Annotated in this window: 58 protein-coding genes and 1 tRNA gene (1 of these 59 running past the window's edge); 35 read left to right on the top strand and 24 right to left on the bottom strand. The window is 70.0% G+C overall.

What is annotated here, in order from left to right; translation table 11 throughout:
- Positions 1–216: the 3' portion of an FUSC family protein gene (locus tag BST44_RS07475; protein ID WP_083176377.1), read on the top strand. Its footprint begins 2,025 nt before the window's first position; the window shows 216 of its 2,241 coding nt (coding positions 2,026–2,241); its start codon lies beyond the left edge, outside the window; the stop codon is at positions 214–216.
- On the opposite strand, the gene BST44_RS30060 is transcribed toward BST44_RS07475, so the two are convergent.
- On the bottom strand, positions 186–341 hold the full coding sequence (locus BST44_RS30060) for a hypothetical protein (RefSeq protein ID WP_158086642.1): 156 nt from the start codon (positions 339–341) through the stop codon (positions 186–188). The genes BST44_RS07475 and BST44_RS30060 overlap by 31 nt on opposite strands.
- Positions 342–400: 59 nt before the next feature.
- Between BST44_RS30060 and BST44_RS29455 the strand changes: the two genes are divergently transcribed.
- Positions 401–580 carry a hypothetical protein gene (locus BST44_RS29455; protein WP_142274392.1) on the top strand — a complete coding sequence of 60 codons (180 nt, stop codon included), beginning with the start codon at positions 401–403 and terminating at the stop codon, positions 578–580.
- Positions 581–589: 9 nt separating this feature from the next.
- On the opposite strand, the gene BST44_RS07465 is transcribed toward BST44_RS29455, so the two are convergent.
- On the bottom strand, positions 590–997 hold the full coding sequence (locus BST44_RS07465) for a MerR family transcriptional regulator (protein WP_083176239.1): 408 nt from the start codon (positions 995–997) through the stop codon (positions 590–592).
- 61 nt (positions 998–1,058) lie between these two features.
- Between BST44_RS07465 and BST44_RS07460 the strand changes: the two genes are divergently transcribed.
- From BST44_RS07460 to BST44_RS07450, 3 genes are read left to right on the top strand one after another with little or no spacing between them, the layout of a single operon-like run.
- Positions 1,059–1,388, top strand: a complete 330-nt coding sequence (locus tag BST44_RS07460) for a hypothetical protein (RefSeq protein WP_083176238.1) — start codon at positions 1,059–1,061, stop codon at positions 1,386–1,388.
- A gap of 8 nt (positions 1,389–1,396) precedes the next feature.
- On the top strand, positions 1,397–1,750 hold the full coding sequence (locus BST44_RS07455; protein WP_244184752.1) for a SpoIIAA family protein: 354 nt from the start codon (positions 1,397–1,399) through the stop codon (positions 1,748–1,750).
- 8 nt (positions 1,751–1,758) lie between these two features.
- On the top strand, positions 1,759–2,925 hold the full coding sequence (locus tag BST44_RS07450) for an FAD-binding domain (RefSeq protein WP_083176375.1): 1,167 nt from the start codon (positions 1,759–1,761) through the stop codon (positions 2,923–2,925).
- Here BST44_RS07450 and BST44_RS07445 read toward each other — a convergent pair.
- Positions 2,922–4,286 (bottom strand): cytochrome P450, encoded by a 1,365-nt coding sequence (locus tag BST44_RS07445; RefSeq protein WP_083176236.1) that lies wholly within the window; start codon positions 4,284–4,286, stop codon positions 2,922–2,924. The two genes, BST44_RS07450 and BST44_RS07445, sit on opposite strands and share 4 nt — an antisense overlap.
- A gap of 48 nt (positions 4,287–4,334) precedes the next feature.
- Positions 4,335–5,207: an alpha/beta fold hydrolase gene (locus BST44_RS07440; RefSeq protein WP_083176235.1), complete on the bottom strand. Its 873-nt coding sequence runs from the start codon at positions 5,205–5,207 to the stop codon at positions 4,335–4,337.
- Between the two features lie 97 nt (positions 5,208–5,304).
- Here BST44_RS07440 and BST44_RS07435 point away from each other — a divergent pair, with 97 nt between their 5' ends.
- The 4 genes from BST44_RS07435 to BST44_RS07420 all read left to right on the top strand — a co-directional run bounded on the left by BST44_RS07435 (position 5,305) and on the right by BST44_RS07420 (position 10,310).
- Entirely contained in the window at positions 5,305–6,210 is a 906-nt protein-coding gene (locus BST44_RS07435) for an NYN domain-containing protein (RefSeq protein ID WP_083176234.1), read from the top strand.
- Positions 6,197–7,390 carry an MFS transporter gene (locus BST44_RS07430; protein ID WP_083176233.1) on the top strand — a complete coding sequence of 398 codons (1,194 nt, stop codon included), beginning with the start codon at positions 6,197–6,199 and terminating at the stop codon, positions 7,388–7,390. The genes BST44_RS07435 and BST44_RS07430 overlap by 14 nt, the downstream gene beginning before the upstream one ends.
- 138 nt (positions 7,391–7,528) lie before the next feature.
- Positions 7,529–8,767 (top strand): cytochrome P450, encoded by a 1,239-nt coding sequence (locus tag BST44_RS07425; protein ID WP_083176373.1) that lies wholly within the window; start codon positions 7,529–7,531, stop codon positions 8,765–8,767.
- Positions 8,768–8,993: 226 nt separating this feature from the next.
- Positions 8,994–10,310 carry a hypothetical protein gene (locus BST44_RS07420; protein WP_167380168.1) on the top strand — a complete coding sequence of 439 codons (1,317 nt, stop codon included), beginning with the start codon at positions 8,994–8,996 and terminating at the stop codon, positions 10,308–10,310.
- Between the two features lie 15 nt (positions 10,311–10,325).
- Here the strand turns inward: BST44_RS07420 and BST44_RS07415 are convergent, their stop codons facing one another.
- Both BST44_RS07415 and BST44_RS30620 read right to left on the bottom strand, forming a co-directional pair.
- Positions 10,326–11,243 (bottom strand): alpha/beta hydrolase, encoded by a 918-nt coding sequence (locus BST44_RS07415; RefSeq protein WP_083176230.1) that lies wholly within the window; start codon positions 11,241–11,243, stop codon positions 10,326–10,328.
- Positions 11,244–11,270: 27 nt separating this feature from the next.
- The gene (locus BST44_RS30620; protein ID WP_208619745.1) at positions 11,271–12,215 is read right to left on the bottom strand and encodes a rubrerythrin family protein; all 945 of its coding nucleotides are present in this window, start codon (positions 12,213–12,215) and stop codon (positions 11,271–11,273) included.
- A 173-nt stretch (positions 12,216–12,388) separates the two neighbouring features.
- Here BST44_RS30620 and BST44_RS07400 point away from each other — a divergent pair, with 173 nt between their 5' ends.
- Both BST44_RS07400 and BST44_RS07395 read left to right on the top strand, forming a co-directional pair.
- On the top strand, positions 12,389–13,129 hold the full coding sequence (locus tag BST44_RS07400; protein WP_083176228.1) for a 2-thiouracil desulfurase family protein: 741 nt from the start codon (positions 12,389–12,391) through the stop codon (positions 13,127–13,129).
- Between the two features lie 43 nt (positions 13,130–13,172).
- Positions 13,173–14,177 (top strand): cation diffusion facilitator family transporter, encoded by a 1,005-nt coding sequence (locus BST44_RS07395; RefSeq protein ID WP_083176226.1) that lies wholly within the window; start codon positions 13,173–13,175, stop codon positions 14,175–14,177.
- On the opposite strand, the gene BST44_RS07390 is transcribed toward BST44_RS07395, so the two are convergent.
- From BST44_RS07390 to BST44_RS07370, 5 genes are all read right to left on the bottom strand, one after another.
- Entirely contained in the window at positions 14,174–15,256 is a 1,083-nt protein-coding gene (locus BST44_RS07390) for a PDR/VanB family oxidoreductase (RefSeq protein ID WP_083176224.1), read from the bottom strand. The genes BST44_RS07395 and BST44_RS07390 overlap by 4 nt on opposite strands.
- Before the next feature lie 4 nt (positions 15,257–15,260).
- Positions 15,261–16,166, bottom strand: coding sequence for an alpha/beta fold hydrolase (locus BST44_RS07385; RefSeq protein WP_083176222.1), 906 nt, complete (start codon positions 16,164–16,166; stop codon positions 15,261–15,263).
- 19 nt (positions 16,167–16,185) lie between these two features.
- On the bottom strand, positions 16,186–17,094 hold the full coding sequence (locus BST44_RS07380; protein WP_083176220.1) for a metal-dependent hydrolase: 909 nt from the start codon (positions 17,092–17,094) through the stop codon (positions 16,186–16,188).
- A gap of 28 nt (positions 17,095–17,122) precedes the next feature.
- Complete coding sequence (locus tag BST44_RS07375; RefSeq protein WP_083176218.1) at positions 17,123–20,362, bottom strand: thioester reductase domain-containing protein; 3,240 nt, start codon at positions 20,360–20,362, stop codon at positions 17,123–17,125.
- 458 nt (positions 20,363–20,820) lie between these two features.
- Positions 20,821–21,807 carry a diacylglycerol/lipid kinase family protein gene (locus BST44_RS07370; protein WP_083176216.1) on the bottom strand — a complete coding sequence of 329 codons (987 nt, stop codon included), beginning with the start codon at positions 21,805–21,807 and terminating at the stop codon, positions 20,821–20,823.
- Positions 21,808–21,899: 92 nt separating this feature from the next.
- Here BST44_RS07370 and BST44_RS07365 point away from each other — a divergent pair, with 92 nt between their 5' ends.
- Complete coding sequence (locus tag BST44_RS07365) at positions 21,900–22,769, top strand: oxidoreductase (protein WP_083176214.1); 870 nt, start codon at positions 21,900–21,902, stop codon at positions 22,767–22,769.
- An 83-nt stretch (positions 22,770–22,852) separates the two neighbouring features.
- On the top strand, positions 22,853–23,773 hold the full coding sequence (locus tag BST44_RS07360) for a DMT family transporter (RefSeq protein ID WP_083176212.1): 921 nt from the start codon (positions 22,853–22,855) through the stop codon (positions 23,771–23,773).
- Positions 23,774–23,780: 7 nt separating this feature from the next.
- On the opposite strand, the gene BST44_RS07355 is transcribed toward BST44_RS07360, so the two are convergent.
- Positions 23,781–23,864: transfer RNA gene (locus tag BST44_RS07355), tRNA-Tyr, on the bottom strand.
- Between the two features lie 69 nt (positions 23,865–23,933).
- Here BST44_RS07355 and BST44_RS07350 point away from each other — a divergent pair.
- The 6 genes from BST44_RS07350 (at position 23,934) to BST44_RS07330 (ending at position 30,123) form a co-directional block, all read left to right on the top strand.
- A complete protein-coding gene (locus BST44_RS07350; RefSeq protein ID WP_083176210.1) occupies positions 23,934–24,425 on the top strand; it encodes a YajQ family cyclic di-GMP-binding protein in 492 nt (163 codons plus the stop codon).
- A gap of 134 nt (positions 24,426–24,559) precedes the next feature.
- Positions 24,560–25,066 (top strand): hypothetical protein, encoded by a 507-nt coding sequence (locus BST44_RS30055; protein ID WP_158086641.1) that lies wholly within the window; start codon positions 24,560–24,562, stop codon positions 25,064–25,066.
- Positions 25,063–25,677 carry an RES family NAD+ phosphorylase gene (locus BST44_RS07345; protein WP_158086640.1) on the top strand — a complete coding sequence of 205 codons (615 nt, stop codon included), beginning with the start codon at positions 25,063–25,065 and terminating at the stop codon, positions 25,675–25,677. Before BST44_RS30055 ends, BST44_RS07345 begins: the two co-directional genes overlap by 4 nt.
- Positions 25,678–25,748: 71 nt before the next feature.
- The gene (locus tag BST44_RS07340; protein WP_083176206.1) at positions 25,749–27,230 is read left to right on the top strand and encodes a flavin-containing monooxygenase; all 1,482 of its coding nucleotides are present in this window, start codon (positions 25,749–25,751) and stop codon (positions 27,228–27,230) included.
- Positions 27,231–27,301: 71 nt separating this feature from the next.
- The gene (locus BST44_RS07335) at positions 27,302–28,327 is read left to right on the top strand and encodes an NAD(P)H-dependent glycerol-3-phosphate dehydrogenase (RefSeq protein WP_083176204.1); all 1,026 of its coding nucleotides are present in this window, start codon (positions 27,302–27,304) and stop codon (positions 28,325–28,327) included.
- Positions 28,328–28,569: 242 nt separating this feature from the next.
- Positions 28,570–30,123 carry a SulP family inorganic anion transporter gene (locus BST44_RS07330; RefSeq protein ID WP_083176202.1) on the top strand — a complete coding sequence of 518 codons (1,554 nt, stop codon included), beginning with the start codon at positions 28,570–28,572 and terminating at the stop codon, positions 30,121–30,123.
- An 86-nt stretch (positions 30,124–30,209) separates the two neighbouring features.
- Here the strand turns inward: BST44_RS07330 and htpX are convergent, their stop codons facing one another.
- Positions 30,210–31,064 carry a zinc metalloprotease HtpX gene (htpX, locus tag BST44_RS07325; protein ID WP_083176200.1) on the bottom strand — a complete coding sequence of 285 codons (855 nt, stop codon included), beginning with the start codon at positions 31,062–31,064 and terminating at the stop codon, positions 30,210–30,212.
- Between the two features lie 80 nt (positions 31,065–31,144).
- A complete protein-coding gene (gene grcC1 / locus BST44_RS07320; RefSeq protein ID WP_083176198.1) occupies positions 31,145–32,161 on the bottom strand; it encodes a nonaprenyl/(2E,6E)-farnesyl/geranylgeranyl diphosphat synthase in 1,017 nt (338 codons plus the stop codon).
- A gap of 15 nt (positions 32,162–32,176) precedes the next feature.
- On the opposite strand from grcC1, the gene menJ reads away from it, so the two are divergent.
- Together menJ and BST44_RS07310 are read left to right on the top strand one after the other, a co-directional pair.
- On the top strand, positions 32,177–33,412 hold the full coding sequence (gene menJ / locus BST44_RS07315) for a menaquinone reductase MenJ (RefSeq protein WP_167380167.1): 1,236 nt from the start codon (positions 32,177–32,179) through the stop codon (positions 33,410–33,412).
- A gap of 104 nt (positions 33,413–33,516) precedes the next feature.
- A complete protein-coding gene (locus BST44_RS07310; protein WP_083176196.1) occupies positions 33,517–33,870 on the top strand; it encodes a DUF732 domain-containing protein in 354 nt (117 codons plus the stop codon).
- Positions 33,871–33,877: 7 nt separating this feature from the next.
- Here BST44_RS07310 and BST44_RS07305 read toward each other — a convergent pair whose 3' ends face one another.
- The gene (locus BST44_RS07305) at positions 33,878–34,570 is read right to left on the bottom strand and encodes a demethylmenaquinone methyltransferase (protein ID WP_083176195.1); all 693 of its coding nucleotides are present in this window, start codon (positions 34,568–34,570) and stop codon (positions 33,878–33,880) included.
- A 55-nt stretch (positions 34,571–34,625) separates the two neighbouring features.
- On the opposite strand from BST44_RS07305, the gene BST44_RS07300 reads away from it, so the two are divergent.
- Positions 34,626–35,450: an SDR family oxidoreductase gene (locus tag BST44_RS07300; protein WP_083176193.1), complete on the top strand. Its 825-nt coding sequence runs from the start codon at positions 34,626–34,628 to the stop codon at positions 35,448–35,450.
- Between the two features lie 7 nt (positions 35,451–35,457).
- Here the strand turns inward: BST44_RS07300 and BST44_RS07295 are convergent, their stop codons facing one another.
- Genes BST44_RS07295 through BST44_RS07270 form a run of 6 tightly spaced genes read right to left on the bottom strand, consistent with a single transcriptional unit; the run spans position 35,458 to position 42,231 of the window.
- Positions 35,458–36,612: a glycosyltransferase family 4 protein gene (locus BST44_RS07295; RefSeq protein WP_083176191.1), complete on the bottom strand. Its 1,155-nt coding sequence runs from the start codon at positions 36,610–36,612 to the stop codon at positions 35,458–35,460.
- A gap of 38 nt (positions 36,613–36,650) precedes the next feature.
- Complete coding sequence (locus tag BST44_RS07290; RefSeq protein ID WP_083176189.1) at positions 36,651–37,217, bottom strand: DUF3592 domain-containing protein; 567 nt, start codon at positions 37,215–37,217, stop codon at positions 36,651–36,653.
- The gene (menD, locus tag BST44_RS07285; RefSeq protein ID WP_083176367.1) at positions 37,192–38,829 is read right to left on the bottom strand and encodes a 2-succinyl-5-enolpyruvyl-6-hydroxy-3-cyclohexene-1-carboxylic-acid synthase; all 1,638 of its coding nucleotides are present in this window, start codon (positions 38,827–38,829) and stop codon (positions 37,192–37,194) included. Before menD ends, BST44_RS07290 begins: the two co-directional genes overlap by 26 nt.
- A 53-nt stretch (positions 38,830–38,882) precedes the next feature.
- A complete protein-coding gene (locus BST44_RS07280) occupies positions 38,883–39,665 on the bottom strand; it encodes an alpha/beta fold hydrolase (protein ID WP_083176187.1) in 783 nt (260 codons plus the stop codon).
- Entirely contained in the window at positions 39,662–40,633 is a 972-nt protein-coding gene (locus BST44_RS07275; RefSeq protein WP_083176185.1) for an o-succinylbenzoate synthase, read from the bottom strand. The genes BST44_RS07280 and BST44_RS07275 overlap by 4 nt, the downstream gene beginning before the upstream one ends.
- Entirely contained in the window at positions 40,630–42,231 is a 1,602-nt protein-coding gene (locus BST44_RS07270; protein ID WP_083176183.1) for an amidohydrolase, read from the bottom strand. The genes BST44_RS07275 and BST44_RS07270 overlap by 4 nt, the downstream gene beginning before the upstream one ends.
- Before the next feature lie 119 nt (positions 42,232–42,350).
- Here BST44_RS07270 and fadD8 point away from each other — a divergent pair, with 119 nt between their 5' ends.
- Entirely contained in the window at positions 42,351–43,952 is a 1,602-nt protein-coding gene (gene fadD8, locus BST44_RS07265; protein ID WP_083176181.1) for a fatty-acid--CoA ligase FadD8, read from the top strand.
- A gap of 73 nt (positions 43,953–44,025) precedes the next feature.
- Here fadD8 and BST44_RS07260 read toward each other — a convergent pair whose 3' ends face one another.
- Positions 44,026–44,565, bottom strand: coding sequence for a TetR/AcrR family transcriptional regulator (locus BST44_RS07260; RefSeq protein WP_083176179.1), 540 nt, complete (start codon positions 44,563–44,565; stop codon positions 44,026–44,028).
- A gap of 84 nt (positions 44,566–44,649) precedes the next feature.
- Here BST44_RS07260 and BST44_RS07255 point away from each other — a divergent pair, with 84 nt between their 5' ends.
- From BST44_RS07255 to BST44_RS07205, 11 genes are all read left to right on the top strand, one after another.
- Positions 44,650–45,573 (top strand): aldo/keto reductase, encoded by a 924-nt coding sequence (locus tag BST44_RS07255; RefSeq protein WP_083176177.1) that lies wholly within the window; start codon positions 44,650–44,652, stop codon positions 45,571–45,573.
- Positions 45,574–45,584: 11 nt separating this feature from the next.
- Entirely contained in the window at positions 45,585–46,040 is a 456-nt protein-coding gene (locus BST44_RS07250; RefSeq protein ID WP_083176175.1) for a nitroreductase family deazaflavin-dependent oxidoreductase, read from the top strand.
- 13 nt (positions 46,041–46,053) lie between these two features.
- Positions 46,054–46,956: a 1,4-dihydroxy-2-naphthoyl-CoA synthase gene (locus tag BST44_RS07245; RefSeq protein ID WP_083176173.1), complete on the top strand. Its 903-nt coding sequence runs from the start codon at positions 46,054–46,056 to the stop codon at positions 46,954–46,956.
- A gap of 76 nt (positions 46,957–47,032) precedes the next feature.
- Positions 47,033–47,929, top strand: a complete 897-nt coding sequence (locus BST44_RS07240) for an SDR family oxidoreductase (RefSeq protein ID WP_083176171.1) — start codon at positions 47,033–47,035, stop codon at positions 47,927–47,929.
- A 27-nt stretch (positions 47,930–47,956) separates the two neighbouring features.
- Positions 47,957–48,367, top strand: coding sequence for a VOC family protein (locus tag BST44_RS07235; RefSeq protein WP_083176169.1), 411 nt, complete (start codon positions 47,957–47,959; stop codon positions 48,365–48,367).
- A gap of 93 nt (positions 48,368–48,460) precedes the next feature.
- The gene (locus BST44_RS07230) at positions 48,461–49,702 is read left to right on the top strand and encodes an inorganic phosphate transporter (protein ID WP_083176167.1); all 1,242 of its coding nucleotides are present in this window, start codon (positions 48,461–48,463) and stop codon (positions 49,700–49,702) included.
- The gene (locus BST44_RS07225; protein ID WP_083176165.1) at positions 49,702–50,001 is read left to right on the top strand and encodes a hypothetical protein; all 300 of its coding nucleotides are present in this window, start codon (positions 49,702–49,704) and stop codon (positions 49,999–50,001) included. Before BST44_RS07230 ends, BST44_RS07225 begins: the two co-directional genes overlap by 1 nt.
- 56 nt (positions 50,002–50,057) lie before the next feature.
- A complete protein-coding gene (locus tag BST44_RS07220; protein ID WP_083176365.1) occupies positions 50,058–50,360 on the top strand; it encodes a DUF3349 domain-containing protein in 303 nt (100 codons plus the stop codon).
- Between the two features lie 68 nt (positions 50,361–50,428).
- The gene (menE, locus tag BST44_RS07215) at positions 50,429–51,511 is read left to right on the top strand and encodes an o-succinylbenzoate--CoA ligase (protein ID WP_244184751.1); all 1,083 of its coding nucleotides are present in this window, start codon (positions 50,429–50,431) and stop codon (positions 51,509–51,511) included.
- Between the two features lie 11 nt (positions 51,512–51,522).
- Positions 51,523–52,875 carry a hypothetical protein gene (locus BST44_RS07210; RefSeq protein WP_083176161.1) on the top strand — a complete coding sequence of 451 codons (1,353 nt, stop codon included), beginning with the start codon at positions 51,523–51,525 and terminating at the stop codon, positions 52,873–52,875.
- A gap of 105 nt (positions 52,876–52,980) precedes the next feature.
- Positions 52,981–54,399, top strand: coding sequence for an MFS transporter (locus BST44_RS07205; protein ID WP_083176159.1), 1,419 nt, complete (start codon positions 52,981–52,983; stop codon positions 54,397–54,399).
- A gap of 13 nt (positions 54,400–54,412) precedes the next feature.
- Here the strand turns inward: BST44_RS07205 and BST44_RS07200 are convergent, their stop codons facing one another.
- Together BST44_RS07200 and BST44_RS07195 are read right to left on the bottom strand one after the other, a co-directional pair.
- Complete coding sequence (locus BST44_RS07200; RefSeq protein ID WP_083176157.1) at positions 54,413–55,072, bottom strand: TIGR04282 family arsenosugar biosynthesis glycosyltransferase; 660 nt, start codon at positions 55,070–55,072, stop codon at positions 54,413–54,415.
- Positions 55,069–55,722: a glycosyltransferase family 2 protein gene (locus BST44_RS07195; RefSeq protein ID WP_083176155.1), complete on the bottom strand. Its 654-nt coding sequence runs from the start codon at positions 55,720–55,722 to the stop codon at positions 55,069–55,071. Before BST44_RS07195 ends, BST44_RS07200 begins: the two co-directional genes overlap by 4 nt.
- 173 nt (positions 55,723–55,895) lie before the next feature.
- Here BST44_RS07195 and BST44_RS31305 point away from each other — a divergent pair.
- The coding region (locus tag BST44_RS31305; protein WP_158086639.1) for a hypothetical protein at positions 55,896–56,075 on the top strand (180 nt) is incomplete at its 3' end.

Here is a 56,075-nt window from a genome sequence, read left to right as displayed (position 1 = left end):
GACCTCGACGCCGCGGAAACCCTGGCCCGCCAGCGGGACGGCGAGGGCCGACCCCCGGGGCCCGATACCCGGCGACTCCTCACCGCGGTGCACGCGCTGCGCCAGATCGAGCGTGCCGTCGTGACCGCGGCCACCAACCTCGGCGGGCGCGAGACCGTCGGCGCCGAATTTCACACCGACGGGTTTCAGAGGCCGGGCAGGCACGCGGGGAAATAGCACGGCTGATAGGGCCCCTGGGCCTTTCGCACCAGGTCGAACAGCGCGAGCATGGTTTGCTGCTGCAGGCGCGCCAACCGCCGTTGGCGTTCCGGTGGGGTGAGGTTGTCCGAGTTCTCGTGCATTTCCGCCACCAACCGCTGCAGCTCCGCCCATCCGACGGCGCCGAAGTAAAGATATGCGCATGACTGCACTACGTGGGGTTGAAGGCGCGCGCGTGTGGGCCACGTTCCCGCGCCACCTGCTGGGGCGCGTCGCAGCCTTCGCATTCGTGCACCTGCTCAACGGCGTCGAAAAGGATCGCGAACACACCCGCACCAAGTTGCGCTATTTCAAACGGCTCATCGAAGAGCCGGCGACGTAAACGAGGCGCCTAGCAGGGGTTGCCAAGCCCTTCGAGCACAACGCAATCCGTGGCGGGACCGCCTCCGCAGTCGGCCTTCGAGGCGGTGATCAACTCGGCGATGCGGCTTTCGAGCGTCCGTAGTTCCGCGAGCTTCGCCCGCACCGCGGTGAGGTGAACCTCCGCCAGGTCACGCGCCTCGAGGCAGGAACGGTCGGCGTCGTGCGTGAGCGCGACCAGGTCGCGAACCTGCTCGACCGAGAAATCGAGGTCGCGGCAGCGCCGAATGAACGTCACCAGCCGTACATCGTCGTCGTCATAGCGGCGCTGACCGCCGACCCGCCGCGGGTCGGGCAGCAGACCGATGTGTTCGTAGTAGCGGATTGTCGGCGCGGTCGTCCCGGTCGCGTCGGCGAGCTGGCCGATTTTGAGAGCCATCCGTCCATGGTCCCGCGCGCGGCCTTGACCCTCAACCCACTTGAGGTCTGATCATGAAGGCATGCCGGAAAATCGGGACTCCTCAGCGGTTGCGTGCGCGCTGACCGCCTCCGACCACGCGGCCCGGATCGCGTGGATCGAAACACTCAACGCGACGGCGCTGGAAGGCTACCAGCGCGACGGCCGCCGGATCCGGCTCCGCTACCGGCCGGGTGCCGCTGCGCGGGCGCGCGAACTGGTTCGGCGCGAACGGCAGTGCTGCCCGTTTCTGCAGTTCGACACCGAAGAAGACGACGACGCCTTCGTCGTGACAATCGACGCCCCAACCGCTTTGGCCGCCGACGCCGACGCCCTGTTCGCGCCGTATACCCGATCGGGGGGCCGCGGATGATCGAGGTCATGCGCGAAAGCGACGGCGACGTGCTGGGGGTGCGCGCGAAAAACAAGCTGACCGTGGGCGATTACCGCGACGTGCTTGAACCCGCGGTCCAAGCATTGCTCGACCGCTTCGCCAAGGCGAAGGTGCTGTTCCTCATCGACGAGCCCTTCGACGGGTGGACGCTGCGCGCGGCATGGGTCAACACTGTGTTCGACGTCAAGCGCCGCAACGACTTTGCCAAGGTAGCTGTGGTCGGTGCACCCCGCTGGGAGCAATGGTGCGTCAACGTCGCCGCCGCGTGGCTGATGGGCGGCGAAATGCGCACATTCGACCGTGAACGGCTGGACACCGCATGGGAGTGGGTGCGAGCGTAGAGGTCACCATGCGAATAGCGATCAGCGGTGCGGGCGTGGCGGGGGCTGCGCTCGCCCACTGGCTGCATCGCACCGGCCACACGCCCACGCTGATCGAGCAGGCCGCGGGCTTTCGCACCGGCGGCTACATGATCGACTTCTGGGGCGTCGGCTACCAGGTGGCCAAGCGCATGGGCATCGAAGAGCAGGTCCGCGCCGCCGGATACGAGATCCAGCGGCTGCACTCCGTCGGCCGCCGGGGCGAGGTCAAGGCCGACGTCGACGCCAGGATCTTCAGCCGCATGGTCGGTGACGACTTCACCAGCTTGCCCCGCGGCGACCTGGCCGCCGCCATCTACCGCACCATCGAGGACAAGGTCGAGACGATCTTCGGTGACAGCATCGCCGCCCTCGACGAGCACGGCGACGGCGTCCGGCTCGCCTTCGAGAAGGGCGCGCCGCGTGATTTCGATCTGGTGATCGGCGCCGACGGGCTGCACTCGAACGTGCGCCGGCTCGCCTTCGGGCCGGAGCAGGATTACGACCACTACCTCGGTTGCAGGGTCGCGGCGTGCGTAGTGGACGGCTACCGGCCCCGCGACGAGTTGGTCTACGTCATGTACGCCACGCCCGGCCACCAACTGGCACGTTGCGCACTGCGCGACGACCGCACCATGTTTCTGTTCATTTTCCGCGCGCCGCGCGAGGGCACCACCACGGCACCAAAAAGCCAGCTGCGCAACGAGTTCCGTGACGTCGGCTGGGAAGCCCGGGAGATCCTGGCGACCCTCGACGGTGTCGAAGACCTGTACTTCGACGTCGTCAGCCAGATCCGCATGGATCGCTGGTCGCGTGGCCGGACACTGCTGATCGGCGATGCGGCAGCGTGCATTTCGCTGCTGGGCGGCGAAGGCACCGGTCTGGCGATGACCGAGGCCTACGTGCTGGCAGGAGAATTGGAGCGGGCCGGCGGCGACCACCGCCGCGCCTTCGATGCCTACGAGGCGCGGCTGCGTCCCTTCATCGAGTCCAAGCAATCCGGTGCGCGGAAAAACATCCCGTTCTTCGCGACGAAGACCCGCTTCGGCCTCTGGTTCCGCATCATGGCGATGCGCACCATGAACTTCGGTCCGATGGCAAGGCTTTTCGCCAGCACCGTGATCGACGACTTCGACCTGCCGGATTACGGGATCTAGCCGGCGGGCCGGGCCGCGGGCGTCACGGCGGGGACGCCCCTGAGCGCCCTGAGCCGGACGCGGGCGCCCCGATGCGGCACCAGCACAACGAATTTCAGCCTCTGCCGTTCGCCGGGCGCGGCCGTGGTGTCCAGCTCGACCCGGCGCAGGATCTCGCGCAGGACCACCCGCATCTCGACCATGGCGAAGCCGGCGCCCAGGCAGCGGCGGTTGCCGCCGCCGAACGGAAACCAGGTCGTCGGGCTCAGGGTGGCGCCGAGCATCCGGTCCGGGTCGAATCGGTGCGGATCCGGGTACACGTCGGCGCTGGTGTGCACGAGCCCGATGCCGGGCGCCACCATCACCCCGGCGGGCAGCCGATAGCCGGCGACGTCGGCCGGAGCGGCGAGCACCCGGCCCACGTCGAAAACCACCGGCCGGACCCGCAGCGTTTCCTTGACCAGCGCGTCGAGGTACTCGTCGCCGGCCGGATCGCCCGCGGCGCCGGCCTCGGCCGCGGCCACGGCCCTGGCCAGCACGGCCGGGTGGCGGGTCAACCGCTCGAGCGCCCAGGACAATCCGTTCGCCGTGGTGTCGTGACCGGCCACCAGCAAGGTCATCAGCTGATCCCGCAGCTCACGGTCGGACATCGTGCGCCCGCCGTCGTCGGCCCGCACCAGCATCGCCAGCACGTCCGTGCGTTCGGCCAGGCCGGGATCCGCGCGGCGTTCCGCGATCTCGGCGTACAGCAGGCGGTCGGCCTCGGCCATCGTGCGGCGCAACCCCCGCCACGGCAGGTGGCGCTGCAGCGCCGGCTTCGCCAGCGCCAGCGTCGCCCACGGCCCCACGGTGAGCAGCCGCGGCATGATCGCCCGCAGGGCGGCGAGCCGGGCAGGGTCCGTGGCGCCGATGACCGTCCGCAGGATCACCTCGAGGGTGATCTCCGCCATCTTCGGCGCGGCCGCGAAACTCGCCCCCACCGGCCACCCTGCGATGTTCGCCGCCGCGATCTCGGCCATCAGGCCGGCCTGGCGCGCGACGGCGTCGCGGTGAAAGGGCGGCAGCATCAGGCGGCGGCGATCCCGGTGCACGTCTTCGTCGATCACCAGAAGCGAGGTGTCGCCGAGCAGACCGCTCAGAATGGAATTGGCTTCACCCGCATGGAACACGCGCGGGTCACCGGCGAACACCGTTTTGACGTCGGCCGGGTCGGCCAGATACACCAAGGTGCCCATCCCCGCGACGCGCAGCGTGAACACGCTCCCGTAACGACGGCGGCAGGCGGCGACGAAGTGCGACCCGCGCTGCAGCATCAAGGCCGCCTGCACCGCCCGGGGAAGCCGGGGCCCCGGCGGAAGTGCCGTACGCGCCGCTGTGCGCATCGCCGTGAATTTTACGTCCGATCCCGCCCGGTGACACAGGCCGGAACATCACAGGGGCAGCTGGGTACTCCCCGATTCGTGGCGGTCGGCGGTCGCGATGAAGTCCTCGATCAATTCCACCACCTGGTTGGGCGCCTCCACCTGCGCGAAGTGACCGACATCGGGCAGGATCTCGAGCCTGGCGTCGGTGCGTGCCTCGTGTGCGGCGTACGCGTGATCGACCGGGATGATGGCGTCGCGTTCGCCCCAGATCGCCATGATCGGCAGGTCCTCGCGCAGCCGCAGCCTGCTCAGCGCGCTGACCGCCTGGCCTCGGTAGTCGACCACCGACCGCAGCGTGCGCAGGAACGACTGTCGGGTCTCGCCGTCGGACAACGACGAGTACGCGCTCCACATCTCGGCCCCGCGCGGCGAGTGGATGCCGGCGCCCCGCAACCACGACCTGAGCCGGTTGCCGACGGCCAGCACGGGCTTCGGCGCGATGATCGGCAGCACCAACTCGGCGCCGGGGGCCGACAGCAGCCGCAGCACCCAACCGACGTCGGGTCCCAGGCCGCCACTGCTGATCAGGATCAACCGCTTGGCGTAGTCGGGGTGCTGGTAGACGAACTGCATCGCGACCCCGCCGCCGAGCGACTGACCGACCAGGGTGGCCTGGCTGACGCCGAGTTCGTCGAGCAGGTCACGAAGCCAGACCGCGAAGGCGCCCAGCGAATAGTCGGTCCGGGGTTTCGCCGACTCGCCGTGACCGAGCAGGTCGGGGGCGATGACCCGGAACTTCTTCGACAGTGGCGGTATCACCGACCGCCACGTCTCCGAACTGCCGGCCATGCCGTGGATGAGCAGGAGCACCTCGCCCTCACCCTCGTCGCGGTAGGCCACGCGATCACCGTGCAGCTCGAGAAACTTCAACTCACTCATTGCCCGGGTGTACCCGCTCGGCCGCCATTTAGGGCCGCGATCGGGCAAATCGTGACGGAAACCGCTTCCGGCCCGCACAGTGCCGGACGCCTCAGCGATGATCTACACCATGACCGAACCGGTTGCCGCCCGCGTGGCCGTCTACCTCGACTTCGACAACATCGTGATCTCGCGATACGACCAGGTGAACGGCCGCAGCTCGTTCCAGCGCGACAAGGCCAAGGGGCTCGAGCAGTATGCCGACCGGCTGGAGCGGTCCACCGTCGACGTCGGCGCGATCCTCGACTTCGCGTCGTCATTCGGGATTTTGGTGCTCACCCGCGCCTACGCGGACTGGTCGGCGGACATCAACGCCGGATACCGCGGACAGCTGGTGGCCCGCGCCGTCGACCTGGTGCAATTGTTCCCCGCGGCGGCCTACGGCAAGAACGGGGCCGATATCCGCCTGGCCGTCGACGCGGTCGAGGACATGTTCCGACTGCCCGACCTCACCCACGTGGTCATCGTCGCGGGCGACTCCGACTACATTCCGCTGGCCCAACGCTGCAAGCGGCTCGGCCGGTACGTGGTGGGCATCGGGGTGGCCGGGGCGTCCAGCCGGGCGCTGGCGGCGGCCTGCGACGAGTTCGTCATCTACGACTCGCTGCCGGGGGTGCCGGCGCTCGAACCGCAGGCCGCCGACGCCGAGGCGGAGACCAAGCCGTCGAAGCGACGCGGCGGCCGCGGCAAGGCGACCGAACCCCAGGAGCCGGAGCCGCCCGACCCGCAGGCCGCCGCCACGGCGCTGCTGACGCGCGCGCTGCAGATCGGCCTCGAGAAGGACGACGCCGACTGGCTGCACAACTCCGCGGTGAAGGCGCAGATGAAGCGGATGGACCCGTCGTTCAGCGAAAGGTCTTTGGGATTCCGGTCATTCAGCGATTTCCTGCGGTCGCGATCGGATGTGGTGGAGCTGGACGAGACGTCGACGACACGTATGGTCCGGCTTCGTGCCCCGGAGTGAGTCAACCCCGGGACCCCGTTGGCTCACCCGCAACGTCCGGGTGCTCTCCGGGGTCTCGTTCCTGCAGGACACCGCCAGCGAGCTGCTGTACCCGCTGTTGCCGATCTACCTGACGGCGGTGCTCGGCGCGCCGCCGTCGGTGGTGGGAGCCGTCGAGGGCGTGGCCGAGGGCGCCGCCTCCCTGACGAAGCTGGCGTCCGGCCCCCTCGGCGACAGGTTCGCGCGGCGCCCGTTGATCGCCACCGGTTACGGGATGGCCGCGCTCGGGAAGGTCCTCATCGCGGTGGCCACGGCGTGGCCGGGCGTGCTGGCCGGCCGCGTCGTCGACCGGCTCGGCAAGGGCATCCGCGGTGCGCCGCGGGACGCGCTGCTGGTCGACGGTGTGGACGACGCCCTGCGCGGCCGGGTCTTCGGCTTCCACCGCGCGATGGACACGTTCGGCGCCGTCTTCGGCCCGCTGCTCGGGCTGGTGGGTTATGAGCTGCTGGACCACCGGATCGCGCCGTTGCTGTATGTCGCCATCGTGCCGGCCGTCCTGTCCGTGGCGCTGGTCCTGCTGGTGCGCGAGCGGCGCGGCAGCCCACCGCGAGCGCGCCGGAAGTCCATCTGGTCCGGTGTGTGTTCGTTGCCGCAACCGTATTGGCGGGTGACCGCCCTGCTGGTGGTCTTCAGCGTGGTGAACTTCCCCGACGCCCTGTTGTTGTTGCGCCTCAACGAGATTGGCTTCTCGGTGGTCGGGGTGATCCTGGCGTACGTGGGATACAACGCGGTGTACGCCCTGGCCAGCTACCCGGCCGGATCGCTGGCCGACCAGATCGGCCGGCCGGCGTTGTTCGGCGTCGGCCTGGCGTTCTTCGCGGTCGGCTACATCGGGTTGGGTCTGACCACCGACATCGTGACCGCATGGCTGCTGATCGGCGCCTACGGGATGTTCACCGGGTGCACCGACGGCGTCGGGAAGGCCTGGATTTCGGGGCTGGTCGACCCCGAGCACCAGGCCAGCGCGCAGGGCGTGTTCCAGGGCGGCATCGGACTGGCCGTCCTGGTGGCCGGGTTGTGGGCCGGCTTCCTGTGGGGCGCCAATGGCCAACTGCCACTGCTCGTTTCGGGAGTCACCGGCGGCGTGTTCGCGGTGGTGGTGATCGGCGGCCAGCTGGTCCGCGGTCGGCGAAACGGGTAGTCGCCACACATCCCGTCGTTTTTGTATGGCGGAAGGCGCGGCGCACGCCCGCGGATCGTTGACAGCTCCCCGGCACGGCCATACATTGTGTGAAAGTTGTCGCGGGCTGGTGGCCCGCGCGACCTCGAGGAGACCGTCATGACCGTCGGTACCGCTCCCACAAGCGTTTTCGATGCCGATCTGCCGACGCTGACCTACGACGCCGAGGAAACCCCCGCCGAGGTCTATCCCCGCCTGCAGGCGGCGCAACGGCGCGCCCCCGTCGCCCTCGGACCGCACGGACCCGAAGTCCTGTCCTACCGCCTCGTCCGGTCCGTGCTGCGCGACGCGCGATTCCAGATCCCACCCGGGATCAACCTGCTCGCCCAGGGCGTGACGTCGGGCCCGCTGTGGGACAAGGTGGTCAACAGCCTGCTGTGCCTGGAAGGCGACGCGCACCACCGGTTGCGCAGCCTGACGTCCAAGGCGTTCACGCCCCGCGCGACCCTGCGCCTGCACGACACCATGGTCGACGTGATGAACGAGCTGGTCGACCGCGTCATCGACGCGGGCCGCTGCGACGTCGTCACCGACCTCGCCCGGCCCTACCCCGTCCCCATCATCTGCGCCTTGCTCGGCGCTCCCCGCGAGGATTGGCAACAGTTTTCGTTGTGGGCCGACGACGTCTTCAAGGCCTTCAGCTTCAGCGTCGACCTGCGGGAGGTCGAGCCCGTCGTGATGAGGGCCTGGCGCCAGCTCGACGACTACGTCGACCAGATGGTCGCGCGGCGGCGGCACAGCCTGACCGACGACCTGCTCTCCGACCTGATCCGCGCCGAGGACCCGACTTTTCCGGGCGACCGGCTCAACACCGCCGAACTGCGGATGCTCGCGGGCGGGCTCCTTCTGGCGGGTACGGACACCACCCGGAACCAGGTGGCCGCCTCGGTGCATGTCCTGTGCGAGCACCCCGAGCAGTGGACCCTGCTCAAGGAGCACCCCGAACTGGCGATGCGCGCGGTCGAGGAGACGATGCGCCACTCGCCGATCGCGTGCGGAACGCTTCGGCTGGTGGTCGAGGACGCCGAGCTGGACGGCTACGTGTTTCCCGCCGGCACGATGGTCCTGGTCAACACCGCTGCCGCCAACCGCGACCCGGCCGTCTACGAGGACCCGGACCGGGTCGACATCACGCGCGAGGGGGCGCCGCCGATCCTGACCTTCGGCGGCGGCGTGCACTACTGCCTGGGTGCCAACCTGGCGCGGCGGGAGATCGCCGAAGCGCTGAACGTCATCGCGGGCCGCCTGCTCAACCCGCGCACCGCGGGACCGGTTCCGTGGAAGCCGATGGTGAGCCTCAGCGGCCCCAGGAGCCTGCCCATCGAGTTCGACCGCTAGTCACCGTCGCCGCGCGAGCAGACACATACTCGCATTCTGTCGCCGGTAGCAGTGCGAGTTTGCGTCTGCTCGCCGCAAGTGGCGCGGGGCCCCGGGGGGGGGCGCGGTGTGACGAAGACCGCCCGACACAAGTCGCGGCCGGCCCCTGCCCGCTTTACGCTCGTTGGTTACACGAAGTTAACGGGGGTTTTCGATGCGGGCGTTCACGGGGCAAACGCTGCCCAAAATGAGGCGCGCGCTCGTCACGTCGATCGCCTGCCTGGCCCTGGTGTCCTGTTCGGAAACCGCGTCCCCGCCCGCGGCGACGCCGACGACCTCGACTTCCGCGCAGAAAAAGCCCGCCGGCGCCGTCCCTGCGCCCGCGCCGATGACGGGTCCGCTGGAAAAAGACTGGAAAAGCTACGGCGGAACGGCGTACTTCGGCTGCCCTGACAAAATTTCGGCCAGCAAATCCGCACTCGAGGACATCCGTCCCAAGATCTTCGATCCGAAGACCGGGCAATACGTCGCGCCGGGCGTACCCGCGGTCGCCCCCGGCGAGAACCTCACCGGCGCCATCTGCGCGCTGACGGGCACCGCCGACGACATGAGGGTCGTCTACATCGTCACGACCGCCAAACCCGGACAAGGCCAACAGCCCGAAACCACCACGGCGACCGCCTACGCCTACGACTTCAAGGCCACCCAGCCGTTGGCGACCAGGGAACTGCAACCGCCGAGCCCGGATCTCAAGCTGACCGCGGCGAAGGACTGGGGGCTGGCCTCGACGGCGTCGGGCGTGGCGTGGATCAACGCCTTCACCGACGGGCACGCCCCCACGTCGCCGCCGCGGACCGTGATCCTGTCCGGCACCGACCTGTCGGTGCCGTGGAACGACCCGCAGTCCGGGCGCGCCTGGCAGGACATCCTCGCGTTTCAGCGCAACACCGACCCCGCCAAGACGTCGGGCGCCGAACTGCGACGGCCCAGCGGGGAGCCGGTCTACCAGGACAACGATGTCCGCAGCGTGGACGCCGAATTATCCGACGGGCCGGACAAACTCGTGCAGATCACGCACTGGGATTCCTACCATCCCCCGGTGCTGTCGACGATGTTCTACGACCTGAACGCCAAGGCCGTCATCAAGATCGGCGACTCCGATCGCCTTCCCGGCGGCGGGCTGGCCGCGACGTTGTCCGACGGGAAATTGTTCGTCGACGGCCAGGATTCGGACGACTCTTCGTTCGGGTTCGGGGTGTGGAACCTGCGCAGCCAGCAGTGGGATTTCTTGAAGACGCGCGACGAGGCGAAGCAGATGGCGATCGCCAAGATGGCGTTCTTCGAAGACCACCTCTACATCACCAAGGTCGGCAACACGTTTGCCGTCCTCGCCCTGCCCGCGACCGAACCGATCGCGACCACCTGGTCCGTCCGGCCCTTCGCGCGGATATCGGGCTGGACGCTGGTGTGCCGCGGTGAGAATGCCGCCGCCCTCAAGGGGGACTGCAAGGACATCGTGATGGTGCAGGACCAGGACGGCCACTATCCGGGTCCGTGGTCCTAGAATTTCGTCGCCCCGTCATCGGGTATCCCGCACGAGGTGGCGGCGCAGGAATTCCGCCTGCACCGAGCTGATCTCCTCGAACCACGCCCCCGTGTAGACGTCGAAGTGCCCGACCGGATACCGATGCAGCTCAACGTTTTTCATACCCGAGGCGACGCGGGCGGCGAACCTGGGCGACGCCTGCAGGTCGTGGTCCCCCACGCACATCAGGACGGGCATCCGCAGCTTCTCCGCGGTCCCCTCGCGGTAGCGCGGCAACGCGAACAGCATGCGGGGAGCCAGCGCGTTGCGCCACCCGACGGCTTCGCCCCCGAGCGCCTCGAACGCGGCCCTCGCCTCGGGCTCGGTGAACACGGCGGCCGCACCGGAGTCGGCGACCACGGGAACCAGACGCGGCGCCCGGCCCAACTTCGCGCCGGCCACGTCGCGCATCGCCGCGACGGTGAATTGCGCCGTCCGCCATGCCACCTCCCCGTTGAGGCGTTCGCGGAGCGTGCGCCCGCGGTGCCAGCCGTCGATCAGCGGCACCTGCGACACCACCGCGGCGATGGTGGGGTCGGTGGCCGCCACCGCGAGGACGTGACCGCCGCTCAGCGACGTCCCCCACAAGGCGACGCGACCCGGATGGACGTCGTCACGGCCGCGCACGTATGCCACCGCCGCCCGGTAGTCGTCCCGTTGCTCGGCGACGTCGATGACTTGCCGCGGCTGGCCCGCGCTCGCCCCGAAATGCCGGTAGTCGAACGCCAGCACCGCCAGGCCCGCGGCCGTGAACTTCGCGGCGTAGGCGGGCAGGCCGAGGCGTTTGGTCGCGCTGCCGCCGTGTCCCATCACCACGCAGGCGAGCCCGTCGCCCGCTATCGCGGGCCGGTAGAGGTCGCCCGCACACTGCACCCCGCCGGATTCGAAGGACACCTCCTCGGGGACTGACACGTCGGTTCCGCTCTTAGTCGGCCGTGGTCATGACGCGGCGAGCGCCTTCTGAAACGTCTGCTGGTGGGTCTTCTCGTCACCGGCAATCTCCCGGAACAGGTTGGCGGCATTGGTGTTTCCCGCCTGATCGGCCTGGCGGGCATAGTCGGGATACATGACATCGGCCTCGTGTTGTTCGCCGTTGACCGCCTCTCGCAGGTTCGCGTTGGTGTCGGTGGACACCAGCCCGGCGAGCGTGGCCAGCATCGCGAAATGCTCGTTCAACTCGAAGTTCGCGGTGTTCGTGAAGAGCTGCGCCACAGCCGGGTTGCCGTCTCGTCGCGCCTGATCGGCGTAGCGCATGTATTTGGCGTAGGCGAAGGCCTCACCCTGCATCGCCGTGCGCAGATTCGCCAGTGTGGCCCCGGACGACCGTGGGGGCCCGGCGGTGATGGCGACCGGCACCGGCGTTGCACCGGGCGGCACCGACGCGCCGCTGCCGGGGTTGCTGACCGCGTCGAGTGCCGCCTGGAAGTCCTTGAGGTGAGTGGCCTCATCGACGCCGATCTCGCTGAAAGCCGATGCCGCGGCCGGGTCGTTTTCAGCGGTGGCCTGCCTGGCGAAGCCCGGGTACATGGTGTCGGTCTCGTTCGTCTCACCGTTGATCGCGTCGCGCAGATTGGCCGCGATGTCGCCGCCCAGCCCGACCAGGTCGGCCTCGCGGGCAAAGTGATCCATGTGCTCGGTCTGGGCGGCGTCGGTGAAGTCCCGCGCCACCTGCGTCCGCCCGGCCTGCTGCGCCTGGGTGGCATACGCCAGATACTTCGCGTGGGCGAGCGCCTCGCCGTGCATGGCCGCCAACGCATTTGATCGGGTGGAATCGGCCAACGGGGAGGCAGGCGACGATGCCGGCGGCGCCGGGTGACTCGAGCATGCCGCCACCAGGAGTGCGGCCACACAGACCACGCCCCCCAACCCTTTAGCCTGATGCATGGTCAACCTCGCAGTGGTGGCGTCGATCCTCGCGCTGTAGCGCCGACGGTAGTTGTCGGCGCCCCGCCGGACCTAGGGGCGGAAGTCCCGATTGCATCGTTCGACCGTCAATCGACCGGGGGCGCCGACCGAAAGCCGCTCCGCGCCGCCTGGGCCGAGATACCGTATCCGGCATGCGCGGCAGGCCTACACCGCCCCCAGCGCGGTTACTGCTCGACCAGTTGCGCGACGAGCGCGGCCGGCGCGTGGTGCTGGTGTCGCACTGCCTGCTCAACGAGAACACTCGCTATGCCGGCGGCGCCACCCGATCGGGCGCGGTGCCGGAGGCGGTCGCCGAGCTGATCGGCGCGGGCTACGGGATTCACCAGCTGCCGTGCCCGGAGCGGCTGGCCTGGGGCGGGGTCCTCAAGCCCCACAGCTTGCCCCTCTACCACTCCAAGGGCGGATTGCTGTATCCACTGCGCGGTCCGTTGCTGCGCGCGTTCGTGGTGTGGACGCGGCTGGTCTATCGGCGGCTGGCGCGGCGGGTCGCTCGCGACGTTGCCGACTATCAGCGTTCCGGGATCACGGTCACCGGCATCGTCGGGATCGGCGCCTCGCCGTCGTGCGGGGTGACAACGACGTTGGACATGCGGGCCTCGCTGGAGGTGGTCGCGTCCTGTCCGGCCGCCGCGCTGACTCGCGACGTCATGAACGAGCGAGCCGTCCTGGGCTGCCGGCGCGCGGGCGAGGGGCTGTTCATCGCGGCGCTGGATCGCCGGTTGCGCCGGCGGGGATTGGCGGTTCCGGCGTTCGAGCACGACCTCGCCGCGGAGCTTCGCGGTTCGCGGCAGACCCTGCTCGCCCCGCCCGCGTCGCGGACCCTGGGTGACTCCCTTCCGGCGTCGTCGCGCTCGCGCGGCGCGGTCGAGTGACTTATTATCTGCGTATGCATGCAGGTAATCGGGAAACGCGGCGATGAGCGCCGGTAGCCTCCACGACCACGACCACGACCACGACCATGGCCACGTTCACGACCATGGGCTTCGCGGTATCGTCACGCGGATTTTCGCCCCGCACAGCCACGACGCCGCCGACAGCGTCGACGCGGCCCTGGAGACCAGCGCCGTCGGCATCCGCGCGGTCAAGGTCAGCCTGCTCGGGCTCGGCGCGACCGCGCTCGTGCAGGTGGTCATCGCGGTCGCTTCCGGATCGATCGCCCTGGCCGCCGACACGATCCACAATTTCTCGGATGCGCTGACCGCCGTTCCGCTCTGGATCGCTTTCGCGTTGGGTCGCCGTGCGGCCACCCGGCGCTACACCTACGGCTTCGGTCGGGCCGAGGACCTGGCGGGCTTGTTCGTCATCGGCATGATCGCGCTGTCGGCGGTCATCGCCGGGTACGAAGCCATCCGACGGCTGTTCCACCCCGTCGCGGTCGAGCACCTCGGCTGGGTCGCCGCCGCCGGCGTGATCGGCTTCATCGGCAACGAAGTCGTCGCTGGCTACCGGATCCGGGTGGGCCGCCGCATCGGCTCGGCCGCCCTCGTCGCCGACGGTCTGCACGCCCGCACCGACGGGTTCACCTCGCTGGCAGTGCTTTTCGGAGCCGGCGGCGTCGCCCTCGGCTACCCGCTGGCCGACCCGATCGTCGGACTGATCATCACGCTGGCGATCGCGGGGGTGCTGCGCGGGGCGGTCCGCGACATCTTCCGCCGGCTCATGGACGCCGTGGACCCCGAGCTCGTCGACACCGCGGAAGCCTCACTGGCCGCCCGGCCCGGTGTCCGCAGCGTGCGCAGCATCCGGATGCGCTGGATCGGGCATCGCTTGCACGCCGACGCGGAACTCGACATCGACCCCAGCGCCAGCCTCGAGGACGCCCACCGCATCGCTCATGACGCCGAACACGAACTGACGCACGCGGTGCCGAGGCTCGACAGCGCACTCGTGCACGCCTACCCGGCGCACCCGCGTTCCTAGGCGTCGATCACCAGGCGTTCGCCGTGCGCCCGGGAGACGCAGACCAGCATTTCGCCGTCGCCCTCGGCGGCGCGTCCGTGCCGCTCGACCTGCCCGGCAAGCACTTTCACCTTGCAGGTGCCGCAGAAGCCCTGCTGGCACGAGTACGCGGTCGTCGGGTCGCCGTCGAGCATGACGTCGAGCGCCGACCGGTTCGCCGGCACGCTGAGCACGCGCCGGGAACGGGCGAGCTCCAGCTCGAACGGGGCGCCGTCGATGACCGGCGGCGGGCCGAAGCGCTCGTAATGCAGCGGCGCGTTTGCGTGTTGGTCGCGCGCGGTGCGCACCGATTCCAGCATGGCCGTCGGGCCGCACACGTAGACGGCCGTCGCCGGCCCGGCGGCGGCGAGCAGTTCCGCGGCGGTGGGCACTCGGCCGCGCTCGTCGTCGGCCCACACGGTCACCCGGTCCGGGTCCACCGCGAGCAACTCGTCGAGCAGCGGCATGTACTCCCGGCTGCGCCCGGCATACACGGCGCGCCAATCGATTCCGCGCTGCCGGGCCAATGAGACCATCGGCAGGATCGGTGTCACGCCGATGCCGCCGATCACGAACAGCACCTGGCGTTCATCGGTGACGAGATAAAACGCGTTGCGGGGGCCCTCGAACTCGATCGTGTCGCCCACACCGAAGCTGTCGTGCATTTCGATCGAGCCGCCGCCGCCGTCGGCGATCCGGCGCACCGCGATGCGGTAGTCGGTGCGCCGCCCGGGCGGACCGCACAGTGAGTACTGGCGGCGGCGGCCCGAAGCCAGGCGAATATCGATGTGCGCTCCGGGAGTCCAGGAGGGCAGCAATCCGCCCTGCGCGTCGGCGAGCGTCAGCGCCACCACGTCGGGCGTGAGGAGTTCGCGCTCGGTGATCACCGCGGTGGTTGTCCGCCGCACCGGTACGACGCGCGACGGGTCCCACCGCGACGCGGAAGCCAGACCGCCGAACAGGGTGCCCACCCCCCACAACGCCGTGTAGAGCCGGTCGCGCTTGCGGCGACCGTACAGGTCGGCGGGTCTGTTACTCCAAATCGTTTGTGCCACAGTCATTGTCCTACACCTGCCCGATGTCGCCGGCCTGGTCGACCCACTCGGCCGTGAGCTTGGCGATGACCTCGGGATGGGAGGACACCACCCAGTGTCCGCCCTCGATCGGGACGACCCTGCCGTGCGGCGGTATCGCACCGGTGAACCGCTGCAGGGGCGGCGACACGAAGTAGTCTTTGCGCGCCACCAACACCTGCACCGGGACGGTTGTCCGCGGCAGGTCCTCTCCGGGAAACAGGAACGGCGCGGGCATGTTGGCGCGGTAGAGGTTGAGCCCGTTGAGGTAGTCGCGGGTCGACCGGGTGCCGGCCGCGCGCCGCCGGCGCTCGCCGCGGGGCCGGCCGATGAATTCCACGGCGGCGAAGACGCTCACGCTGATGCGCGACCAGATCGCCAGCTCCGGCAACCCCGGGCACAGGAAAAACCAGATGTACGAGGAGGCCAGGGCCTGCTTGAGCACGTCGAACACGCCGCGCGGCGTGCGCGCGGACCGCAGGAACTTGCCCGCGTAATTCAGGTGCGGGCCGGAGATCGACGTGAACGACGCCACCTTGGGCATCACGTTGCCGTCGGTGACCGCCGCCCAGGCCTGAATGGAACCCCAGTCGTGGGCGATCAGGTGCACCCGGTCCACCCCGAGGCTGTCGATCACCGCGCCGATGTCCGAAACTAGTTGGGGCAGAAGGTATCCCGCGCGTCCCGCTGGCCTGGACGAGTCACCGGCGCCGCGCACGTCGAGGGCCACGAAGTTGAAGCGGCCACCGAGCTCCTCGGCGACCCCGTCCCACACGTGGTGGTTGTCCGGGTAGCCGTGGATCGCCAGAATCGTCGGGCGCGCACGGTCGATCTCCGAGCGGGCATGCACGGCCAGGGACACGCCGTCGGACGCGATTACGGTGCGGGACTGAGTCATTGGTGTGTGGCCCCGGAGCTCAATGCGCCGCTCGGGCCGCGGGTGAGCGGGCCAGGTAGTCGACCGCGCGGCCCACCCCGCCCAGCTTGGACGGGTGGAAACTCGGCGTGTAGTAGGCGCCGACGACCCGCAGGAACTGGAACGGCCCGGGCACCAGGCCGCGCCGCGCCGCGCTGAAGTAGTCGCGCCAGCGCGGTTTGGTGCCGGGCGGCAGGTACGGGTCGACCGAGTACATGAACCGCACGCCGCGGACGAACAACCACAGCAGCGCCGGCGTCACCAGCAACTGCGTGCGCACCTGCCGCCAGTACCCGGCGCGCAGGTGCTTCATGGTGTCGAACGCGACCGCCTTGTGTTCGACCTCTTCCGCGCCGTGCCAGCGCAGCAAGTCCAGCATCACCGGGTCGGTGCCGAACGCGTCGTGCTGCGGGGTGTCGAGGATCCATTCGCCCAGGATCGCGGTGTAGTGCTCGAGGGCCGCCACCATCGACACCCGCTCGAGCAGCCAGCTCTGCCGTCGCCGCCGCCCCCACCCGGGCCGGTCGCCGATGAGTTGGGAGAACAGCCAGGACATCTGGTCGGTGAACGGCGTGACGTCCACCCCCTTGGCCGCGAAGTGATCGAGCACCCCCGCGTGCGCTTGGGAGTGCATGGCCTCCTGGCTGATGAAGCCCTGCACGTCCAGCCGCAGCTGATCGTCCTTGATCAGCGGCAGCGTGTTCTTGAACGCGTCGACGATGAACTCCTCGCCGGCCGGCAGCAGCAGGTGCAGGACGTTGCAGAAGTGGGTGGTGAACGGCTCGCCCGGCACGTAGTAGAACGGCAGCGTCGCCCAGTCGAAGTCGACGTCACGCGCCTGCAGGACGATGCGCTCGTGGTCGAGCGACGCGTCATGCGGACCCGTCGCCTGGTCGTCGACGGTGAACATGGTTAACCCCCTGAGTCGTTAGGCACGGTTACGCACTGCGTTGCGCCTCGGCCTCAGCCTCGGTGATCAGGCCCTCACTCCGCAAGAACCGGACGAGATTCTCGACCGTCTCGGTCAGCGCCGGTTCCCGCAGCCGGACGTCCGCCAGCGAGCGCGCACGTTGGTATTGGGTGTTGCCGTAGCGCTTGTCCCGCATCGCCGCGATCTTGTCCGCCGAGCGGGTGAGGAAGTCGACGAGCGGGTAGATCGGGTCGCGCGGCGTGCACCGCCGGTTCATCTCGGCGGCGAACGATCCAATGTCGCGGTACTCGAAGCGGTAGCCGTAGCGCTCGGACAGCACCCGGGTGATGTCCGTCATGTTGTAGTAGTCGTCCGCGGTCATGTTGAACACGTTGCCCGCGTCGGCCGGCAGGTCCATCAGCGCGACGACGTGGTCGGCGATCAGGTCCGCAGGCAGCAGGCTGAGCTGGTTGAGCGCGTTGGCGGCGACGCCGTGCTCGATCATGAACGCCACGGTGCGCACCAGGATGTCATCCTGGCTGCCGAAGCCCGCGCCGGTCGGTGAGATCAGCGAGGGCCGGAAGATGCGCACGTCGAGCCCCTGCCGCTGGGCGGCGAAGGCCAGCTGCTCGGCCACCCACTTGGTCTGCGAGTAGCCGAAGTCCAGGGCGTTCATCTCCAGGTTGGCGTCGGACTCCCCGACCACCGGCTTGACGCTCCACCCGTAGATGAAGGTGGACGAGACCAGATGGAAGGCCTTGCGGTGGGCGGTCATGGCCAGCCGGAGCAGCTCGTGCGTGCCGGCCACGTTGGCGGGCCGCAGGGCGTCGTAGGTGCGGACGTAGTTGACCAGGGCGCCGTTGTGGACGATGACGTCGACGCCCTCGGCCAGGCGCTGGAATCCCGGCGCGCCGAGGCCCAGGTGCGGCTCGGCGAGGTCGCCGCACACCACGCGCACCCGCTTGCGCACCTCGGCTTCCAGCGCCTGGGACCACAGCCGGGCCTTGCGCAGCGACGCGACGATCCGGTCCAGTCCGTGGGCCTCGTCGGTGGCGCGGATCAGGGCGTGGACGGTGTACGACGTCCGGCCCAGCAGGCTGGCGACCAGGAACGGCCCCAGGAACCCGGTCGCGCCGGTCAGCAGGACGTCGCTGGGCGCGCCCGGCCGCGCCGGCGGCAGCGCCGGCAGGGGCAGCTGGGCGTCGGCCCGCATCCGTGCGATCTCGTACGCCTCGTACTCCGCCGAGATCTGGTCCAGCGCCCGGCGCAGCGCGTCCAGCGGCTGCCCGGACCCCTCACCGAACTGCCGCATCAGCGCGAAGAACTCCGCCACCGTCAGTCGCTGGAGCAGGCGCGTGTTGACCTCCTCGGCCAGCTCCCCGGCGCCGTGCTCCTCCAGCAGGGCCTGCAGATCGGAGCGCAGCTCCGCGAGCGCCAGCGAGTCGATGCCGAGATCGGCGAAGGAGCAGTCCTCCTCGCCCGTCAGGTCGTAACTCTCGATCAGGTTGCGGAACCGGTCCAGCGGGCCCCGCTCCGCGTCCGGCAGGTCGTGGGGCCGATGCGTGTAGGCCGACAGCACGGGCAGCTCGCCGTCCAGCCAGAGCTGCCGCGTCGACGAGCGCCGGATCTTCCCCGAGGTGGTCTTGGGAATGCTGTGCGGCGGCACGAACACGATGGTGTGCGGGTCGATGTGGCCGTGCCGGCGGATGGCGCGCGCCAGCGCCTTGCCGTCCGGCAGCGCATGCTCGTCGCGGACCTCGGCCACCACCGTCAGCACTTCCCGCTCGTCGCGCTCCACCGCGAAGGCGGCGACGCAGCCGCCGCGGACCTGGACGGCCGACCGCTCGACGATGCCCTCGATGTCCGAGGGGTAGCAGTTGACGCCGCGCACGATGATCAGGTCCTTGCTGCGGCCGCAGACGAACAGCTCGCCCTCGTACAGGAAGCCGAGATCGCCGGTCCGCAGATAGGTGTGGTCGTCATCGCCGGGGATGCGGGCCGCGAAGGCCTCCGCGGTGAGCCCGGGCCGGTTCCAGTAGCCGCCGCCCTTGGACGGCCCGTCCAGCCACACCTCCCCGACCCGGCCCTCGCCGAGGGCCACCCCGGATTGCGGGTCGACGATCCGCACGACGTTGCCGTCGATGGGCTTCCCGCAGCTCACCACCGGGGCCTGGTTGCTGTTCTGCGGTTGGGCCTTCTCGACCCGCGCGAGGTTGTTCTCCAGCGCGCGCTTGTTGAGCGCCAGGGTCTGGCGGCCGCGAAGCGAGACGATCAGGGTGTTCTCGGCCATGCCGTAGGCGCCGGTGAGCGCGTTGGGCTCCAGCCCGTAGGGCGCGAAACGCTCCCGGAAGCGCGCGAAGGTGCCGGCGCGCAACGGCTCCGCGCCGACGACGATGCTCTCCAGGCTGCTCAGGTCGATGCCCTTCAGCTCCGAGGTGGGCAGCTTGTCCTCGCGCAGGCACAGCTCGAGGGCGAAGTTGGGCACCGGCGTGTGGGTGGCGCGCACGTCGCTGATCAGCCGCAGCCAGGACGACGGCCGCTTGAGGAAGTCCAGCGGCGACATCGCGTGCGTGGTCCCGCCGATCAGCGGGATGAACAGGTAGGCCGAGATCAGGCCCATGTCGTGGTGCTGCGGCAACCAGCTGACCAGGACCTCGTCTTTAGTGAACGCCGAGGCGTTGGCGATGACGTTGGCGTGGCTGACCACCACGCCCTTGGGGTCGCTGGTGGAGCCGGAGGTGTACTGCAGGAAGAGCACCGGCCCGGGGGTGTCGGGCACCGGGGTGCCGCCGAAGTCCTGCGTGCCGTCGGTTCCGAACCACGGCAGTTCGGGGGGCCGCCGGTCGTCCTCCCGGGGCGACCCGCCGTCGAGGTGGTTGAGCATCAGGCGGTAGTCGTACTCGAACTGCTTGGTCGACAGCACCGCCCTGGCCTGGCAGTCGCGCGCGATGAACGCGAGCTTGGCCAGCCCGGACTCGAACGACATCGGCAGCGGCGGGCTGACCGGCACGGCGATCACCCCGATGCGCGCGCACGCGTAGAACGCCGCCACCATCTCCAGACCGGGCGGGTAGACCAGCAGCGCGCGGTCTCCCGGGCGCAGCCTGGCCTCCGCCGTCAGGTATGCGGCCAACTCGCGCGTCCGCTCGGCGAAACCCTGGTACGTGTAGTGCTCCTGCTCGCGGCCCTCGTCGTCGACGAACCGGAAGAGGGTCTTGTCCGGCGTCAGGGCTTCCCTCATGTGCAGATGACCAATGAGCGTCTCCATCGCAGGAGCCACCCCCTTTCGGGTTCACTTTGAGCGATAAAAACTTTTGGGATCAATTGATAACGACAATGTAGGTCGCGGACGGACGCTAAGCAAAGCGATATCGGGCATTTTACGGACCGCACATTAATCTCACAGGATAGGCTGATCCAACGGCGCAGATTCCGTGCCAGTCATCTCCGCATGTCCGGATTTCAGTATGTCAGGAGCTCCATCTAGCTGCATAGATATCCGGATTGCACTTCGTAAGCGCACGGATACTGACATACGCATTTACGCCATTAATGAATTATCATTAGGCACGTTCATGCGGGGTCCGAGCGCCATTTCGCATCCGATCGGCAAACGGCATACGCGTACCCGATCGCGTGGAGTCGGGGCCCGCCATTCGGGGCGGGCGGGTCATATCCGCGACCGCAATGCCACGGGGCCGATGCTGAACTACTGAGATACGGAAGTCAGCCGGTCTGTGCGACGCGGATGAGCGGGCCCGCGCGGGCCACCAAACGGGTGATGCCGACGAACCGCTCGCCGTCGATGATCGGCGACAACGGCTCCCCCTCGGCCTCGATGACCATCTCGCGGCCGTTGACGTCGCGGACCCGGTGGCCCCGGACCGTGCCGCTGGTGAGCAGCGACGGGAGCCGCACGACGATCCGCGAGGGCCGCACCTCGCCGGCCTGGAAATGCAGCGCGCCGGGGCTCTCGGCCTTCGGGAAGAGCCGGAACGGGCCGCCGATCCGCAGGTCGATGGCGCCGGCGTGCAGCAGGCGGTGCGTGCGCGTCGGCACCTCCTCGCCGTCGATGACGACCCGGGCGCGCGTGGGCGCAAACAGCACCGACGCGTAATTGGCGTCCGGCGAGCGGCCGACCTTGGTGGCGAGGTAGTCGCGGAACGAGCGGCCGATCACCCGGGCGACCTCGCTGCGGCCGTGATCGGGCTTTCCGTAATACATGTCGTAGAACCGGTTTCCGACACCGCCGGCGGCCAGCCCGAAGCACAGGCGGTGGAACGCCGCGCCGTCTTCGGTGTGGCCGTCCAGCCGCAGGGTGTCGAGGCGGATCTCGGGCGGCGGCCGGTCCGCCTCGGCGGCGGCCGCCAGCGCGCGGATAACGGCGTCGGGCCGACCCCGCACCCGCGCCTTGCGGGCGACGGCGTTGACGCTGCCGCCGTTGGTGGGCACGAACGTCGGCCAGCGCTCCGGGTCGCTCTCGCAGCGCTCGATCTCGTTGATCAGCCAGTGCAGCGCGCCGTCGCCGCCGTCGCCGACGAGGTGGGTGACCCGCGGATGGAGCTGGTCCAGGGTCTTGCCGAGGTCCTCGGTCGAGGCGGTTTCGTGCACTTCACCCCAGGGCCCGACGATGCGGCGCAGCTCGGCGGCGCGGTCACCGCGGGCGCCGCGATTCCGGCGCGCGAGCGGATTGACGATGACCCCGAGGTACATCCGCCGGCGTCCAGGTGTGCTTCCGTCGGCCATCCCACGCACGATACCTGCGGCGTTCCGGTGCGCGAGATCACGTAGTTAGGGTGGGCTGCATGCCTGGTTGGACCGCAGCAGACCTGCCCTCCTTCGCCGGACGCACCGTCGTGATCACCGGGGCCAACGCCGGACTCGGCGAGGTCACCGCCCGCGAACTGGCCCGGTCCGGCGCCCGCGTCGTCCTGGCCGTGCGGGACACGGAGAAGGGGAAGGCGGCCGCCGAGCGGATGCCCGGCGACGTCGAGGTACGCCAGCTCGACCTGCAGGACCTGGGCTCGGTGCGGCGCTTCGCCGACGAGATGGCGACGGTCGACGTGCTGGTCAACAACGCCGGCATCATGGCCACCCAACACGCGGTGACCGCCGACGGCTTCGAGGGCCAGATCGGCACCAACCACCTGGGCCACTTCGCGCTGACCAACCTGCTGCTGCCCCGGCTCACCGACCGGGTGGTGACGGTGTCGTCGCTGATGCACCACTTCGGCTACATCAGCCTCAAAGACCTGAACTGGCGGTCCCGCCCGTACTCGGCGTGGCTGGCCTACAGCCAGTCCAAGCTGGCCAACCTGCTGTTCACCAGGGAACTGCAGCGGCGCCTCGACGCCGCCGGCTCCCCGCTGCGCGCGCTGGCCGCCCACCCCGGCTGGTCGCACACGAACCTGCAGGGCAACTCCGGCCGCAGGCTCGGTGACGCGGCGGTGCTGGCCGTCGACCGCGTCGTGTCCACCGACGCCGACTTCGGTGCCCGGCAGACGCTGTACGCGGTGTCGCAGGACCTGCCGGGCGACACCTTCGTCGGCCCGCGCTTCGGTCTGTACGGCCACACCCAGCCGACGTGGCGTAACTGGCCGGCCAGGCGGGCGGGCACCGCCGCGGCGCTGTGGGCCCTCTCCGAGCAGCTCACGGGCACCAAGTTCCCGCTTTGAACCACGCTCGGCGGGCGGTTTGCCGGCGCCCGACTAGATTGGTGAGAAATCAGTGACGCGTTTGCGGCGCGAGGAGGTCACCCATGTCGAGCGCTGATATGGCGGCGGTGCTTGCGCTGTGCGCCGCGCTCGCGTCGGCGATCGGCAACGTCGTCCGCCAGCGATCCGCGCAGGAGGTCACCGACAAGCCGGTCGGCCACCTGGCGCTCTTCGGCATGCTGCTCCGCGACACCCGTTGGTGGATGGGCGGTCTCGGCGACATCGCCAGCTACGTGTTGCTGGCCGCCGCCCTGGACAAGGGCTCGGTGCTGTTGGTGATGTCCCTGCAGGTGACCGCGCTGCTGTTCGCCCTGCCGATCTACGCGCGGATGAGCCGCCATCCGGTCACCCGCGCGGAGTGGGTGTGGGCGGTGGCGCTGACCGCCGCGTTGGTGGTCGTCATCGCGGTCGGCGACCCGACCGGCGGCCAGCAGCGCGCCGCGGCCCACGTGTGGCTGATCGTGGCCATCGCGATGGGCCCGCCGCTGCTGCTGGGATTGCTGGGCGCCCGGATCTGGTCGGACCGCCCGGTGGCCGCGTTGTTGCTCGCGGCGGTCGCCGGTTCGTTGCTGGCGGCGTTCGCGGTGCTGATGAAGGGTGTCGTCGACATCCTCGAACACAACCCCGAACAGTTGTGGACCAGGCCCGAGCTGTACGGCTGGGTGTTCTGCGGGGCGGCCGGGATGATCTTCCATCAGTCGGCCTACCGCGCAGGCGCGTTGACCGCCTCGTTGCCGACGATCATCGCCGCCAAGCCCATCGTGGGCGCGGTCCTCGGGATCACCGTGCTCGGCGAGACGCTGGACGCCCACGGCTTCGATTGGGTGGTGCTGGCCGTGGCGGCGGCGTTGGTGATCATCGCCACCGTGGGCCTGGCCCGCGGCGAGGCCGCGACCGTGTCGGCGGGCGCCGGGCGCGACGTGAGGATCGCCGACGAGGCGAACGCGGTGAAGCCCACGCTCTGACGAACTGTGGTGGCAGGTACAGGATTCGAACCTGTGAAGCTTTCGCGACGGATTTACAGTCCGCTCCCATTGGCCGCTCGGGCAACCTGCCGCCAGACAGGTTACAACGAGGGGGTAGACAAAGCACAAACGGCCATCACGGGATGAAGGGACGGATCGCATGGCGGACTCATCGTTCGACATTGTCAGCAAAGTCGAGCGCCAGGAGGTCGACAACGCACTCAACCAGGCCGCCAAGGAGTTGGCCACCCGCTTCGACTTCCGCGGAACCGACACCACGATCGCGTGGAAGGGCGACGAGGCCATCGAGCTGACGTCGTCCACCGAGGAGCGCGTCAAGGCGGCCGTCGACGTCTTCAAGGAGAAGCTGATCCGCCGCGACATCTCGATGAAGGCGTTCGACGCCGGCGAGCCGCAGGCCTCGGGCAAGACCTACAAGATCAGCGGCACGCTCAAGCAGGGCATCGACAGCGAGCACGCCAAGAAGATCACCAAGCTGATTCGCGACGACGGTCCGAAGGGCGTCAAGACGCAGATCCAGGGCGACGAGATCCGCGTGACCAGCAAGAAGCGCGACGACCTGCAAACCGTCATCTCGATGCTCAAGCAGGCCGACCTGGACGTCGCGCTGCAGTTCGTCAACTACCGCTAGCCCGCCGCTGTGACGCCATGGCGAAATTGCGCGTGATTTTTCGCCCTGGCGTTACGCCCGCGACAGGTAGCCCGTCGCGCGTTCGCTTCGTGCACTAGAATGGAGTGCACGAACCGAACTCTGGAGCGATCACCATGACCACCGTCGCCGAGCTGGCCACCGCGCACGAGCGGCTGCGCGAAAGCGCCCGCGCGGTGGGGGACGCGCTGTCGTCGGTCGCCGTCTACACCGAGCCGGCCGTCGCGCGGGCGGTGCAGGCCGAGCAGAACCTGTACGCCCGCATCGAGGCCGAGTTCGGGATGCTCAGCAGCACCGACGCCGGGAAGCGGATGGGGTCGCGGTCCAGCGCGCCACGCAACCTGGCCACCACCGCCCATCGCAACAAGGCGCTGGTCGCCGTGCGCCGCGGCAGCTACCTCGCCTACCCCGGCTTCCAGTTCGGCCCGGACGGCAAACCGCTGCCGGCCATCGCCGTGCTGCGCGGGGTCGCGGAGGGCAACGGCTGGTCGGAGGCCGGCCTGGTGCAGTGGCTGTGCTCGCCGACCACCTATCTGGACTCCGAGCGGCCCGTGGACCGCCTCGCCACCGATCCGGACCGCGTCGTCGCGGTCGCCGCGGAGGCCCTGGCCGTCTCGTGGTGAGGCGACCACCCGAGCCCTTCGATCCGGCCATCGCCACCCTGCCGGCGGGCCACCGGCTCTACCGCGTGCTGTCGGCGACGCGCACCGCCACCGACTTCAACCCCGGCATCGGCTCACGCACCCGCTTCGGCTTCTTCGGCGACCCGGTGGTGCCGATCATGTACGCCGCCGACACCGAGGACGCGGCGATCGCGGAGACGCTGCTGCACGACATCCCCGTCGACGGCGGCCTGCTGCCCTACGACCAATACGCGGACAAGGTGCTCGTCCGGCTGCGGGTGACCCGCGCCGCGCGCCTGGGCGTGCTGCACGGCACCGGGCTGCGCCGCCTCAAGGTCACCGCCGCCGACCTCACCGCGAGCCCGGCGTCGAGCTACGCCTCCACGGTGCGGTGGGCCGAGGCCGCGCACGGCGCCGGGCTGGACGGGCTGGTGTGGATGTCGCGGCAGTGCAACGACGCCAAGGCCTACGTCTTCTTCGGCGACCGGTGCGAGAAAGCGTTCGCCCAGGACCCGTCGCATGCGCGCATCTTCGCCAGCCCCGCGGACCAGATCTGGCTGATCGACCGCTGCGCGCCGCTGCACGTCGACGTGCTGATGGAGCCGTCCTGACGATTACTGGCCCGGCCAACCGGTGGGTGCCTAATGTAGTGACCAGTCCCACAATGTGAGCGAGGTTCACGATGACCCCTAGCGAGGCCGACTACTCCGACGTCATCATCGTCGGCGCCGGCATCTCCGGCATCGATGCGGCATACCGGATCAGCGAGCGCAACCCGGGGCTGACCTACACCATCCTGGAGCGGCGCGCGCAGATCGGCGGCACGTGGGACCTGTTCCGCTACCCCGGCGTGCGTTCGGACAGCAGCATCTTCACGCTGTCCTTCCCGTTCGAGCCGTGGACCCGCAAGGAGGGTGTCGCCGACGGCGTCCACATCCGCGAGTACCTGGTCGCCACGGCGCGCAAGTACGGCATCGATCGCCACATCCGGTTCCACAGCTACGTCCGCTCGGCCGATTGGGATTCGTCCACCGACACCTGGACGGTCACCGTCGAGCAGGACGGCGCGCAGCGGCTCTACCGCGGCCGGTTCCTGTTCTTCGGCAGCGGCTACTACAACTACGACGAGGGGTACACCCCCGACTTCCCGGGCATCGAAGCGTTCGGCGGCACCGTGGTGCATCCCCAGCACTGGCCGGAAGACCTGGACTACACCGGCAAGAAGGTGGTGGTGATCGGCAGCGGGGCCACCGCGGTCACGCTGCTCCCGTCGCTGTCGGACCGGGCCGCCAAAGTGACCATGCTGCAGCGGTCGCCGACGTATCTCATCTCGGCGTCCAAGTACGGCAAGGTCGCCGCCCTCGCGCGTAAAGTGCTGCCGCGCAAGCCGGCCCACCTCGTCGTCCGGATGTACAGCGCGCTGACCGAGGCGGTGTTCTTCGCCCTGTCCCGCAAGGCGCCGGGGCTGGTGCGATCGCTGCTGCGGCGCAAGGCGATCGCCAGCCTGCCCGAGGGCTACGACGTCGACACCCACTTCAAGCCGCGCTACAACCCGTGGGACCAGCGGATGTGCCTGATCCCGGACGCGGACCTGTACAACGCCATCACCGCCGGCCGCGCCGAGGTGGTCACCGACCACATCGACCATTTCGACACCGGCGGTATCGCGCTGAAATCCGGCGGGCACCTCGACGCCGACATCGTCGTCACCGCCACCGGCCTGCAGCTGCAGGCGCTGGGCGGGACCGCGATCAGCCTGGACGGCACCGAGATCAAGACCAACGACCGCTTCGTCTACAAGGCGCACATGCTCGAGGACGTGCCCAACCTGTTCTGGTGCGTCGGCTACACCAACGCGTCGTGGACGCTGCGCGCCGACATCACCGCCCGGGCCACCGCGAAGCTGCTGGCGCACATGACCTCTCACGGCTACACCCACGCCTACCCGCACCGCGGCAACGAGCCGATGACCGAGAAGCCGTCCTGGGACATCAACGCCGGATACGTGCTGCGGTCGGTGCACGCGCTGCCGAAATCGGGCACCAAGCGGCCGTGGAACGTGCGGCAGAACTACCTCGCCGACGCCATCGACTACCGCTTCGACCGCGTCGAGGAGGCGATGGTGTTCGGCCGGGCATCCGACCGGACGCCCCTGGCGGGCTGAGCGCGATCCGGCCGCCGGCGAAGTTCGTGAACTGCTACTAAATCTGAGGTGTCGGCAATACGCTGATCGCCATGGCAGTGCAGACGCGCGAACCCAACGTCGTTGTCCTCGGTGGCGGTTCCTGGGGAACCACAGTGGCGTCCATCTGCGCGCGCCGCGGACCGACGCTGCAGTGGGTGCGCTCGGAGGAGACCGCGAAGGACATCAACGAGAATCACCGCAACAGCCGCTACCTCGGCGACGAGGCGGTGCTGAGTGACACCCTGCGCGCCACCACCGACTTCACCGAGGCGGCCAGCTGCGCCGACGTCGTTGTCATGGGCGTGCCCTCGCACGGGTTCCGGGGGGTGCTGACCGAGCTCGCGATGGAACTGCGGCCGTGGGTGCCGGTGGTGTCCCTGGTCAAGGGGCTCGAGCAGGGCACCAACATGCGGATGTCGCAGATCATCGAGGAGATACTGCCCGGCCACCCGGCGGGCATCCTGGCGGGGCCGAACATCGCCCGCGAGGTCGGCGAGGGCTATGCCGCGGCGGCGGTGCTGGCCATGCCCGACCAGCATCTGGCGACCCGGCTGTCCGGGCTGTTCCGCACTCGCCGATTCCGCGTGTACACCACCGACGACGTGATCGGGGTGGAGATGGCCGGGGCGCTGAAGAACGTCTACGCCATCTCGGTCGGGATGGGCTACTCGCTGGGCATCGGGGAGAACACCCGCGCCCTGGTGATCGCCCGCGCGCTGCGCGAGATGACGAAACTGGGCGTGGCCGTCGGCGGCAACCCCGACACCTTCCCCGGCCTGGCCGGCCTCGGCGACCTCATCGTGACGTGCACCAGCCAGCGCAGCCGCAACCGCCACGTGGGGGAGCAACTGGGCGCCGGCAAGCCGATCGACGAGATCATCGGCTCGATGAACCAGGTCGCCGAGGGTGTCAAGGCCGCCAGCGTGATCATGGAGTTCGCCAACGAGTTCGGCCTGAACATGCCGATCGCCCGCGAAGTCGATGCCGTGATCAACCACGGTTCGACCGTCGAGGATGCCTACCGCGGCCTGATGGTCGAGGTGCCCGGGCACGAGGTCTACGGCTCGGGGTTCTGACCTGGGCTTCCGCCGGCGCGGAATTCAAATCTTTGCATTCGATATGGGCCGGGCCCGTCCGCTTGACCGGGGTTTGCCAGCAAAATACGGTCGAGAGGCAGCCAGGGATTCCCGGCCATGATCCTGTGGGTCCGGCCGGGTCGTAACCGTTTGTGCGTCAAGAGTTTACGACGACGTAATGCAGCGCAACAGGGGCGGCTATCGGAACATCCCCCGCAAACGCCTAACGAGGGACGCGCCCGATGCAGAACAGCGAAGAGCTCGGCAATCAACCTCACGACCAGGGCAACGAATCACGCAGGGACCGGTTGCGATCGATCGTCCGGCACGATCTGCCCGCGTCGCTGGTGGTCTTCCTGGTCGCGCTCCCGTTGTCGTTGGGGATCGCGATCGCCTCCAACGCCCCGGTGCTCGCCGGGCTCATCGCCGCGATCGTCGGCGGGATCGTCGTCGGCGCCATCGGCGGGTCGCCACTGCAAGTCAGCGGCCCCGCGGCCGGCCTGACCGTCGTCGTCGCCGACTTGGTATCCGACTTCGGTTGGGGCGTAACGTGTTTGATCACCGTGGCCGCGGGCGTCCTGCAGGTGCTGCTGGGACTCAGCCGCGTCGCGCGGGCGGCGCTGGCCATCTCACCGGTGGTGGTGCACGCAATGCTGGCCGGCATCGGCATCACGATCGCCCTGCAGCAGGCGCACGTACTGCTGGGCGGAAAGTCCAAGAGCACCGCCTGGCACAACGTCATCGGGCTGCCGGGCCAGATCGTCGACGCGCACCGGCCCGGGGTCATCCTCGGCGCATTGGTGATCGCCATCCTCGTCGCGTGGCGGTGGGTTCCGGCCAAGGTGCGGCGCGTTCCGGGGCCATTGGTCGCGATCGTGGCCGCGACCGTGGTGTCGGTCGTCTTCCCGTTCCACGTGCGCCGGATCGACCTCGAAGGATCGCCGCTGGACGCGTTGCAGCTGCCCGACATTCCGCACGGCAACTGGGGTGCGCTCGCGATCGGGGTGATCACCGTCGCGCTCATCGCCAGCGTCGAGAGCCTGCTGTCCGCGGTGTCGGTCGACCGCATGCACAACGGGCCCCGCACCGACTTCAACCGCGAGTTGGTCGGGCAGGGCGCCGCCAACATCGCGTCGGGCACCATCGGCGGGCTGCCGATCACCGGCGTCATCGTCCGCAGCTCGACGAACGTCAACGCCGGCGCCAAATCGCGCGCCTCGGCCTTCCTGCACGGCGTATGGATCCTGCTGTTCACCATCCCGTTCGCCGGTCTGGTCGACGAGATCCCCACCGCCGCGCTCGCGGGGCTGCTCATCGTGATCGGCATTCAGCTGCTCAAGCCGGCCCACATCGAAACCGCGATGAAGCACGGCGATCTGGCCGTCTACGTCGTGACCGCCGTCAGCGTCGTCTTCCTCAACCTGCTGCACGGGGTGATGATCGGCCTGGCGCTGGCCATCGCGCTGACCGGTTGGCGGGTGATCAGGGCCAAGGTCGAGGCCGAGCCGGTCGACGGCGAGTGGCAGGTGGTGATCGAGGGCGCGGCGTGCACGTTTCTCGCGCTCCCCCGGTTGACGCGGGTGCTCTCGTCCATCCCCGGCGGAACCGTCGTCACGGTGGAGGTGTCGGTGCACTACCTGGATCACGCGGCGCACCAGGCGATCGGCGACTGGCAGCGCCAGCACGAGGCCAACGGCGGCACGGTCCACATCCGGGGAAGGCTCGAGACGGGCCATGCTCCCCGCCAGCATGCGCGCGAGACCGTCGAAGCCGAAAGACCTGAAGCCGCAGCGTGATTGGGGCCGGCTCGCGAGCCTAACGTCACTGCGATTTTGACGGCAAAACTTCGCAGCCAGGTTAGGCTCGCGACGGCCCCGTGGGACTAACCGCGTGCCATCGCCTCCAGCCGGCGGATGCGGTCCTCGATCGGCGGGTGCGTCGAGAACAGCGACCCGATTCGCTCGCCCGCGCGGAACGGGTTGGCGATCATCAGGTGCGCCTGGCTGGCCAGCTGCGGCTCCGGCGGCAACGGGGCGGCCTGGACACCGCCCGAGATCTTGCGCAGCGCCGACGCCAGGGCCAGCGGATCGCCCGTCAACACCGCGCCCGACTCGTCGGCCTGGTACTCCCGCGACCGGGACACCGCCAGCCGCACCACCGTGGCGGCGATCGGACCCAGCAGCGAAACGAACAGCAGCGCAAAGGGATTGCCCTCTTCGTCGCGGTTGCCGCCGAAGAACATTGCCATGTAGGACAGCGCGGTGATGACCGACGCCATCGCGCCGGCGATGCACGAGATCAGGATGTCGCGGTTGTAGACGTGGGAGAGCTCGTGGCCCAGCACCGCACGCAGCTCACGCTCGTTGAGGATCCCCAAGATGCCGGTGGTGCAGCACACGGCGGCGTTGCGCGGGTTGCGGCCGGTCGCGAAGGCGTTGGGCGCGTTGGTGTCGCTGATGTACAGCCGGGGCATCGGCTGGTGCGCGGCGGTGGCGAGCTCACGAACGATCCGGTACATCGCCGGCGCCTGCAGCTCGGACACGGGTTGGGCGTGCATCGCGCGCAGCGCGAGCTTGTCGCTGTTGTAGTACGTGTAGATGTTCATCCCGATGGCGAACAGCACCGCGAGGAACATGGCCGTCCTGCCGAACAGCGATCCGACAAACACGATCAACGCGGACATTCCGACCAGCAGGAAGAAGGTCTTGGCCCTGTTGGCATGCGGATGCCAGGTCATCGGTGTCCTCCTAGAGCACGATCATTGCTTGACTGCTGTCAATTGAACGCGCGAGATGACCTTCGGGGTTCCACGACGCGCTAGCCGTGCCGGCTGATGGTGTAGTCGACCAGCGTTTGCAGCGCGCGCCGTCCGGGAAGGTCGGGCAACAGGGCCAGCTCGTCGCGCGCCTGCGCCGCGTATTCCGCCAGCGTGTGCTTGGCCTTTGCCATGCCCGGGGACGCCCGCAGCAGCGCGAGCGCCTCGGCCACCGCGTCGTCGTCGTCGATAGGGCCGGCCAGCAGCTCGCGCAGCCGCGCCGCGTCGGGCCCGGGTTCGCGCAGCGCGTAGAGCATCGGCAGGGTGTGCACGCCTTCGCGGATGTCGGTGCCGGGCAGCTTGCCCGACTCGTGTGAGTCGCTGTCGATGTCGATGATGTCGTCGGAGATCTGGAAGGCGGTGCCCACGATGCCGCCGAGCCGGCTCAGCCGCTCGACCTGCTCGGTCTCGGCGCCCGAGAACATGGCGCCGAACCGGCCGGCCGCGGCAATCAGGCAGGCGGTCTTCTCGTACACCACCTTCAGGTAGTGCTCGATGGGGTCGGCGCCTTCGGCCGCCCCCGTCAGCCCGCGCGTCTCGCGCATCTGGCCCGTCACCAGCTGGGCGAACGTCTCGGCGATCAGCCGCACCGCCTCCGGTCCCAGTAGCGAGACCAGCCGCGAGGCGGTGGCGAACAGGTAGTCCCCGGCCAGGATGGCGACGTTGTTGCCCCAGCGGACGTTCGCGGTGGGCGCGCCGCGGCGCACTTCGGCCTCGTCCATCACGTCGTCGTGGTAGAGCGTCGCCAGGTGCACCATCTCGATGACGGCACCGGCGATGGTCACCTCGTGCGCGTCGGGGTCCGGCCCGATCTGGGCGGACAGCACGGTGAACAGCGGGCGGAACCGCTTGCCGCCGGCCTTGAACAGGTGCGTCAGCGAGTCGGTCATCACCTCGTCGGCGCTGCGCAGCTCGGCGTCCATGAGCTGCTCGATCCGCCCGACGCCGTCGCGCACCGTCGCGGCGAACCCGGGGTCACCGAAGTCAACGCCCGCCACCACCGTCGCCGGAGTACTCACCCGACCAACATACTGGTGAGCGTGGAGACCAAAGCCGACGTGGTGGTCGTGGGCGCCGGACCCGCCGGTTCGGCGGCCGCCGCGTGGGCCGCGCGCGCGGGCAACGACGTGCTGGTCATCGACTCCGCCAGCTTCCCCCGCGACAAGGCGTGCGGCGACGGGCTGACCCCGCGCGCGGTCGCCGAGTGCGAACGCCTCGGCCTGGGCGATTGGCTGGACAGCCGGATCCGGCACCGGGGCCTGCGGATGAGCGGTTTCGGCGGCGAGGTGGAAGTCGGCTGGCCGGGCCCGTCGTTTCCCTCGACCGGCAGCGCGGTGGCCCGCCTGGAGCTGGACGACCGGATCCGCAAGGTCGCCGAGGAGTCCGGCGCGCGGATGATGCTGGGCACCAAAGCCGTTGCGGTGCATCATGACTCGTCGCGGCGAGTGGTGTCGCTGGCCTTGGCCGACGGCACGGAGGTGGGTTGCCGCCAACTGATCGTCGCCGACGGGGCCCGGTCGTCGCTGGGCCGCAAGCTGGGCCGGCGTTGGCATCAGGAGACGGTGTATGGCGTCGCCGCCCGCGGGTACCTGGCCTCCCCGCGCGCCGACGACCCGTGGCTGACGTCGCACCTGGAGCTGCGCGGACCCGACGGCTCCAAGGACAAAGTGCTGCCCGGCTACGGGTGGATCTTCCCGCTCGGCAACGGCGAGGTGAACATCGGCGTCGGGGCGTTGTCGACGACGAAACGGCCGGCCGACCTGGCGTTGCGGCCGCTGATCAACCACTACACCGACCTGCGCCGCGACGAGTGGGGCTTCGAGGGGCCGCCGCGGGCGGTGACCTCGGCGCTGCTGCCGATGGGCGGCGCGGTGTCCGGGGTGGCCGGGCCGAACTGGATGCTGATCGGCGACGCCGCGGCGTGCGTCAACCCGTTGAACGGCGAGGGCATCGACTACGGGATGGAAACGGGGCGGCTGGCCGCCGAGCTGCTGGACTGCCGCGACTTGTCGCGGGTGTGGCCGTCGCTGCTGCAGGAGCATTACGGCCGGGGGTTCTCGGTCGCACGCAGGTTGGCCTTGTTGCTGACGTTTCAGCGGTTCCTCCCGACGACGGGGCCGATCGCGATGCGCTCCCCGAGGCTGATGACGATCGCCGTGCGGGTGATGGCCAACCTGGTCACCGACGAGGACGCCGACTGGGTGGCGCGCGCCTGGCGGGGCGGCGGGCGGCTGTCCCGGCTGCTCGATCGCCGGGTGCCGTTCAGCTGAGGTTCCCGCTCACCGTCATTGACCTGCGAAGACCGCGCTCCGGCACGATCGCGGCCGTCGACGATTTTCCGCGCGGTTCAGCCGAGCGGTGTATAGTCCGGCTAATGAAGGGAACGAAGCTGGCTACTATCGGCGGCCTGGCCGCCGCCGCCGTCGCGCTGGCCGCGCCCGCGCTCGCCTCGCCGCCGCCGTCCAACGACTACGACGCCCCGTTCAAGAACACCGTCAACGGGTTCGGCATCTACCAGCCGCAGGATCAGCTCGCGTGGCTGGGCAAGATCACCTGCGACCGGATCGGCCGGGGCGTCGACGGCGACCCGTACAAGTCGGCCAATTTCATCCAGCACAACCTGCCGCGGGGCACCACCCAGGGCCAGGCGTTCCAGTTCCTCGGCGCCGCGGTCGATCACTACTGCCCGGACCAGATCGGCTTCGTGCAGCGGGCCGGCGCCCACTAGGTCGCACTCAACGCAGGGGCTTGTAGCCCGCGTGAAGGGCTACGACGCCGCCGGTTAGGTTGCGCCACCGCACCCCCGCCCATCCGGCCCGGCTGAGCTCGCGCGCCAGGCCCGCCTGGTCGGGCCACGCCCTGATCGACTCGGCCAGGTAGACGTAGGCGTCCGGGTTGCTGGACACCGCCCGCGCCACCCGCGGCAGCGCCCGCATCAAGTACTCCTTGTAGGCGGTGGCGAACAGCCCGTTGGTGGGCGTGGAGAACTCGCACACCACCAGTCGGCCACCCGGGCGGGTGACCCGCGCCATCTCGCGCAGCGCCGCCTGCGGGCTGACCACGTTGCGCAGCCCGAAACTGATTGTCACAGCGTCGAATACGCCGTCCGCGAACGGCAGCCGGGTGGCGTCGGCCCCGACCTTGGGCACCTCGCGCCCCGCCCCCGCCGCCAGCATCCCGACCGAGAAATCGGCGGCCACACACCACGCACCCGACTTCTGCAACTCGACGGTGGACACCGCGGTGCCCGCGGCCAGGTCCAGCACCTTGTGGCCCGGCCCGATCGCCAACGCCGACCGGGTCGCCTTCCGCCAGAAGCGGTCCTGGCCGAGCGACAGCACGGTGTTCGTCAGGTCGTAGCGGCGGGCCACGCCGTCGAACATCGACGCGACGTCCCGGGGATCCTTGTCCAACGCCGCGCGACTCATGAGGAAGACGCTACCCGGGAGGGAATTAGGTGGCGGGATCGGCGTTGCAACACGGGTGACTGAAAAAGTTTGGTTTATCACCGGTACATCGCGGGGCTTCGGACGGGCGTGGGCCGCGGCGGCGCTGGAGCGCGGCGACAAGGTGGCCGCCACCGCACGCAACACGGCGTCGCTGGACGACCTGGCCGAGAAGTACGGCGACGCCCTGTTGCCCATCCCGTTGGACGTCACCGACCGGGACGCGGACTTCGCCGCGGTCAAGCGGGCGCACGACCACTTCGGGCGCCTCGACATCGTCGTGAACAACGCGGGCTACGGCCAGTTCGGGTTCGTCGAGGAACTCTCCGAGCAAGAGGCGCGCGACCAGATCGAGACGAATGTCTTTGGGGCGCTGTGGATCACCCAGGCCGCGCTGCCGTACCTGCGCGAGCAGCGCAGCGGGCACATCATCCAGGTTTCTTCGATCGGGGGCATCACCGCGTTCCCGTTGGTCGGCATGTACCACGCGTCCAAGTGGGCGCTGGAAGGCTTCTCGCAGGCGCTGGCCCAGGAGGTCGCCCCGTTCGGCGTGCATGTCACGTTGATCGAGCCGGGTGGCTTCGACACCGACTGGGCCGGGGACTCGGCCAAGCATGCCGATCCGCTCCCGGCGTACGACGACGTGCGCGCCGCCGTGCAGGCCGAGCGCAGCAGGCGCTGGGCCAGCCCGGGCAATCCGGAGGCATCTGCGGCCGCGCTGCTGAGGGTGGTCGACGCCGAGAAGCCGCCGCTGCGTGTGTTTTTCGGCTCGTCGCCGCTGGAGACGGCCAAGGCCGACTACGCGAGCCGGCTCCGCACGTGGGAGGAATGGCAGCCCGTCGCGGAACTCGCGCAGGGCTGACCGCTGCTCACTCCCCCTGCGCGTACCGCTTGGCGAACAGTCGCCGGCGGGTGAACGGCGAGAGCACCGCCTCGTAGTGGCCGAGCAGCTCGTCGCAGATGACGGGCCAGCTGCGGCCGAGCACGCTGCGCCGGGCGGCCAGTGCGTAGCGTTGGCGTTGGTCGATCAGATGGGTGACGGCGGCCGGCAACTTCGCCTCGAACTCGTCGACGCCGAGTAACAAACCGGTGCGCCAGGGCGTGACGAGGTCGCGTGGGCCGCCGGCGTCGGGGGCGATAACCGGCAACCCCGACGCCAGCGCTTCCTGCACGACTTGACAGAACGTCTCGTGCTCGCCGGGATGCACGAAGACGTCCATGCTGGCGTACGCCGAGGCGAGCTCGTCGCCATACAGTGCGCCCGTGAAAACCGCTGTCGGCATGGCCTTTTGCAACTTGCTGCGGTCGACGCCGTCGCCGACGATGACGAGCTGCACGTCGCCGCGCGCCGCCAGCGGAACGAGCCGCTCGACGTGCTTCTCGGGCGCCAGCCGGCCCACGAAGCCCACGATCGGCTTGCCGTGCGGCGACCAGCCGCGCCGCAGCGCCTCGTCACGCCCGGACGGGGCGAACCGCAGCACGTCAACCCCACGAGCCCACCGATGCACTCTCGGGAATCGGTGCGCCACAAGTGATTCCATCGTCACACTGGACGGCGCCAGGGTACGGTCGGCGAGGCTGTGCAGGTGGCGGAACCAGGCCCACGCCGCCCGCGCCGTCATGGGAATGCCATAGCTCGCCGCGAAACCCGGTACGTCCGTTTGGTACACGGCCACCGTCGGCACACCCAGCCAGCGGGCAGCCTTGACCCCGCCGTAGCCCAGCAGGGCGGGCGAGGCCAGATGCACGACGTGCGGGTCGAATCCGCGCAGCACGCTCACCATCCGGGGCGTGGGCACACCGAGCGGCAGCGTGGTCACCTTGGGGAACATGCGCGAGGGCACCCGGTGCACCCGGATCCCGTCGTAGATGCGATCCGCCGGGACGCCACCGCGAGGGGTGTCCGGGGCGATGACCAAAGCTTCGTGGCCGGTCCGGCGCAGATGCTCCAGGACCCGGATCACCGAGTTGCTGACACCATTGACTTCCGGCAGGAACGATTCGGCGACGATGGCAACGCGCACGACACCACAGTGTCAGCGCCGACTTTCGGCAAGGTTTCCTAAGGGCATACGTCGTGCGAAATCTGCTGGTCGGACGCCTCCACGCGCCGGTCCGGCAGCTTGTCCAGCAGCGCCAGGCCGACCAGCAGGACCGCCGCGACCAGCCAGCACGCCACCGCGATCGATCCCGCCGGGATGATGGACAGCCCGGCATTGCGATGCTGCACGCGAACCAGATTGGGATCGTCCTTGTTGTACTCGACGTAGATTCGCATCCCGGTGGCCAGATGTGACGGGTACAACACGCCGAGCTCGGGGCGGTACGTGACGCGCTCGGGTGTGACGAATTCGATGGTGGAGCGCCGCTGCCCCGCGCTGAGCACCTCGGCCTGCGCCACCCCCATGTTGTGTCCGATCGCCAGGTCGTCGCGCCAGGCGCCGGCGACCAGCAGGACCGACTGCAGCGTGACCAAGCCGGTCACGATCAACACCGCGATCCGGGCCCAGCGCAACGCAATCCGGGCCGGGGTGTTCGGCGGCCGGTCGCTGCGGCCGTGAATCAGGATGTGCAGCAGCCTTTTCGCGTGGTTCACGAGGCGCTCACAGGGCCGCCTTGATGGCGGCATGCAGCTGTCGCAGCGAGGACCGGTCGGCCTTGACCTCCAGCACCTGCATGCCGGCCGCGGGCTCGTCGAGGGCCGCGCTGAGCTGGTCGACCTCGATCTGGCGGCTCTCGACGTGATAGGCGCGGCACAGCGCGCCGACGTCGACGTCGTGCGGCGTCCCGAATATGCGCGAGGACACGTCGGAGAACCGTGGGTCGCCCTGCTCGAGCAGTTCGAAGATGCCGCCGCCGTTGTCGTTGGAGACCACGATGGTCAGCCGGCGCGGCGTCGGCTCGGTGGGGCCGATCAGCAGCCCGGAGCTGTCGTGGACGAACGTCAGGTCGCCGATCAGCGCCACGGTGCGGCCCTCGTGGAAGCCCTCGTGTGCCAGAGCGGCCCCGATCGCGGTGGAGACGGTGCCGTCGATACCCGCGACCCCGCGATTGGAGCGGACACGGATGCCGTGGGTGTCCAGGCCGACCAGCGCGGCGTCGCGGACGGGGTTGGACGCGCCGAGCACCAGCTGGTCCCCCGGGCGCAGCGCGTCGGCCACGGCCGCCGCGACGTGCAGACCGGTGGTGAGCGGGTGCGCCCCGAGTTGGCCGCGCACCGCCTCATTAGCGTGCCGGTTGATCTCCGCGCAGCGCTTCAGCCAGGCCGGACTCGGGGTCCCGGTGGTGACCGCCCGGGTGCCGGTGGCCTGTGAGTTGCCCGAGACGTCCGGCCAGCGCGGACCGGTGGTCAGCGCGTACACGGGCACCTTGGGGTTGGCCAGCAGCGCCGACACCGGCCGGTGCAGGGTCGGGCGGCCGACCATGATCACCTGCTTGGGGCGCAGTAGCGGCAGGGCCAGCGGATGCAAGGGGTTGGCGGGGGCGGGTGCCGTCGGCTCGGCGACGGTCGGCAACTCCGCGAGGTTGGGATGCGCGGCGGCGCCGTGGCCGGCGATGACGACCGTGTCGGGAGTCAGGTCGATGTCCAGCGGCTGGTCGAACGTGACCGGCGGCGTGTAGGTCCACGGCCGTCCCCCGGGCCGTCCCGGCGGGATCGCGGCGGCGCGGGGCTCGGGATCCGGCACCAGCGGTTCGCGCAGCGGGATGTCGAACTGCACGGGGCCGGCGTTGGCGGTGCGAGATCCCGTGGCGGCCACCAGGACTCGGCACGTCGCCGAGCGCCAGGTGGCGTTGAGGGCGTCCAGCCGTTCGGGTGCGTCCTCCGCCAGGCCCAGGCTGATGGCGGCGCGCACCTGGGTGCCGAAGTAGCCCAGCTGCTCCATGGTCTGATTGGCCCCGGTGCCCAACATTTCGTAGGGCCGGTTGGCCGACAGCACGATCAGCGGCACCCGCGCGTAGTTCGCCTCCACCACGGCCGGCCCGAGGTTGGCCACGGCGGTGCCCGACGTCATCGCGACGCACACCGGGGCGCCCGCCGCGATCGCCAGCCCGATGGCCAGATAGCCCGCGGTGCGCTCGTCGATGCGGACGTGTAGCCGGATCCGGCCGGCGCGGTCGGCGTCGGCCAGCGCGAACGCAAGCGGCGCGTTGCGCGAGCCGGGGCACAACACCACGTCGCGGACGCCGCCGCGAATCAGCTCGTCGACGACGACGCGCGCCTGTGTCGTCGAGGGGTTCACCACTACAGCCTGTCACAACCCGCGAGCCGGTCGCCCGACGTCGGGTTGCCGGCTCAGTTGCCGGCGAAGAACTTCAGCGCCGCCTCGTTGACGGCGTCCGGGCGCTCGAAGAACCCGAGGTGGCCTGCGTCGGGAATCTGCACATAGCGGCCGTTGGGCAGCGCGTCGGCGACCTCACGCCCCAGGTAGGGCGGCGTCAGCACGTCGTCGGAGAAGCCGATCACCAGGACCGGCGTCGCGATGCTGCGGTAGGCCGGCAGCCGGTTGGTGTAGGGGGCGATGTCCAGCTGGCAGCGCGTTCCCGGGGTGGACTTGACCGGCCACATGGAAAACATCGCGATCCAGTCCGCCACCGCGACGTCGTCGTTCAGCGTCTTGTGTGAAAAGTTTTCCAGCAGACGGATTTTCGCCTCGTACGAGCTCGGCACCTGGACACCTGCGTCGGCCAGCTCGGCCTCGGCGTCGCGGAAGAACTCGCGGGTCTTGTCCATGCGGCCCCGGGTGCCCATCAGCACCGCCGAGCTGACGAGCTCGGGCCGCGCGAGCATGAGTTCCTGGGCGATGAACGCCCCCATCGACATCCCGACGACGCGGGCGGGCGCGGCGTTGAGGCTCTCGATCAGGGCCGCGGTGTCGGCGACCATGGTCTGGGTGGTGAACCCCTGCGCGTTCTCGGTGGCGCCGATCCCGCGGTTGTCGAAGGTGATGACGCGGTAGCCGGCCTCCAGGAACGCAGGGACCTGATACGGGTGCCAGGTCCGGCCGGCTCCGCCGTGGCCGCTGATGAACACGACCGGCTCCCCGGAGCCGCGGTCGTCGTAAGCCAGGTTGATCACCCGGTCGACGGTACAAGCAGCGCGTGGCAGGCCGTGACCCGGTCGATCCACCACCGGCGCCGCTCCGGGGGCGCGGCGAGGGCCCGCAACCGCGCCGGATCGGGCGTGACGGGGCCGACCGCCAGGGCGCCGTCGACGGGGGCGGCGACGTCGGCCACGTCCTCGACGAACAGCCCGCCGGTGCCCAGCCCGCACGCGTGGCGCAACACCGGCAGGGCCGCGGCGGCGGCCAGCCCCGCGGCGATGCCCACCGCGGAATCGATGGCGCTGGAGACCACCACGGGGATGTCGATCTGGGCGGCGATCGACAGCATGGCCGAAATACCGCCCAGCGGCGCGACTTTCAGCACGGCGACGTCGGCGGCGCGGGCGCGGACCACAGCCAGCGGGTCGTCGGCCTTGCGGATGCTCTCGTCGGCGGCGATCGGCACGTCGATCCGGCGGCGCAGCGCGGCGAGCTCGCCGACGGTCGCGCAGGGTTGTTCGAGGTATTCCAGCGGGCCGTCGGCGGTCAGGGCGGCCGCCGCCCGCACCGCCTGCTCGACGCTCCAGCCGCCGTTGGCGTCCACCCGGACGGTCGGCACGAGCTCGCGCACGGCGTTGACCCGGTCGACGTCGTCGGCCAGCGTCTGGCCCGGCTCGGCAACCTTCACCTTGGCCGTGCGCGCCCCGGGGAACCGGGCCAGCACCTCGGCGGCGGCGGTGGCGGGGACGGCCGGCACGGTGGCGTTGATCGGGATGCGGTCACGCCGCGGCGGCGGCGGGCGGCGGTAGGCGGCCTCGATCGCCGACGCCAGCCAGTGCGCCGCCTCGGGCGGCGTGTACTCCAGGAAGGCGCCGAACTCCCCCCAGCCCGCTGGGCCCTCGATCAGGGCGACCTCGCGGGTGGTGATGCCGCGAAACCGCACCCGCATCGGCAGCGCGACCACGTGCAGCCGATCCAGCAGCTCATCGAGGGGAGGCCTCACCGGCCGTAGACCTGGCGGCCCGCCAGATACGTCGCGCGGACCTCGAGGTCGGCGATCCGCTCGGGCGGCACGGTCCGCGGGTCGGCCGAGAGCACCACCAGGTCGGCGTACTTGCCGACCTCCAGCGAGCCGATCACGTCGTCGGCGAACAGCTGCCACGCCGCGTCGATGGTCTGCGCGCGAATGGCCTGCTCGACCGTCAGCCGCTCCTCGGGTGCCAGCACCCGGCCGCTGGGCGCCATCCGCGTCACGGCGACGCTGATGTTGCGCAGGGGCTCCTCGGGCGTGACCGGCGGGTCGTTGTGCAGCGAGATGCGCATTCCGGTGGCCACCGCGGAACCCGCTGGCATCCAACGGGATCCACGCTCGGGCCCGAACAAGCCGTCGACGATGATGTCGCCCCAGTAGTGGATCTGGTCGACGAAGATGCTGCAGGTGACCCCGAGGCCGGCGGCGCGCCGCAGCTGCTCGGGCCGGATCGCGCCGACGTGCTCGAGCCGCAGCCGGTGGTCGTCGCGCGGATGGCGCCGCAGCGCCTCGTCGTAGACGTCGAGGATGGTGTCCACGCCGGCGTCGCCCTGCACGTGGCAGGCCATCTGCCAGCCCAGCGGGAGGTAGGCCTCGACGATCTCGGCCAGCTGTTCGCGGGTGTAGTTGGCGCATCCGCAGGAACCGGCCGCGCCGATCGTGCGGGTGGCGGCGGTGTCCAGGTAGGGGAAGGACAGCGCGATGTTGCCGATCCACGGTGAGCCGTCCACCCAGATCTTGATGCCAACCTGGCGCACCATGTCATCGCCCTCCCCCGGTGTCGCGGCGGTGGACATCTGCGGGTTGGACATCTCGTAGGTGCGCAGCCGCACCGTCAGCTCGTCGTGCAGGCCGGCCAGCAGCGGCCCGAAAGCCGGGTCGAACGCCATGTCCGAGCAGGTGGTCAACCCGGCGCGGTTGAGCCGGACGCACTCGTCGCGCAGCATCGCCGGGTAGCTGGTGGGCTCGATGGACCCACTCAGCAACGGGAACACCGCGCCGATCTCCTCGGCGCTGCCGTCGAGCTCGCCGTCGGCGCCACGCCCGTAGCGCGCCCCCTTGGGATCGGGGGTGTCGCGGGTCAGGCCGGCGCGCTCGGCCGCGTGCGAGTTGAAGTAGGCCTTGTGCCCGGAGTTGTGGATGATGACCAGCGGCCCGCCCGGCGCGATCTCGTCGAGCCAGGCCAGCGTCGGCTGGGGCAGGCCGGCCTGCAGCAGCGGATCCCAGCCGTTCAGGTAGGCGCCGGCCGCTGCCCTGGCGGCGACCTCGCGCCGCACCGCGGCGACGACGTCGTCCGCGTTGGGCACCGTGACGGGCCGGATGTCGACGATGCGGTCCGAGAGCGCCAGCGCCTCCATCAGCGGATGACCGTGCGCCTCAATGAATCCCGGCATGACGCAGCCGTCACCGACGTCGACGGTCTGGGTGTCGGCGCCGACATATGCCTCGATGTCCGACCGGCTGCCGACCGCGACGATGCGCCCGCCGGCGACGGCGAGCGCCTCGGCGGTTGGCCGCGACTCGTCGACGGTCAGTACGGTCCCGGTGAAGACCAGATCAGCGTGCGCCATGTGCAGGAATCGTAGTGCCGCGAGGGTGTGGCTGACCGGAATTGCAACACGTTCTAGTCTTGGCCCATGGGTCGCGTCGGCGACGATGCGAAAGCGATGCGATGAGGAGGAGCGACGCCATGGGTGACGAGCTGCTGCGCCATCCCATTCATTCCGGACACCTGACGGTCGGTGCGCTCAAGCGCAACAAGGACAAGCCGGTGCTGCATCTGGGCGACACCACGCTGACCGGCGGTCAGCTCGCCGAGCGCATCAGCCAGTACATCCAGGCGTTCGAGGCGCTCGGTGCGGGCACCGGCGCGACCGTCGGGCTGCTGTCGCTGAACCGGCCCGAGGTGCTGATGATCATCGGCGCCGGCCAGACCCAGGGTTACCGGCGCGTGGCGCTGCACCCGCTGGGTTCCCTGGACGACCACGCCTACGTGCTGGGCGACGCCGGCGTGACGTCGCTGATCATCGACCCCAACCCGATGTTCGTCGAGCGGGCGCTGGGCCTGCTGGAGAAGGTGCCCGGCCTCAAGCAGGTCCTCACCATCGGCCCGGTCCCCGAGGCGCTGGGCGATTCCGCGGTGGACCTGGTGGCCGAGGCCGCGAAGTATCCGCCGAAGCCGTTGGTGGCGGCCGAGCTTCCGCCCGACCACATCGGCGGGATGGCCTACACCGGCGGCACCACCGGCAAGCCCAAGGGCGTGCTGGGCACCGCGCAGTCGATCACCACGATGACCACGATCCAGCTCGCCGAGTGGGAGTGGCCGGAGAACCCGCGCTTTTTGATGTGCACCCCGCTGTCGCACGCCGGGGCGGCGTTCTTCGTGCCGACGATCATCAAGGGCGGCGAGCTGGTGGTGCTGACCAAGTTCGACCCGGCCGAGGTGCTGCGGGTGATCGAGGAGCAGAAGATCACCGCGACCATGCTGGTGCCGTCGATGATCTACGCGCTGATGGACCACCCGGATTCGCACACCCGCGACCTGTCCTCGCTGGAGACCGTCTACTACGGCGCCTCGGCGATGAACCCGGTGCGGCTGGCCGAGGCCATCCGCCGCTTCGGGCCGATCTTCGCCCAGTACTACGGGCAGTCCGAGGCGCCGATGGTGATCTCGTACCTGGCCAAGAAGGACCACGACGAGAAGCGGCTCACCTCCTGCGGGCGGCCCACGCTGTTCGCCCGCACGGCACTGCTGGACGCCGACGGCAACCCGGTGCCCCAGGGCGAGGTCGGCGAGATCTGCGTGTCCGGGCCGCTGCTTTCCGGCGGGTACTGGAACCTGCCCGAGGAGACGGCCAAGACGTTCTCCGACGGCTGGCTGCACACCGGCGACATGGCCCGCGAGGACGAGGACGGCTTCTGGTTCATCGTCGACCGGGTCAAGGACATGATCGTCACCGGCGGGTTCAACGTGTTCCCGCGCGAGGTCGAGGACGTCGTCGCCGAGCACCCGGCCGTCGCGCAGGTGTGCGTGATCGGCACGCCGGACGAGAAGTGGGGCGAGGCCGTCACCGCGGTGATCGTGCTGCGGCCCGACCATCCCGCCGACGAGGACGCGGTGGCGCGGGTGACCGTCGAGATCCAGTCCGCGGTCAAGGAGCGCAAGGGTTCGGTGCAATCGCCCAAGCAGGTGATCGTCGTCGAGTCGGTGCCGGTGACCGCGCTGGGCAAGCCCGACAAGAAGGCCGTGCGGGCGCAGTTCTGGGAGGGCGCCGGCCGCGCCGTCGGCTGAGTTTCTCCCGCGAGCAGACGCAGAATCGCACGCGAGCCGCGCTCGCCGTGCGATTCTGCGTCTGCTCGGCGAATTAAGGCACCACGCCGGCCAGCAGCAGGTCGAGCATGCGACCGGTCTGCTCCGGCGAGCCGCTGGCCAGGAAGATGCCGATCAGGCTGGACACCACGTCGTCGGCCTGGACGTCGGCGCGCAGGCTGCCTTCCTCGGCGCCGGCCCGCAACAGCAGGTCGACGGCGCCGACGATGCTGTCGCGAGTCTGGCTGGGCTGCATGGCGCCCGAGTCGAAGAGCGCGTGCAGCGACTCGGCCATCCCGCGCTTGGCGGCCACGAAGCCGGCGTAGCGGTCCATCCAGCGTCGCAGCGCGTCCTTGGGCGGGTGGCGCTCGAGCAACCGCCCGGCCGCGGCGGCCACTTCGGCGAGTTCGGCGCGGTAGATCGCCTCGACCAGGGCCTCTCGGCTGGGGAAGTGGCGGTAGAGGGTGCCGATTCCGACGCCGGCCTCGCGCGCGATCGACTCGAGCGACACGGGCCGGCCCTGGGCGAACGCCGCCGTCGCCACCTCGAGCAGCCTCTCGCGGTTCCGGCGTGCGTCCGATCGAATCTCGACCAAAGCGGAGGGTCCTCCGTTTCTGCTACGCTTCCGGATAAGCGGAGGGTCCTCCGCATTTCCTCCAGTGTGGCACGAAGGAGCACCATGACCGACCAACCACGGCCCGGCGGCCCCGGCAACCTCGGCGCGACGCCCGTTGCCCGCATGGGCTATGGCGCCATGCAACTGTTCGAGTCGCCGACCGTCGACGACGCGGCCACAGTGCTGCGCCGTGCGGTCGAACTCGGCGTCAACCACATCGACACCGCGTCGTTCTACGGCCCCGGCGAGGTGAACCGCCGGATCCGCGCGGCGCTGGCCCCGTACCCCGAGGACCTCGTGATCGTCAGCAAGGTCGGCGCCCGGTACACCGGCGAACAGCCGATCCCCCTGGCCGCCGCGCAGCGGCCCGCCGACCTGCGCGCCGCGGTCGAGGACGATCTGCGCCAACTCGGCCTGGACTGCGTTCCGGTGGTCAACCTGCGGCGCATGGACCTCGGGCCCGGCGTGGCCGCCGAGGGAGACCAGATCGTGGACGTCGACGATCAGCTCACCGAGATGATCGCGCTGCGCGACGAGGGCAAGATCGGCGCGATCGGCGTCAGCGCCGTGCCGGTGGAAGTCTTGCGCCGGGCGCTGCCCGCGGGGATCGCCTGCGTGCAGAACGCCTACAGCCTGCTCGACCGTTCCCAGGAGGAGACGCTGCAGCTGTGCGCGGCCGAAGGCATCGCGTGGGTGCCCTACTTCCCGCTCGGATCGTCGTTCCCCGGCTTCCCGAAGGTCGCCGACCATCCGGCGGTGGCCGAGGTCGCCGGCGACCTCGGCGTGACGGGCGCCCAGGTCGGCCTGGCCTGGCTGCTGGCGCACGCGCCCAACACGTTGCTGATTCCGGGAACGCGGTCGGTCGCGCACCTGCAGGAGAACGTCGCCGCCGGGGACGTCACGCTGAGCGCCGCCGCGCTGGAAAGGCTCGACGCCATCGGTACGACGGCGCCCCAGCCGCACGGGGTCGAGCCCTTCCAGAGGTAACGTCGCTGCCTATGGGAAGCGGCAAGCCGATCAAGCCGCCGTGGTGGCTGAAGCCGGCCAACAAGGTCTTCATCCAGATGTCGCGGCTGGGAATGAGTTTCGGCGGCGAGAGCCCGGTCGTGTTGACGGTGACCGGCCGCAAGTCCGGCGCGCCGCGCTCGACACCGGTGACCCCGATGACGGTCGACGGCCGGCAATACGTCGTCGCCGGGTTCCCCGGCGCCGACTGGGTGGCCAACGCGCGGGCCGCCGGGGAGGCCACCATCGCGCGCGGCCGCCGCGTCCAGCGGGTGCGGATGGCCGAGCTGTCCGCCGACGCCGCACGGCCGATCCTGCGGCTCTTCCCCAGCGAGGTGCCGACGGGCGTCGGCTTCATGAAGCGGGCGGGACTCGTCACCGAGGGCCGCCCGGAGGAGTTCGAGGCCCTGGCCGGCCGCTGCGCGGTGTTCCGGCTCGACCCGGTATAGGAGTTCAAACATCTTGATTAACAACCCCTTTGACGCACAGGCCTGGCGGCCGGTGGCCGGGTTCGATGACCTCACCGACATCACCTACCACCGCCACGTCACCGATGCCACGGTCCGGGTGGCGTTCGACCGGCCCGAGGTGCGCAACGCCTTCCGGCCGCACACCGTCGACGAGCTCTACCGGGTGCTCGACCACGCGCGGATGTCCCCCGACGTGGGCGTGGTGCTGCTGACCGGCAACGGCCCCTCACCCAAGGACGGCGGCTGGGCGTTCTGCTCCGGCGGTGACCAGCGCATCCGCGGGCGCTCCGGCTACCAGTACGCCAGCGGGGACACCGCCGAGACCGTCGACCCAGCCCGCGCCGGCCGGCTGCACATCCTCGAGGTGCAGCGGCTGATCCGGTTCATGCCCAAGGTGGTCATCTGTTTGGTGAACGGGTGGGCCGCGGGCGGCGGGCACAGCCTGCACGTGGTCTGCGACCTGACCCTGGCCAGCCGCGAGCACGCCCGGTTCAAGCAGACCGACGCCGACGTCGGCAGCTTCGACGGCGGCTACGGCAGCGCGTACCTGGCCCGCCAGGTGGGCCAGAAGTTCGCCCGCGAGATCTTCTTCTTGGGCCGCACCTACACCGCCGAGCAGATGCACCACATGGGCGCGGTCAACGCCGTCGTCGGCCATGCCGACCTGGAAGCCGAGGCGATCCAGTGGGCCGCCGAGATCAACGCCAAATCGCCACAGGCGCAACGCATGCTCAAGTTCGCCTTCAACCTGCTCGACGACGGCCTGGTGGGCCAGCAGCTGTTCGCGGGCGAGGCCACCCGGCTGGCGTACATGACCGACGAGGCCGTCGAGGGCCGCGACGCCTTCCTGGAGAAGCGCCCGCCCGACTGGAGCCGGTTCCCCCGCTACTTCTGAGCGTCGGCGTCACTTTGGCGCCCGGCGTCACGCTGGCGTGACGCTCGCCGCCGGACGCCCGCCCTAGACTCCCCACGTGAGCAAGAGTCCCCTGCGCCGCCTGACCGATCAGCTCGTCCTGGCCACCATGCGCCCCCCGATGGCCCCGCAGGTGCTGGTCAACCGGCCCGCGATCAAGCCGGTCGACCTCAACGGGAAGCGCATCCTGCTCACCGGGGCGTCGTCGGGCATCGGCGAGGCGGCGGCCGAACTGCTGGCCCGCGAGGGCGCGACGGTGGCGGTCGTCGCCCGGCGGCGTGAACTGCTGGACACGCTGGCGCAGCGGATCACCGCGGCGGGCGGCACCGCGCTGCCCATGCCGTGCGACGTCTCCGACATGGACGCCGTCGACGCGCTGGTCGCCGACGCCGAGAAGCGTCTCGGCGGGGTGGACATCCTGATCAACAACGCCGGCCGCTCCATCCGCCGGCCGCTGGCCGAATCGCTCGAGCGATGGCACGACGTCGAGCGCACCATGGTGCTCAACTACTACGCGCCGCTGCGGCTGATCCGCGGCCTGGCCCCCGGGATGCTCGAGCGCGGCGACGGCCACATCATCAACGTCTCCACCTGGGGTGTGCTTTCCGAGGCGTCGCCGCTGTTCGCGGTCTACAACGCGTCGAAGGCGGCGCTGTCGGCGGTGAGCCGGGTCGTGGAAACCGAGTGGGGCCACAAGGGTGTGCACTCGACGACGCTGTACTACCCGCTGGTGGCCACGCCGATGATCGCGCCGACGAAGGCCTACGAGGGCATGCCGGCGCTCACGTCGGAGGAGGCAGCCGAATGGATGCTCACCGCCGCCCGCACCCGGCCGGTGCGGATCGCGCCGCGGATGGCCATCGCCGCCAAGGCGCTGGACACCTTCGGTCCCCGCTTCGTCAACGCGATCATGCAACGGCAAAGCATCCAACCCAACCGTGAAAACGGCAGCTGACCCGGCGCGTGTGATAGACACGACGCCATGGAGATCCTGGCCAGCCGGGTGCTGTTCCGGCCGGCGGACTATCAGCAGTCGTTGAGCTTTTACCGGGACCAGATCGGGCTCGCGATATTCCGCGAATACGGCGGGGGCACAGTCTTTTTCGCCGGTCAGTCGTTGCTGGAGCTGGCGGGGTACGGCTCCCCGGACCACTCCCGGGGCCCCTTCCCCGGCGCGCTGTGGCTGCAGGTCCGCGACATCGAGGCGACGCAGGCCGAGCTGCGGGGCCGGGGCGTGCCGATCGCCCGCGAGGCGCGCCAGGAACCGTGGGGCCTCTACGAGATGCACGTGATCGACCCCGACGGGATCACGCTGATTTTCGTGCAGATACCGCCGGAGCATCCGTTACGCCGCGACACCCGCGGTGATCAGGCGAAACGGCCGGTTAACTAGGGGCTAACATCTGACGACAAGTCGAGGTACACCCGCAATTCGACCGGTCCACCGTTCGACAATCGAATCTCCCAACTACGAGAATCAGGCGCTGTGAACATCCAATTGTTCCTCCTCAGCATTGTCGTAATCACGGCACTCGCTTTCGATTTCACCAACGGCTTCCACGACACCGGCAACGCGATGGCGACCTCCATCGCGAGCGGCGCGCTCAAGCCCAAGGCGGCGGTCGCGCTGTCCGCGGTGCTGAACCTGGTGGGTGCGTTCATGTCGACCGCCGTCGCCGCCACCATCGCCAAGGGCCTCATCGACGGGCACATCGTGACGCTGGAGCTGGTGTTCGCCGGCCTGGTCGGCGGCATCGTGTGGAACCTGCTGACCTGGCTCCTCGGTATCCCCTCGAGCTCGTCGCACGCGCTGATCGGCGGCATCGTCGGCGCCACGATCGCAGCCGTCGGTGGACACGGGGTGATCTGGAAGGGCCTGGTGTCCCACGTACTCATCCCGGCAGTGGTGGCCGCGATCCTGGCCATCGCCGTCGGGGCGATCGCGACCTGGCTGGTCTACCGGATCACCCGTGGCCTCGAGACTGGACGCACCGAGGCCGGGTTCCGCTACGGCCAGTGGGGCTCGGCGTCGCTGGTCTCGCTGGCGCACGGGACCGGCGACGCGCAGAAGACGATGGGCATCATCTTCCTGGCGCTGATGTCCTACGGCTCGGTCAGCAGGAACGAGTCGATGCCGCCGCTGTGGGTCATCGTTGCGTGCGCACTGTCCATGGCGGCGGGCACCTACCTGGGCGGCTGGCGCATCATCCGCACCCTGGGCAAGGGGCTGGTCGAGATCCAGTCGCCCCAAGGCATGGCCGCCGAGTCGTCCTCGGCCGCGGTCATCCTGCTGTCCACCCACTTCGGCTACGCGCTGTCCACGACGCAGGTCTGCACCGGTTCGGTGCTGGGCAGCGGGCTCGGCAAGCCCGGCGGCGAGGTGCGCTGGGGCGTGGCCGGCCGCATGGGCGTCGCCTGGCTCGTGACGCTGCCGCTGGCCGGTTTGGTCGGCGCGGTCACCTATTGGATCGTCCACCTGATCGGCGGTTACCCCGGCGCCGTCGTCGGCTTCGGGTTGCTGGTCGCGACCTCGGTCGCCATCTACATCAGGTCGCGCAAGGTCAAGGTCGACCACAAGAACGTCAACGCCGAATGGCAGGGCGACCTGACCGCCGGGCTGGAGGCTGCCGCCGAGCACCAGCCGCCATCCGACGTGCACCCGACGAACGGCAGCGGCGCCTCCGGCCGGTACGACTCCGACGATCCCACGATGAAGGCGAACGCTTGATGAGTCACTTCAGCGACTGGTTCAACTACCAGGCATCCCTCAAGATTCTGATCTTCTCCATGCTGGCCGGGGCCGCGTTGCCGGGGTTGTTCGCCCTGGGGCTCCGATTCCACGCGGTCGGCGCCGGGCAGGTCGGCACCGACGGCGGCTCGCCGCGGAAGAACCCGGCGCTGGTCGCCCTGGCCTGGCTGATCTACGGCGTGGTCCTGGTGGTGATCGCCTTCGCCCTGGCGTACATCTCCAGGGACTTCATCGCCCACCACACCGGCACCGCTTTCCTGGGAGTCAAGCCGAAGTAGCATCGTTTGATGCCCACCGCGTTATGGAGCCGGATACCGGGGGGAGCTGTACCAGCGTGAACGGATTTCTCAACTCGATCGTCTCGTGGCTGCGCGCGGGATACCCGGAAGGCGTCCCACCGACGGACACCTTCCCGGTGCTCGCGCTGCTGGCCCGCCGGATGTCCAACGACGACGTCAAAGAGGTGGCCTGTGAGCTGATCCGGCGCGGCGAGTTCGACGACGTCGACATCGGGGTGCTGATCACCCAGATCACCGACGAGCTGCCGACGCCCGACGACGTCGAGCGCGTCCGGCTCCGGTTGGCGGCCGTGGGCTGGCCGTTCGACGACGCGGACGAGGTCGAGGACCCCGCATAGCCGTACTGCGCGCCCTCACCGTTCCCCCGGGTTCGGCCGTCTCGGCGCTGCTACCCGCCCTGGAACGGGTGCTGGACGGCCGCGACCCCGCGCTGGTCGCGCTCGCGCCTGGCTCGGATGCGCTGCGCGCCGGCCTGCGGGTCGGGGAACCCATCGACGACGACGTTGCCGTGGTGGTGACGACGTCGGGCACCACCGGCGCGCCGAAGGGGGCGCTGCTGACCGCGGCCGCGCTGACGGCCAGCGCGACGGCAACCCATGACCGCCTGGGCGGGCCCGGCGCCTGGCTGCTGGCGTTGCCGCCGCATCACATCGCCGGCCTGCAGGTGCTGGTGCGCGGCGCGCTCGCCGGCTCGGCCCCCGTCGAGCTGGACATCAGCGGCGGCTTCGATGTCGCCGAATTGCCCGGCGCGATACGGCGATTGGGCCCCGGCCGGCGCTACACGTCGCTGGTCGCCGCGCAGCTGGCCAAGGCGCTCACCGACCCGGGGGCCGCGGCGGCCCTCGCGGAACTGGACGCGGTGCTACTCGGCGGCGGCCCGGCCCCGCGGGGCGTGCTCGACGCCGCGGCGGCGGCCGGCATCGCCGTGGTCCGCACCTACGGCATGAGTGAGACCGCGGGCGGCTGCGTGTACGACGGCGTGCCACTGGACGGCGTCTTAGTCCGGGTGGCGGCCGACGCGCGCGTCGTCCTCGGGGGCGCGACCCTGGCCAAGGGCTACCGCAACCCGGTGGACCCCGACCCGTTCGCCGAGCCGGGCTGGTTCCGCACCGACGACCTCGGCGCCGTCGACGAGTCGGGCGTGCTGACCGTGCTGGGCCGCGCCGACGACGCGATCAGCACCGGCGGGTTGACCGTGCTGCCGCAGCTGGTCGAGGCCGCGCTCGGCAGCCATCCCGCGGTCGGGGACTGCGCGGTCTTCGGCCTCGCCGACGACCGGCTGGGGCAGCGCGTGGTGGCCGCGGTCGTGGTGGCCGAGGGTCGTTCGGCGCCGACGCTGGACGCGCTGCGCGCCCACGTGGCGCGCACCCTGGACGCCACCGCCGCGCCACGCGAGTTGCACGTCCTCGACGCGCTGCCGCGGCGCGGCATCGGCAAGGTGGACCGGATGGCGCTGGTGCGCCGCTTCGCCGGTTCGGACGATCAATAGGCTGGTCGACCGTGAGGGTGGCACGTCGCGAGTGGTTGGCCGTCGCGGCCGGGGCGGTGCTGGTGGGCGCCGCGTTCGTGTTGCCGCGGCTGCACTGGGGCGTCCGGCCGCGGACCGACGTGGGCGAGGAGCGCTTCGGCACGCACGCCGGGGCCGCACCGATCTTCGGCGCCTGGGAAATCCACGCCAGCTGGGGCACCGGACCCGCGATCGCGATCGCGGTCGCCGCGGTGGCGTGGGGATCGATTCTGGCGCAACGGCTTTCGTGGCGGGTACTGACGCTGAGCACCTGGGCCACCGCCTGCGGCTGGGCGTTCGCACTGGCGATGATCGACGGCTGGCAGCGCGGATTCGCCGGCCGGCTGACCACCAAAGACGAGTACCTGTCCGAGGTGCCGGGCATCACCGACATCCCGGCCACGGTGCGCACCTTCGCGAGCCGGATCGTCGACTACCAGCCGAACTCCTGGACCACGCACGTCTCGGGCCACCCGCCCGGGGCGTTGCTGACGTTCGTCTGGCTGGACCGGATCGGCCTGCACGGGGGCGCCTGGGCCGGGCTGCTGTGCCTGCTGGCGGGGTCGAGCGCGGCCGCCGCGGTGCTGATCGCCGTCCGCGCGCTGGCCGACGAGCAGACCGCGCGCCGCGCCGCGCCGTTCGTGGCCGTGGCGCCGACCGCGATCTGGATCGCGGTCTCCGCCGACGGCTACTTCGCCGGGGTGGCCGCGTGGGGCATCGCCCTGCTGGCGGTCGCGGTGCGCCGAGAAGTCCGGTTCCCCGCGTTGACGGCCGCCGCGGCTGGCCTGCTGCTGGGCTGGGGCGTCTTCTGCAACTACGGCCTGATGTTGATGGGGCTGCCGGCGGTGGCGGTGCTGGTGTCGGCCGCCGGCTGGCGGGCGGCGCTGCGGGCGCTCGGCCCGGCGGCGCTGGCCGCGGTGGCGCTGGCTTCGGCGTTCGCGGTCGCGGGTTTCTACTGGTTCGACGGTTATACCCTTGTACAGCAACGTTATTGGCAGGGCATCGCGAAGGACCGGCCGTTCCAGTACTGGAGCTGGGCCAACCTGGCGTGCGTGGTGTGCGCGATCGGGTTGGGCAGCGTCGCGGGCGTCGCCCGGGTGTTCGACTGGGCCGCCCTCCGGCGCCGCTCTGGGTTTCACCTATTGCTGCTGGCCGTGCTGGCCGCCATCGCCTGCGCGGATCTGAGCATGCTGAGCAAGGCCGAGGTCGAGCGGATCTGGCTGCCCTTCACCGTCTGGCTGACCGCGGCCCCCGCGCTGCTGCCCGTCCGGTCGCACCGGGTGTGGCTGGCACTCAACGCCGCCGGCGCCCTGCTGCTGAACACCATCATCGTCACGAACTGGTAGGCGGAGCCCGGCCGGAATTCACCGGTTACTCACAGCTTTCACGAACCGTAAGAGCGACTCCCCGGTCTACCGTCGACGTCGGCAACTGTTTGATTAGGGGGTTTAATGGGCCGCGCGCATCGGATCGTCGACTGGAATCCCGAGGATGTCCTCGCTTGGGAGGCCGGAAACAAAAGGATCGCGCGACGCAACCTCCTGTGCATGATGGCGGCCGACCACGTCGCCTTCTCCATCTGGGCGCTCTGGTCGGTGATGGTCCTGTTCATGCCCGCATCGGTGTACGGCTTTTCGCCGGCCGACAAGCTACTGCTCGGCGCCATCGCCACGCTGAGCGGGGCGTGCCTGCGCATCCCCTACACGCTGGGCATCGCCGCCTTCGGCGGCCGCAACTGGACGACGTTTTCCGCTGCGGTGCTGCTGATCCCCACCGGCGGCACGATCGTGCTGCTGGCCAACCCGGGCCTGCCGCTGTGGACGTACGCGGTGTGCGCGGCACTGACGGGCTGCGGCGGCGCGAACTACGCCGCGTCGCTGGCCAACGTCAACGCCTTCTACCCGCACCGGCTCAAGGGTTCGGCGCTCGGGCTCAGCGCCGGGATAGGCAACCTCGGTGTGGCGACGGTCCAGGTGGTCGGGTTGTTGGTGATCGCCGTCGCCGGTGACCGCCAACCCTATTGGGTGTGTGCGGTGTACCTGCTGCTGCTGGCCGTGGTCGCGATCGCGGCGGCACTGTTCATGGACAACCTGGAGCATGGCATCGAGGTCGCCACGATGCGGTCGGTGATGTTCGAGCGCGACACCTGGGTACTCGCGCTGCTCTACGTCGGTACGTTCGGCACGTTCATCGGGTTCTCCTTCGCGTTCGCCCAGGTGCTGCAGATCAACTTCATCGCCAGCGGGCAGGGTGCCGCGCAAGCGTCGCTGCACGCCGCCGAGCTCGCCTTCATCGGGCCGCTGCTGGGATCGCTGTCCCGGATTTACGGCGGCAGGCTGGCCGACCGCTTCGGGGGCAACCGCGTCACCCTGGCCGTCTTCGCCAGCATGGTCGTCGCGACCGCAGTGCTGACCGCCGTCGCTATCCACGCCGACCACAACCCCGGGCCGACCAGCGCCGCCACCATGGTCGGCTACATCGTCTGCCTGCTCATCCTGTTCCTGCTGGCCGGCCTCGGGAAGGGGTCGGTCTTCAAGCTGATTCCGGCGGTGATCGAAGCACGCAGCCACACACTCGACGTCATCGAAGCCGAGCGTCGCCATTGGTCACGCAACATGTCCGGAGCGCTGATCGGATTCGCCGCCGCGGCAGGGGCGTTCGGCGGCGTCGCCGTCAATCTCGCGCTGCGGCAGTCCTACCAGAGCACCGGTTCCGACTCGGCGGCGTTCGCGCTGTTCTTGGCCTTGTACGTCGCCGCGGCGCTCATCACGTGGACCATGTACGTGCGACGCCCGTTCGCCGGAAAGTCCGCCGCGCTGCCCAGCCGGCCGGAGGCCGAACCAGCGCTGGTCGACGCGACTTCGGAGTAGCCCTGGCGGACCGTCACAGGCCGGCCGCGAGGGTGAGCTTCGCGAAACGACTGGCCGGGCCGCACGCCGCGCGCACTGCGGCCACGTCGTCGACGATGTCGAAGTCGGTCAGCTGAGGCGCCGCGTGCACGGCAATTCCCATGTCCTGCAACGCCCGATACGTCAGCAGTCCGGTGTCCGGCCGGGACATCGGGACGGTGCGCAGGCATTCGGCCGCCGCGGGGCTCCGTAGACCGAGCACCCACCAGCCGCCGTCGGCGGCCGGCCCGAGCAGCGCCGGCGCCTCCCGCAGCCCGCGCGCGCAGTCGGCCAGCAATTCGGCGGTCACCTGGGGCGTGTCCATCCCGATCTGCACCACCGGAAGGCCGTCGGAGGCGTCGGCGTGGGCGTTGGCGAGCCGGTCGGCGAAGTCGTCACCGCGCTGGGGGATGACCGTGAAAGACCGCAGCCGGTCCCGGATCTCGTCGGCGCCGGCGGCGGCGTCCAGGGCGCCGGTCATGGCCACCACCCGGTTGGCCACCGGCGCGGCAGCTACCGCGTCCAGCGTGTCCAGGAGCGCGGCGGCGGCGATCTCGGCGGCGACGACGTCCCCGACCGTCGCCGCGAGCCGGGTCTTGGCCCGCCCCGGCTCGGGCGCCTTGGCGACCACCAGCAGCGTCACCGGCAGCGTCACGAGATCACCTTCCAGAAGTCGAGGATCGCGGTCACGCTGCCCCGCAGCGAACCGCTGACCTTCGACTTGCCGCCGGTCCGGGGACCGTAGCTGACGTCGAGTTCGACCACGCGCCAGCCGGCGGCGGCGGCGCGCACCAGCAGCTCGAGCGGGTAACCCGAGCGCCGGTCGGTGACGCCCAGGTTCAGCAGCGCGTCGCGGCGGGCCACCCGCATCGGCGCGATGTCGTGCACCGGCAACCCGTGCCGGGTGCGCAGCCGCCAGCTCATCACCACGGTGCCGATCCGGGCGACCCACGGCCAGTGCAGCCCAGGCACCGGCCGGCGCCGCCCGATCACCAGATCGGCGCCCTGCCCGAGCGCGGCGACCAGCCGCGGCAGGTCGCCGGCGTCCATCGACCCGTCGGCGTCGATGACCGCCACGATCGGGGTGCTCGCCGCGACCACGCCCGCGTGCACCGCCGAGCCGTACCCCGGCCGGGGCTCGGCGACCACCCGGGCGCCGTGCCGGCGTGCGACCGCGGCGGTGTCGTCGGTGCTGTTGTTGTCGACGACCAACGCCTGGTAGCCGCCGGGGATGGCCGCCAGCACGGCCGGCAGCGACTCCTCCTCGTTGAGGCAGGGCAGCACCACTGTGACGGCGTCGGGCATCGCGGCTTCAGAACCCGTAATGGCCGCCGCCGGTGTGCGGTTGCTGCGGCACCAACGGCTGCTGCGTATGCGTCTGCGGCACGGTTTGTTGCGTCTGGGTCTGCGTGCGCGGCGGCGGGGGCGAGTAGGTGGTGGTCGGTTGCTCGTGCGTGGTCGCGGGCGGGGAGTAGGTCGTGGTCGGCGCGGTCTCGGTGGTCGTGGGCGGCGAGTACGTGGTGGTGGGCGCCGTCTCTGTGGTCGTGGGCGGGGTGGTCGTGGGCGGCGAGTACGTCGTGGTCGGCGGGGATTCCGTCGTCGTCGGCGGCGGCGAAGAGGTGGTGGTCGGCACGGTGGTGGTCGGCGTGGATAGCGAC

This window comes from Mycobacterium scrofulaceum, from assembly GCF_002086735.1.
In the GTDB taxonomy this organism is placed as follows: domain Bacteria; phylum Actinomycetota; class Actinomycetes; order Mycobacteriales; family Mycobacteriaceae; genus Mycobacterium; species Mycobacterium scrofulaceum.
The sequence above is the reverse complement of the archived record's forward strand: the minus strand, read 5'-3'. Positions and strand labels throughout refer to the sequence as shown.

Bases quoted from the DNA above. Each gene is read 5' to 3' on its own strand.
- BST44_RS30060 (WP_158086642.1), bottom strand. From the start codon at position 341: ATGCACGAGAACTCGGACAACCTCACCCCACCGGAACGCCAACGGCGG.
- BST44_RS29455 (WP_142274392.1), top strand. From the start codon at position 401: ATGACTGCACTACGTGGGGTTGAAGGCGCGCGCGTGTGGGCCACGTTC.
- BST44_RS07465 (WP_083176239.1), bottom strand. From the start codon at position 997: ATGGCTCTCAAAATCGGCCAGCTCGCCGACGCGACCGGGACGACCGCG.
- BST44_RS07460 (WP_083176238.1), top strand. From the start codon at position 1,059: ATGCCGGAAAATCGGGACTCCTCAGCGGTTGCGTGCGCGCTGACCGCC.
- BST44_RS07455 (WP_244184752.1), top strand. From the start codon at position 1,397: ATGCGCGAAAGCGACGGCGACGTGCTGGGGGTGCGCGCGAAAAACAAG.
- BST44_RS07450 (WP_083176375.1), top strand. From the start codon at position 1,759: ATGCGAATAGCGATCAGCGGTGCGGGCGTGGCGGGGGCTGCGCTCGCC.
- BST44_RS07445 (WP_083176236.1), bottom strand. From the start codon at position 4,286: ATGCGCACAGCGGCGCGTACGGCACTTCCGCCGGGGCCCCGGCTTCCC.
- BST44_RS07440 (WP_083176235.1), bottom strand. From the start codon at position 5,207: ATGAGTGAGTTGAAGTTTCTCGAGCTGCACGGTGATCGCGTGGCCTAC.
- BST44_RS07435 (WP_083176234.1), top strand. From the start codon at position 5,305: ATGATCTACACCATGACCGAACCGGTTGCCGCCCGCGTGGCCGTCTAC.
- BST44_RS07425 (WP_083176373.1), top strand. From the start codon at position 7,529: ATGACCGTCGGTACCGCTCCCACAAGCGTTTTCGATGCCGATCTGCCG.
- BST44_RS07420 (WP_167380168.1), top strand. From the start codon at position 8,994: ATGAGGCGCGCGCTCGTCACGTCGATCGCCTGCCTGGCCCTGGTGTCC.
- BST44_RS30620 (WP_208619745.1), bottom strand. From the start codon at position 12,215: ATGCATCAGGCTAAAGGGTTGGGGGGCGTGGTCTGTGTGGCCGCACTC.
- BST44_RS07400 (WP_083176228.1), top strand. From the start codon at position 12,389: ATGCGCGGCAGGCCTACACCGCCCCCAGCGCGGTTACTGCTCGACCAG.
- BST44_RS07395 (WP_083176226.1), top strand. From the start codon at position 13,173: ATGAGCGCCGGTAGCCTCCACGACCACGACCACGACCACGACCATGGC.
- BST44_RS07390 (WP_083176224.1), bottom strand. From the start codon at position 15,256: ATGACTGTGGCACAAACGATTTGGAGTAACAGACCCGCCGACCTGTAC.
- BST44_RS07385 (WP_083176222.1), bottom strand. From the start codon at position 16,166: ATGACTCAGTCCCGCACCGTAATCGCGTCCGACGGCGTGTCCCTGGCC.
- BST44_RS07380 (WP_083176220.1), bottom strand. From the start codon at position 17,094: ATGTTCACCGTCGACGACCAGGCGACGGGTCCGCATGACGCGTCGCTC.
- BST44_RS07375 (WP_083176218.1), bottom strand. From the start codon at position 20,362: ATGGAGACGCTCATTGGTCATCTGCACATGAGGGAAGCCCTGACGCCG.
- BST44_RS07370 (WP_083176216.1), bottom strand. From the start codon at position 21,807: ATGTACCTCGGGGTCATCGTCAATCCGCTCGCGCGCCGGAATCGCGGC.
- BST44_RS07365 (WP_083176214.1), top strand. From the start codon at position 21,900: ATGCCTGGTTGGACCGCAGCAGACCTGCCCTCCTTCGCCGGACGCACC.
- BST44_RS07360 (WP_083176212.1), top strand. From the start codon at position 22,853: ATGTCGAGCGCTGATATGGCGGCGGTGCTTGCGCTGTGCGCCGCGCTC.
- BST44_RS07350 (WP_083176210.1), top strand. From the start codon at position 23,934: ATGGCGGACTCATCGTTCGACATTGTCAGCAAAGTCGAGCGCCAGGAG.
- BST44_RS30055 (WP_158086641.1), top strand. From the start codon at position 24,560: ATGACCACCGTCGCCGAGCTGGCCACCGCGCACGAGCGGCTGCGCGAA.
- BST44_RS07340 (WP_083176206.1), top strand. From the start codon at position 25,749: ATGACCCCTAGCGAGGCCGACTACTCCGACGTCATCATCGTCGGCGCC.
- BST44_RS07335 (WP_083176204.1), top strand. From the start codon at position 27,302: ATGGCAGTGCAGACGCGCGAACCCAACGTCGTTGTCCTCGGTGGCGGT.
- BST44_RS07330 (WP_083176202.1), top strand. From the start codon at position 28,570: ATGCAGAACAGCGAAGAGCTCGGCAATCAACCTCACGACCAGGGCAAC.
- htpX (WP_083176200.1), bottom strand. From the start codon at position 31,064: ATGACCTGGCATCCGCATGCCAACAGGGCCAAGACCTTCTTCCTGCTG.
- BST44_RS07310 (WP_083176196.1), top strand. From the start codon at position 33,517: ATGAAGGGAACGAAGCTGGCTACTATCGGCGGCCTGGCCGCCGCCGCC.
- BST44_RS07305 (WP_083176195.1), bottom strand. From the start codon at position 34,570: ATGAGTCGCGCGGCGTTGGACAAGGATCCCCGGGACGTCGCGTCGATG.
- BST44_RS07290 (WP_083176189.1), bottom strand. From the start codon at position 37,217: ATGCCGCCATCAAGGCGGCCCTGTGAGCGCCTCGTGAACCACGCGAAA.
- BST44_RS07270 (WP_083176183.1), bottom strand. From the start codon at position 42,231: ATGGCGCACGCTGATCTGGTCTTCACCGGGACCGTACTGACCGTCGAC.
- fadD8 (WP_083176181.1), top strand. From the start codon at position 42,351: ATGGGTGACGAGCTGCTGCGCCATCCCATTCATTCCGGACACCTGACG.
- BST44_RS07255 (WP_083176177.1), top strand. From the start codon at position 44,650: ATGACCGACCAACCACGGCCCGGCGGCCCCGGCAACCTCGGCGCGACG.
- BST44_RS07250 (WP_083176175.1), top strand. From the start codon at position 45,585: ATGGGAAGCGGCAAGCCGATCAAGCCGCCGTGGTGGCTGAAGCCGGCC.
- BST44_RS07235 (WP_083176169.1), top strand. From the start codon at position 47,957: ATGGAGATCCTGGCCAGCCGGGTGCTGTTCCGGCCGGCGGACTATCAG.
- BST44_RS07225 (WP_083176165.1), top strand. From the start codon at position 49,702: ATGAGTCACTTCAGCGACTGGTTCAACTACCAGGCATCCCTCAAGATT.
- BST44_RS07205 (WP_083176159.1), top strand. From the start codon at position 52,981: ATGGGCCGCGCGCATCGGATCGTCGACTGGAATCCCGAGGATGTCCTC.
- BST44_RS07195 (WP_083176155.1), bottom strand. From the start codon at position 55,722: ATGCCCGACGCCGTCACAGTGGTGCTGCCCTGCCTCAACGAGGAGGAG.